At 66.1% G+C, this 56427-nt stretch carries 52 protein-coding genes and 3 tRNA genes (2 of these 55 only partly in view); 16 read left to right on the plus strand and 39 right to left on the minus strand.

What is annotated here, in order from left to right; translation table 11 throughout:
* Positions 1–1060, plus strand: the 3' portion of a protein-coding gene (locus tag AC1PPK_RS22670; RefSeq protein WP_481115258.1) for an ATP-dependent helicase. The gene continues 1022 nt to the left of window position 1, outside the view; 1060 of the gene's 2082 nt are visible here — the last part of the coding sequence; its start codon lies off the left edge, out of view; its stop codon occupies positions 1058–1060.
* On the opposite strand, the gene AC1PPK_RS22675 is transcribed toward AC1PPK_RS22670, so the two are convergent.
* On the minus strand, positions 1061–1768 hold the full coding sequence (locus AC1PPK_RS22675; protein WP_481115259.1) for a J domain-containing protein: 708 nt from the start codon (positions 1766–1768) through the stop codon (positions 1061–1063).
* 530 nt (positions 1769–2298) lie between these two features.
* On the opposite strand from AC1PPK_RS22675, the gene AC1PPK_RS22680 reads away from it, so the two are divergent.
* Both AC1PPK_RS22680 and AC1PPK_RS22685 read left to right on the plus strand, forming a co-directional pair.
* A complete protein-coding gene (locus AC1PPK_RS22680) occupies positions 2299–2805 on the plus strand; it encodes a flavodoxin family protein (RefSeq protein WP_481115260.1) in 507 nt (168 codons plus the stop codon).
* A gap of 95 nt (positions 2806–2900) precedes the next feature.
* Positions 2901–4649 (plus strand): cation:proton antiporter domain-containing protein, encoded by a 1749-nt coding sequence (locus tag AC1PPK_RS22685; protein ID WP_481115261.1) that lies wholly within the window; start codon positions 2901–2903, stop codon positions 4647–4649.
* 24 nt (positions 4650–4673) lie between these two features.
* Here the strand turns inward: AC1PPK_RS22685 and AC1PPK_RS22690 are convergent, their stop codons facing one another.
* Complete coding sequence (locus tag AC1PPK_RS22690; RefSeq protein ID WP_481115262.1) at positions 4674–5945, minus strand: HD-GYP domain-containing protein; 1272 nt, start codon at positions 5943–5945, stop codon at positions 4674–4676.
* On the minus strand, positions 5942–6763 hold the full coding sequence (locus AC1PPK_RS22695; protein ID WP_481115263.1) for an AraC family transcriptional regulator: 822 nt from the start codon (positions 6761–6763) through the stop codon (positions 5942–5944). The genes AC1PPK_RS22690 and AC1PPK_RS22695 overlap by 4 nt, the downstream gene beginning before the upstream one ends.
* Before the next feature lie 118 nt (positions 6764–6881).
* On the opposite strand from AC1PPK_RS22695, the gene AC1PPK_RS22700 reads away from it, so the two are divergent.
* Positions 6882–8093: a YbfB/YjiJ family MFS transporter gene (locus AC1PPK_RS22700; protein ID WP_481115264.1), complete on the plus strand. Its 1212-nt coding sequence runs from the start codon at positions 6882–6884 to the stop codon at positions 8091–8093.
* 81 nt (positions 8094–8174) lie between these two features.
* Here the strand turns inward: AC1PPK_RS22700 and AC1PPK_RS22705 are convergent, their stop codons facing one another.
* From AC1PPK_RS22705 to AC1PPK_RS22755, 11 genes are all read right to left on the minus strand, one after another.
* On the minus strand, positions 8175–8561 hold the full coding sequence (locus tag AC1PPK_RS22705; protein ID WP_481115265.1) for a c-type cytochrome: 387 nt from the start codon (positions 8559–8561) through the stop codon (positions 8175–8177).
* A gap of 12 nt (positions 8562–8573) precedes the next feature.
* Complete coding sequence (locus AC1PPK_RS22710) at positions 8574–9947, minus strand: cytochrome C (RefSeq protein WP_481115266.1); 1374 nt, start codon at positions 9945–9947, stop codon at positions 8574–8576.
* 88 nt (positions 9948–10035) lie between these two features.
* The gene (locus AC1PPK_RS22715; RefSeq protein ID WP_481115267.1) at positions 10036–10611 is read right to left on the minus strand and encodes a cytochrome b; all 576 of its coding nucleotides are present in this window, start codon (positions 10609–10611) and stop codon (positions 10036–10038) included.
* A 135-nt stretch (positions 10612–10746) separates the two neighbouring features.
* Positions 10747–12153: a sensor histidine kinase gene (locus tag AC1PPK_RS22720; protein ID WP_481115268.1), complete on the minus strand. Its 1407-nt coding sequence runs from the start codon at positions 12151–12153 to the stop codon at positions 10747–10749.
* A complete protein-coding gene (locus AC1PPK_RS22725; RefSeq protein ID WP_481115269.1) occupies positions 12137–12823 on the minus strand; it encodes a response regulator in 687 nt (228 codons plus the stop codon). The genes AC1PPK_RS22720 and AC1PPK_RS22725 overlap by 17 nt, the downstream gene beginning before the upstream one ends.
* A 15-nt stretch (positions 12824–12838) precedes the next feature.
* Positions 12839–13279, minus strand: a complete 441-nt coding sequence (locus AC1PPK_RS22730) for an ion channel (RefSeq protein WP_481115270.1) — start codon at positions 13277–13279, stop codon at positions 12839–12841.
* Positions 13280–13355: 76 nt separating this feature from the next.
* Positions 13356–14798: an aldehyde dehydrogenase family protein gene (locus AC1PPK_RS22735; protein ID WP_481115271.1), complete on the minus strand. Its 1443-nt coding sequence runs from the start codon at positions 14796–14798 to the stop codon at positions 13356–13358.
* A gap of 82 nt (positions 14799–14880) precedes the next feature.
* A complete protein-coding gene (locus AC1PPK_RS22740) occupies positions 14881–15864 on the minus strand; it encodes a DUF6976 family protein (RefSeq protein WP_481115272.1) in 984 nt (327 codons plus the stop codon).
* A gap of 34 nt (positions 15865–15898) precedes the next feature.
* A complete protein-coding gene (locus AC1PPK_RS22745; RefSeq protein ID WP_481115273.1) occupies positions 15899–16654 on the minus strand; it encodes a hypothetical protein in 756 nt (251 codons plus the stop codon).
* A gap of 424 nt (positions 16655–17078) precedes the next feature.
* Positions 17079–19658 carry an ATP-dependent chaperone ClpB gene (clpB, locus tag AC1PPK_RS22750; protein WP_481115274.1) on the minus strand — a complete coding sequence of 860 codons (2580 nt, stop codon included), beginning with the start codon at positions 19656–19658 and terminating at the stop codon, positions 17079–17081.
* 95 nt (positions 19659–19753) lie between these two features.
* A complete protein-coding gene (locus AC1PPK_RS22755) occupies positions 19754–20635 on the minus strand; it encodes an alpha/beta fold hydrolase (protein ID WP_481115275.1) in 882 nt (293 codons plus the stop codon).
* Positions 20636–20744: 109 nt separating this feature from the next.
* On the opposite strand from AC1PPK_RS22755, the gene AC1PPK_RS22760 reads away from it, so the two are divergent.
* Positions 20745–21635: a LysR family transcriptional regulator gene (locus AC1PPK_RS22760; protein ID WP_481115276.1), complete on the plus strand. Its 891-nt coding sequence runs from the start codon at positions 20745–20747 to the stop codon at positions 21633–21635.
* Here the strand turns inward: AC1PPK_RS22760 and AC1PPK_RS22765 are convergent.
* From AC1PPK_RS22765 to AC1PPK_RS22785, 5 genes are read right to left on the minus strand one after another with little or no spacing between them, the layout of a single operon-like run.
* Positions 21632–22360 (minus strand): ferredoxin reductase family protein, encoded by a 729-nt coding sequence (locus AC1PPK_RS22765; protein ID WP_481115277.1) that lies wholly within the window; start codon positions 22358–22360, stop codon positions 21632–21634. The genes AC1PPK_RS22760 and AC1PPK_RS22765 overlap by 4 nt on opposite strands.
* Positions 22276–22659 (minus strand): ferric reductase-like transmembrane domain-containing protein, encoded by a 384-nt coding sequence (locus AC1PPK_RS22770; RefSeq protein WP_481115278.1) that lies wholly within the window; start codon positions 22657–22659, stop codon positions 22276–22278. The genes AC1PPK_RS22765 and AC1PPK_RS22770 overlap by 85 nt, the downstream gene beginning before the upstream one ends.
* Positions 22660–22717: 58 nt before the next feature.
* Positions 22718–23791: a lipocalin-like domain-containing protein gene (locus AC1PPK_RS22775; RefSeq protein WP_481115279.1), complete on the minus strand. Its 1074-nt coding sequence runs from the start codon at positions 23789–23791 to the stop codon at positions 22718–22720.
* On the minus strand, positions 23791–26286 hold the full coding sequence (locus AC1PPK_RS22780) for an FtsX-like permease family protein (protein ID WP_481115280.1): 2496 nt from the start codon (positions 26284–26286) through the stop codon (positions 23791–23793). Before AC1PPK_RS22780 ends, AC1PPK_RS22775 begins: the two co-directional genes overlap by 1 nt.
* A gap of 11 nt (positions 26287–26297) precedes the next feature.
* Positions 26298–26951 (minus strand): ABC transporter ATP-binding protein, encoded by a 654-nt coding sequence (locus AC1PPK_RS22785; protein ID WP_481115281.1) that lies wholly within the window; start codon positions 26949–26951, stop codon positions 26298–26300.
* A 240-nt stretch (positions 26952–27191) separates the two neighbouring features.
* On the opposite strand from AC1PPK_RS22785, the gene hpnC reads away from it, so the two are divergent.
* From hpnC to hpnE, 3 genes are read left to right on the plus strand one after another with little or no spacing between them, the layout of a single operon-like run.
* A complete protein-coding gene (gene hpnC, locus AC1PPK_RS22790; RefSeq protein ID WP_481115282.1) occupies positions 27192–28013 on the plus strand; it encodes a squalene synthase HpnC in 822 nt (273 codons plus the stop codon).
* Positions 28014–28019: 6 nt separating this feature from the next.
* The gene (hpnD, locus tag AC1PPK_RS22795; protein ID WP_481115283.1) at positions 28020–28856 is read left to right on the plus strand and encodes a presqualene diphosphate synthase HpnD; all 837 of its coding nucleotides are present in this window, start codon (positions 28020–28022) and stop codon (positions 28854–28856) included.
* Positions 28856–30175: a hydroxysqualene dehydroxylase HpnE gene (gene hpnE, locus AC1PPK_RS22800; RefSeq protein ID WP_481115284.1), complete on the plus strand. Its 1320-nt coding sequence runs from the start codon at positions 28856–28858 to the stop codon at positions 30173–30175. The genes hpnD and hpnE overlap by 1 nt, the downstream gene beginning before the upstream one ends.
* 169 nt (positions 30176–30344) lie before the next feature.
* Here the strand turns inward: hpnE and AC1PPK_RS22805 are convergent, their stop codons facing one another.
* Complete coding sequence (locus AC1PPK_RS22805; protein ID WP_481115285.1) at positions 30345–31064, minus strand: ABC transporter ATP-binding protein; 720 nt, start codon at positions 31062–31064, stop codon at positions 30345–30347.
* A gap of 149 nt (positions 31065–31213) precedes the next feature.
* Positions 31214–32674 (minus strand): IMP dehydrogenase, encoded by a 1461-nt coding sequence (guaB, locus tag AC1PPK_RS22810; RefSeq protein ID WP_481115286.1) that lies wholly within the window; start codon positions 32672–32674, stop codon positions 31214–31216.
* 80 nt (positions 32675–32754) lie between these two features.
* Here guaB and AC1PPK_RS22815 point away from each other — a divergent pair, with 80 nt between their 5' ends.
* Positions 32755–33219 carry a DUF4124 domain-containing protein gene (locus AC1PPK_RS22815; RefSeq protein WP_481115287.1) on the plus strand — a complete coding sequence of 155 codons (465 nt, stop codon included), beginning with the start codon at positions 32755–32757 and terminating at the stop codon, positions 33217–33219.
* Positions 33220–33243: 24 nt separating this feature from the next.
* Here the strand turns inward: AC1PPK_RS22815 and AC1PPK_RS22820 are convergent, their stop codons facing one another.
* Together AC1PPK_RS22820 and AC1PPK_RS22825 are read right to left on the minus strand one after the other, a co-directional pair.
* On the minus strand, positions 33244–33564 hold the full coding sequence (locus tag AC1PPK_RS22820) for an RnfH family protein (protein WP_481115288.1): 321 nt from the start codon (positions 33562–33564) through the stop codon (positions 33244–33246).
* Positions 33565–33566: 2 nt separating this feature from the next.
* On the minus strand, positions 33567–34004 hold the full coding sequence (locus AC1PPK_RS22825) for a type II toxin-antitoxin system RatA family toxin (RefSeq protein WP_481115289.1): 438 nt from the start codon (positions 34002–34004) through the stop codon (positions 33567–33569).
* A 67-nt stretch (positions 34005–34071) separates the two neighbouring features.
* Here AC1PPK_RS22825 and smpB point away from each other — a divergent pair, with 67 nt between their 5' ends.
* Positions 34072–34518, plus strand: coding sequence for an SsrA-binding protein SmpB (gene smpB / locus AC1PPK_RS22830; protein ID WP_481118257.1), 447 nt, complete (start codon positions 34072–34074; stop codon positions 34516–34518).
* Positions 34519–34565: 47 nt separating this feature from the next.
* Here smpB and AC1PPK_RS22835 read toward each other — a convergent pair whose 3' ends face one another.
* The 3 genes from AC1PPK_RS22835 to AC1PPK_RS22845 all read right to left on the minus strand — a co-directional run bounded on the left by AC1PPK_RS22835 (position 34566) and on the right by AC1PPK_RS22845 (position 39622).
* Entirely contained in the window at positions 34566–35495 is a 930-nt protein-coding gene (locus AC1PPK_RS22835) for a hypothetical protein (protein ID WP_481115290.1), read from the minus strand.
* A gap of 144 nt (positions 35496–35639) precedes the next feature.
* Positions 35640–35933, minus strand: a complete 294-nt coding sequence (locus tag AC1PPK_RS22840; protein ID WP_481115291.1) for a 4a-hydroxytetrahydrobiopterin dehydratase — start codon at positions 35931–35933, stop codon at positions 35640–35642.
* Between the two features lie 17 nt (positions 35934–35950).
* Positions 35951–39622, minus strand: coding sequence for a DUF748 domain-containing protein (locus tag AC1PPK_RS22845; RefSeq protein ID WP_481115292.1), 3672 nt, complete (start codon positions 39620–39622; stop codon positions 35951–35953).
* A 175-nt stretch (positions 39623–39797) separates the two neighbouring features.
* On the opposite strand from AC1PPK_RS22845, the gene AC1PPK_RS22850 reads away from it, so the two are divergent.
* Positions 39798–41033, plus strand: coding sequence for a BaiN/RdsA family NAD(P)/FAD-dependent oxidoreductase (locus AC1PPK_RS22850; RefSeq protein WP_481115293.1), 1236 nt, complete (start codon positions 39798–39800; stop codon positions 41031–41033).
* 53 nt (positions 41034–41086) lie between these two features.
* Here the strand turns inward: AC1PPK_RS22850 and ppa are convergent, their stop codons facing one another.
* The 6 genes from ppa to hemN all read right to left on the minus strand — a co-directional run bounded on the left by ppa (position 41087) and on the right by hemN (position 47007).
* A complete protein-coding gene (ppa, locus tag AC1PPK_RS22855) occupies positions 41087–41614 on the minus strand; it encodes an inorganic diphosphatase (RefSeq protein WP_079432957.1) in 528 nt (175 codons plus the stop codon).
* 89 nt (positions 41615–41703) lie between these two features.
* Positions 41704–41910 carry a heavy-metal-associated domain-containing protein gene (locus tag AC1PPK_RS22860; protein WP_481115294.1) on the minus strand — a complete coding sequence of 69 codons (207 nt, stop codon included), beginning with the start codon at positions 41908–41910 and terminating at the stop codon, positions 41704–41706.
* A gap of 11 nt (positions 41911–41921) precedes the next feature.
* Positions 41922–44327, minus strand: a complete 2406-nt coding sequence (locus tag AC1PPK_RS22865) for a heavy metal translocating P-type ATPase (protein WP_481115295.1) — start codon at positions 44325–44327, stop codon at positions 41922–41924.
* Positions 44328–44339: 12 nt separating this feature from the next.
* Complete coding sequence (locus tag AC1PPK_RS22870) at positions 44340–44765, minus strand: universal stress protein (RefSeq protein ID WP_481115296.1); 426 nt, start codon at positions 44763–44765, stop codon at positions 44340–44342.
* 27 nt (positions 44766–44792) lie between these two features.
* On the minus strand, positions 44793–45500 hold the full coding sequence (locus AC1PPK_RS22875; RefSeq protein ID WP_481115297.1) for a sulfite exporter TauE/SafE family protein: 708 nt from the start codon (positions 45498–45500) through the stop codon (positions 44793–44795).
* 112 nt (positions 45501–45612) lie between these two features.
* Positions 45613–47007, minus strand: a complete 1395-nt coding sequence (gene hemN, locus AC1PPK_RS22880; protein WP_481115298.1) for an oxygen-independent coproporphyrinogen III oxidase — start codon at positions 47005–47007, stop codon at positions 45613–45615.
* Between the two features lie 118 nt (positions 47008–47125).
* Between hemN and fnr the strand changes: the two genes are divergently transcribed.
* Positions 47126–47860 (plus strand): fumarate/nitrate reduction transcriptional regulator Fnr, encoded by a 735-nt coding sequence (fnr, locus tag AC1PPK_RS22885; RefSeq protein ID WP_481118258.1) that lies wholly within the window; start codon positions 47126–47128, stop codon positions 47858–47860.
* A 19-nt stretch (positions 47861–47879) separates the two neighbouring features.
* Here the strand turns inward: fnr and AC1PPK_RS22890 are convergent, their stop codons facing one another.
* The 6 genes from AC1PPK_RS22890 to AC1PPK_RS22915 form a co-directional block, all read right to left on the minus strand.
* The gene (locus AC1PPK_RS22890; RefSeq protein WP_481115299.1) at positions 47880–48266 is read right to left on the minus strand and encodes a SirB2 family protein; all 387 of its coding nucleotides are present in this window, start codon (positions 48264–48266) and stop codon (positions 47880–47882) included.
* Between the two features lie 71 nt (positions 48267–48337).
* Entirely contained in the window at positions 48338–49078 is a 741-nt protein-coding gene (locus AC1PPK_RS22895) for an oxygen-binding di-iron domain-containing protein (RefSeq protein ID WP_481115300.1), read from the minus strand.
* A 7-nt stretch (positions 49079–49085) separates the two neighbouring features.
* A complete protein-coding gene (locus AC1PPK_RS22900) occupies positions 49086–49709 on the minus strand; it encodes a chemotaxis protein (RefSeq protein WP_481115301.1) in 624 nt (207 codons plus the stop codon).
* 160 nt (positions 49710–49869) lie between these two features.
* Positions 49870–49945, minus strand: a tRNA-His gene (locus AC1PPK_RS22905).
* Positions 49946–49992: 47 nt separating this feature from the next.
* Positions 49993–50066: transfer RNA gene (locus AC1PPK_RS22910), tRNA-Arg, on the minus strand.
* A gap of 27 nt (positions 50067–50093) precedes the next feature.
* Positions 50094–50170 (minus strand) — tRNA-Pro (locus AC1PPK_RS22915).
* Positions 50171–50522: 352 nt separating this feature from the next.
* On the opposite strand from AC1PPK_RS22915, the gene AC1PPK_RS22920 reads away from it, so the two are divergent.
* The 3 genes from AC1PPK_RS22920 to AC1PPK_RS22930 are packed head-to-tail and all read left to right on the plus strand — an operon-like array spanning position 50523 to position 54699.
* Positions 50523–53210: a bifunctional acetate--CoA ligase family protein/GNAT family N-acetyltransferase gene (locus tag AC1PPK_RS22920; RefSeq protein ID WP_481115302.1), complete on the plus strand. Its 2688-nt coding sequence runs from the start codon at positions 50523–50525 to the stop codon at positions 53208–53210.
* 2 nt (positions 53211–53212) lie between these two features.
* Positions 53213–53812, plus strand: a complete 600-nt coding sequence (locus AC1PPK_RS22925) for a DNA-3-methyladenine glycosylase I (protein WP_481115303.1) — start codon at positions 53213–53215, stop codon at positions 53810–53812.
* A 38-nt stretch (positions 53813–53850) separates the two neighbouring features.
* Entirely contained in the window at positions 53851–54699 is an 849-nt protein-coding gene (locus tag AC1PPK_RS22930; RefSeq protein ID WP_481115304.1) for a D-hexose-6-phosphate mutarotase, read from the plus strand.
* 94 nt (positions 54700–54793) lie between these two features.
* On the opposite strand, the gene AC1PPK_RS22935 is transcribed toward AC1PPK_RS22930, so the two are convergent.
* Entirely contained in the window at positions 54794–56029 is a 1236-nt protein-coding gene (locus AC1PPK_RS22935) for a hypothetical protein (protein WP_481115305.1), read from the minus strand.
* 182 nt (positions 56030–56211) lie between these two features.
* Between AC1PPK_RS22935 and AC1PPK_RS22940 the strand changes: the two genes are divergently transcribed.
* Positions 56212–56427, plus strand: partial view of a Tex family protein gene (locus tag AC1PPK_RS22940; RefSeq protein ID WP_481115306.1) — the 5' end (the start) only. 2112 nt of this gene lie beyond the right edge of the window; the window shows 216 of its 2328 coding nt (coding positions 1–216); its start codon is at positions 56212–56214; the stop codon falls past the right edge of the window.

Raw genomic sequence — 56427 nt, forward strand, 5'->3', positions numbered from 1 at the left:
GGCCGAGAAGCCGCGCCTGATCAGCGTCCGCGACGAGGCCGACCAGGCCGCCGGCGTCGTCGAGGGCATCCTGGCCCGCCGGGAAGGCGGCCTCCGGCTCAAGGCCCAAGCGGTGCTGTTCCGCGCCGCCCACCACAGCGTACGGCTGGAGATCGAGCTGACCCGCCGCAACATCCCCTTCGTGAAGTTCGGCGGGCTCAAGTTCCTCGAAGCCGCCCACGTCAAGGACGTGCTGGCCATCCTGCGCTGGGCGCAGAATCCCCGCGACCGGGTGTCCGGCTTCCACGCCATCCAGCTGCTGCCCGGCCTCGGGCCGAAATCCGCCGGACGCATTCTCGACAACCTGCAGGCCGCCCCGCCGGGATGCCTGCTGCTCGCCGAACAGCCGGTGCCCGACGGCGCCCGCCTGCACTGGCAGGAATTCGCCGCGCTGGTAGAAGGGCTGGCCGAGGCCGGTGCCTGGCCCACGCCCGTCGAGAAACTGGCCTTATGGTACGAAGGCCAGATGGAGCGCCTGTTCGAGGATTTCAGCGTGCGCCAGGCCGACATCCAGCAGCTGGCGCGCATCGCCGGCACTTACCCGAGCCAGGAACGCTTCCTTACCGAGCTGACCCTCGATCCACCCGACGCCACCAGCGACGAATCGGGCAAGCCGCTGCTCGACGAGGACTACCTGATCCTGTCCACCATCCACTCGGCCAAGGGCCGCGAATGGCCGGCGGTGTCCCTGCTCAACGCGGTAGACGGCTGCCTGCCCTCCGACCTCGCCACCGGCAGCGAGCGGGAGATCGAGGAGGAGATGCGCCTGCTCTACGTGGCGATGACCCGCGCCAAGGACCACCTGGACCTCTACGTGCCGCAGCGCTTCTACGTCAGCGGCCAGTCGTCCACCGGCGACCGCCACGTCTACGCCAGCCGCACGCGCTTCATCCCCAACCGCCTGCTCGACCGCTTCGAGACCTGCACCTGGCCCGAGGCCGCGCCCGACACGCCGGCCAAGGCCGAAACCCGCCAGGCGGCGGTGGATCTGGCGGCGCGGATGCGCGCGATGTGGGAGTAATCAGGCCACGGACAGATCGCGGATCCGTCTCGCCAGCTCCGCGCACTCTTCTTCAAGGCGGGCCCGGACCTCGGAGAACTCCTCCGCCCACGCATCCGGCTGCAACGCCTTGCGGTAATCCGGATCGAGCTGCCGGGTCTGGATCGCCAGGATCAGGTCGGCGGCGTGGTCCTGCAAATCGGAGAGCAGGCGCCGCAGGGCATCGCCACCATCGGCGGCGGAACCACCCGCTCGTCCGGAGATGCTACCTTCGCCTCCCATCTCCAGGCAGATGGCCCGCAGGGCGACCAGGTCACCGCTGCGGTAGGCCTGCTGGACCCGCTGAAAAAGCGCACCGGCCGTATGCTTCTCGGCCTCGGGAACCCGGTCCGGATGGCAACGCATGGCGGCGGCCCGGTAGCGCTGCTTGAGTTCCACTCGCGTGGCCTCATCGAGATCGGCCAAGCCCTCTCCCGCCTCTCCCCATGAGGGATGGCAGGCCTCATAGTCGGCCGCAGCCGCCCGTTCGGCCCGGCGATCATCGTCGGAGCCCGAGCGGGCAGCCTGCAGGCGCAGATACTCGAGACGCAGGCGGAGACAGTTCTCCAGCGCGTCCCCCACGGCTTCGTACTGGGCCAACTGGAAAGACAGCACGGCCCCCTCCATCGCGGCCTTGCGCGTCGCAAGCTCGGCGATGCGTGCTTCCAGAGCGGCAACCCGGGCAGACAAGGCATCCCTCTCCGCATCGTCCCGGCGATCGGGCAAGCCTGCCGTTACAGGCTCCGCGGCGGCAGGAGAACGCTTTTTCCGCCCCCGCGGCTTGCGCGGCACTTTCTGCGTGCCAGGCGCCGCCGGCGGACACTGCGTAGCGGCCACCGCAGGCGCCGGTGCCGCCTCCTCCCCGGTCGGGGAGACTGGCACTGGCGGCAGGACAGCCAAGTCGGGAGAATGTCCCGGCAAATCCGCCGGAGCGACACCCTCCCGCACACTATCCAAGCCATCAACGGACGGAGCTTCAACCCGCGCCGGACCCCGCGGTCGACGCCGGATGCCGGCGCCGATCACGCCCTGCAACACCGCCAGGATTCGTTTGATGACCATGCATGCCCCCACGTGCAAGCTGGCCCGCTCGTGGCCCGGCCAGCGAAGGCTCATGGTCACCGCAAAAGATTACATTAGCAACAGGCCAAGTCTGCTCCATTGACCGCCATCGGGACCGCGCCTAGGCTGGGACTGTCTCCAGCCGCCTACGCCCGACGATGCCCACCGCTGCCCGCAAGACCCTGCTGCTCGTCTATCACTCGTGGACCGGCGCCACCGAGCAGATGATCCATGCCGTCGCCCGTGGCGCCGCCAGCGAACCTGACATCGACATGCGCCTGCTGCACGCCTCCGAAGCCGGCCCCGCCGACCTGCTGGACGCCGACGGCTATGTCTTCGCCACGCCGGAGAATCTCGCTGCGATTGCGGGGCTGATGAAGGATTTTTTCGACCGCAGCTACTACGGCGCCCTCGATCGCATCAACGGCCGGCCCTACGCCGCGGTAATATGCGCGGGCAGCGACGGCAGCAACGCCGCCCGCCAGATCGCCCGCATCGCCACCGGCTGGCGCCTGCGCGACATCGCCCCGCCGCTGATCGTGTGTACCCACGCACAGACGCCGGAAGACATCCTGGCACCCAAGCACGTCCCCACCGACGAACTCGCCAAGGGCGAGGAACTCGGCACCGCCTTCGCCACCGGGCTGGCGATGGGCGCGTTCTGACACAACGCAGCATAAATTTTTCGAATCGCCGAACCGCCACGCCAGCGTGGCGTCGAACCTGCATGCCCTTGAATCCGCCCCCCTGCTGACTGCCGATGCCCCATAACGTCTCCCTGATCGCCCTCATCGCTGCCGGCCTCGGCCTGGCCATGGTCCTCGGCCTGGTGGCCACCCGCCTGCGCATGCCGCCGCTGGTCGGCTACCTGCTCGCCGGCGTGGCCATCGGCCCCGGCACGCCCGGTTTCGTCGCCGACCTTCCGCTGGCCGGCCAGTTGGCCGAGATCGGGGTGATGCTACTGATGTTCGGCGTCGGCCTGCATTTCTCCCTCGACGACCTGCTGGCGGTACGCAAGATCGCGGTGCCCGGCGCTGTCGTACAGATCGTCGTGGCCACCGGCCTCGGCGCGGTGATGGCGCTGTGGTGGGGCTGGCCGGTGGGCGAATCGGTGGTGTTCGGGCTGGCGCTGTCGGTGGCCAGTACCGTCGTGCTGCTGCGTGCGCTGGAAGCGAAGGGCATCCTGGATTCCACCAATGGGCGCATCGCCGTCGGCTGGCTGGTGGTGGAAGACCTGGCCATGGTGCTGGTGCTGGTGCTGCTGCCGGCGCTGGCGCCGCTGCTCGGCGCCAAGGACGCCGGCCCCCAGGCCGACGTATCGACCCTCGTGCTGACCGTCGGCATCACCCTCGCCAAGGTCTCGGCCTTCATCGCGCTGATGCTGCTCGTCGGCGGCCGCGCCTTTCCGCGCATCTTGTGGCTGGTGGCACGCACCGGCTCGCGGGAGCTGTTCACCCTCTGTGTGATCGCCGCCGCGGTCGGCGTGGCCTACGCGTCGGCGATCCTCTTCGACGTGTCCTTCGCGCTGGGCGCCTTCTTCGCCGGCATGATGATGCGCAAGTCCGAGTTCAGCCACCGCGCGGCGGAGGATTCCCTGCCGCTGCGCGACGCGTTCTCGGTGCTGTTCTTCGTGTCGGTGGGCATGCTGTTCGATCCCCACGTGCTACTCGAAGCCCCGTTCAAGGTGCTTGGCGTGGTGTTCATCATCCTGTTCGGCAAGACGCTGGCCGCCATTGCGCTGGTGCTGAGCTTCCGCTATCCCCTCAACACCGCGCTGACGGTGGGCGCCAGCCTGGCCCAGATCGGCGAGTTCTCCTTCATCCTGGCCGGCCTCGGGCTGGGCCTGGGCCTGCTGACGATGGAGGGGCAGAACCTGATCCTCGCCGGCGCGCTGATCTCCATCGCCCTCAATTCGGTGCTCTTCGCCGCCATCGAGCCGGCCCAGGCGTGGGCGCGGGCCCGCTCGGCGTGGGCCCGCAAGCTCGACCTGCGGGACGATCCGCTGGCCGCCCTGCCGATGTCCACCGACCGCAAGCTGCTCTCCAATCAGGTGGTGCTGGTGGGCTACGGACGCGTCGGCCGTCACATCGCGTCCGCGCTCGACAAACAACGCGTTCCCTACGTGGTGGCGGACAGCAACCGGGAAGTGGTGGAAACCCTGCGCAAGCTCGGCAAGGCCGCCGTCAGCGGCGACGCCTCCGACCCCATCGTGCTGGTCCAGTCCCACATCACCCGCGCGGCGATGCTGGTCATCACCGCGCCGGACCCGCTCGCCAGCCGCAAGATGGTGGACATCGCGCGCAAGCTCAACCCGGAGATCGTCACGGTGCTGCGCGCCGACAGCGAGGATGACGCCGACCTGCTCCGCCGGGAGAAGCTCGGCCGGGTCTTCGTCAGCCACCAGGAACTCGCCGTCGGCATGTCCCAGTACGTGCTGGCCGAGCTGGAATCCGAGCAGGACAGTCATGGCCATGGTCACGGCCACTCCCCCCATCACCACCACGGCTGAGGCCGGCCCCGCCTGCCAGACGCTTCAGTCCGGCGCTGCTGCCTCCTGAGTCCTCCCGGCGTCCGGCAAGGGCGGGAACGCCGGCAACGCAACCTCGATCGCCCGCCCCGTATCCGCCAGGAGCACCGCAGTGACCTCGGCGTCGATATGCCCCGTGTCAGCGAGCATGCGCATGAAGGACGACACCTCGGGCACCGACAGCCCCTGGCGGTACGGCCGGTTCTGCACCATCGCCTGGAAAATGTCGGCAACGCGCAGGATGCGCGCCTCCAGGGACAGGGTGTCGCCCTTCAGGTGGAAGGGGTAGCCGGAGCCGTCCGGCTCCTCGTGATGGTAGGCCGCCCAGCGGGCGATGTCCCCGAAACCGTCGATATTGCGCAGGATCTGGAAGGTCTCGAAGCTGTGGGTGTTGATAATGCGGCGCTCGCGGCTGTCGAGGCGGCCCGGCTTGTCGAGGATCTCGTCGGGCACCCGCAGCTTGCCCAGATCGTGTAGCAGGCCGGCAATCTCCAGCTTGTCGCAGTTCTCCGCCGACACATCCAGCCGCTCGGCCAGGAAACGGGCCAGGCGCGCCACGCCCAGGGAGTGCTCGGCGGTGAAGGGGCTCTTGGCATCGACGATGCGCGCGAAGATGACGGCCAGGTGGCGCAGATCGCCCATCGATGCGGGGAAGGGCTCCGCCCGCGCCAGCTGGTCCACCAGGCAGGCCTGGATGGAGCGTGGCTCCAACATCAGCCAGAAGGCCTCGGTACGGGATGCCGCCATGAACGCCTCGACCAGGTCCGGCGCGAAGTAGCTGCCCGTGTGAGCGGCAATCCCATTACGAATGCTCTCCATGTTCTGCAGCGTGCTGTTGTCGGCGTAATAAGGCGCGGCCAGCGCATCGACCCGGTCCACCAGGTACAGGCGGTTGGCCTGGCGGGCCAGCTCGGGTGGCACATCGGCCGGCATCGCATCCCAACGGGTATGGTGGTAGCGCACCGGTTGGGCCATCGGGGCCAGCGGCGGAAAGCTGGTGAGCAGCGCGTGCCCCACCTCGCAGTGGATCTGGGAATCCTCCCAGTCGAACTCCTCGACCAGATGGTTGTGGGTGCTGGTGGACGACACGCCGATGTCGTGCAGCATGCCGAGATCGAACAGGAAGGCGGCAGCGGCCTCGTCGAGGCCCTCTGCACGCGCACAGGCGGCGGCCATGATACCGACCCGCTTGCCGTGGGCCACGTCGTCCACGCCAACCAGATCAAGGGCGTCGGACAAGGCATAGATCACGTGGTGAAGATCCGCGTGAATGGTCATGAAGTCACCTCGTTGGCAGTGAAGGGGCGCACTCCGCGCCCCCGGTATTCGGTCGGGCTGCAGCCCATTTCCTGACGGAACATGTAGGTGAAGGCCGACGGTGACGCGTAGCCTAGTTCCAATGCTATATCGGTTATCGCACGCCCTGCCCCCAACCATTCCACGGCGCGGAACAGACGCAGGCGATGCCGCCATTCGCGCAGGCCCAAGCCCAGCTCCTTCTCGAAGCGCCGCGCCAGCGTGCGTGCCGATGCGCCCAGCGCAGCCCCCCAATCGTCGGCGCCGCGCGGGTCGGCGGGGTTGGCGTAGAGGGCCTCGCAGAGCCTGCGCAGCATCGGGCTGGTCGGCCACGGCAGCTGGAAATCCTGCACCGGCAGGCGACGCAGCTGGTCGAGGATCAGCGCATGCACGCGGGCCAGGTAGTCGGCGCTCTCCCGACGTCCGCCGATGTCCGCCAGTTCGACGATCAGCGCTCTGAGTAACGGAGACACCGCCAGCACCGAACATGTTCCCGGCATGCCCAGATCGGGCTCGTCAGCCACGTACAGGTTACGGAACTCCGCGCCGTGCAGCGCACCAGTGGTATGCAGCACGCCGGTGGGCACCCAGATCGCCTGCTCCGGCGTGATCACGTAGCGGGACTTCTCGACCATCACCACCAGCGTGCCGGCAGTGGCATAAACGAACTGGTTCCAGCGGTGCGCGTGCGGAGGAAAGATATGGCGCGCCGGCAGGGTTTCGAAACGCTGGAACACAGGCCCCGGCAGCTCCTCGATGTCCGGCACATCCACCAGCGTCCAGTCTTCTTCCAGGTCCATGGCTTTTCCCCGTTCAGCCCGTGTCACCTCATCGACAACAAAAGTCATCCTATCGAAAGTTTGACATCCCTGCACATCCTAAGATCAAACCATAACAACCCGTAAAGGAGAGAACAGCATGCACGCCCCTGCAACAGCCCTTCCCGCCAGCAGTTCAGCCGACCGTTACCGGGTGATCTTCGCCGGCGTCTGCGCCCTGATCCTCACCGTCGGCCTGGCCCGCTTCGCCTACACGCCGCTGCTGCCGATCATGCGCAGCGAGGCCGGCCTCAGCGCCATGGACGGCGGCTGGCTGGCCACCTTCAACTACGTCGGCTACATCACCGGCGCGCTGGTGGCGGCAACGATCAGCGACCTCGGCCGCAAGTTCAAGCTGTACCGCATCGGCCTAGTAGTGGCGGTGGTCAGCACCGCCTCGATGGGTATCACGCAGGATGTAACCCTATGGGTCGCACTGCGCTTCGTGGCCGGCCTGTCGAGCACCGCCGGCCTGTTGATCGCCTCCGGCCTGGTCCTCAACTGGCTGATCCGCCACGGCCACCGGCCGGAACTGGGCCTGCACTTCGCCGGCATCGGGCTGGGCATCATTGTGTCCGGGCTGGCGGTGGCCGGCATGGTTGGCCACCTGGCATGGGACGGTCAGTGGCTGGGCCTCGGCCTGCTCGGCGTACTGTTCTTCGTGCCGGCCTGGTTCTGGCTGCCGGCGCCGGCGCCGGTCAGCGCCCAGGCCGCCACCCACCTGCCGGCCCCGCCGTCGCGGCGCTGGATGGGGCTCTTCATCGCGGCCTACTTCTGCGCCGGCTTCGGCTACGTGATCAGCGCCACCTTCATCATTGCCATCGTCGAGAAGCTGCCGATGCTGGCCGGCAAGGGCGGCTGGGTATGGGTCATCGTCGGCCTGGCAGCGGCGCCGTCCTGCTTCCTGTGGGACCGCATCGCTACCGCATGGGGGCAGATCCCGGCACTGCTGATCGCCTATGGCCTGCAGATCGTGTCCATCCTGCTGCCGGCCTTCAGCGACGGCACTGCCGCCAACCTGACCAGCGCGATGCTCTACGGCGGCACCTTCGTCGGCATCGTCAGCCTGACCCTGTCGATCATCGGCCGCTGCTTCCCGGCCAACCCGGCCAAGGCGATGGCACGCCTGACCCTCAGCTATGGCGTCGCTCAGGTGGTCGCGCCGGCGATGGCCGGCTACATCGCAACGGTGAGCGGCAGCTACAAAGGTGCGCTGATCGTCGCTGCGTGGGTGATGGTTGCCGGCATGGCGCTGTTGGTGGCCTTGATGCGCCAGCAACGGATCGAGCGCAACGCCCAGCACACGGCGTAAACGCAGGAAAGGCCTGCCGCAGCAAGCCTTTCCGCTTTCACATCGGCCGGCCCGGCCCCCCACCGGGCCGGCCGACGCAAATCACTTCAAAGTCGCCAGATAGGCCAGCAGCTCGGCCCTCTCAGCCGCGCTGGCCAACCCGTCGTACTTCATCTTGCCACCGGGCACGAGCTTCTTCGGCGCCGTCACGTAGGCGTCGATCTTGTCGGGCGTCCAGGTGATGCCGCTGGCCTTGAGGCCGTCGGAATAGCTGGCGTCGGCCACCGTGGCAGCCTTGCGACCGACCACGCCGAACAGGCTCGGACCCTTCTTGTTCTTGCCTTCACGCGCGCTGTGGCACTCGGCGCACTCGGTGGCGAACACGTCCTTGCCCTTTTCCACGTCGCCGGCGGCGCGGGCCTGGAAGCTCAGGGAGCTGGCTGCCGCCACCACCAGCAACGGCAGGACGGTACGAGAGATCATTTTCATCACGTCACTCCGTCAGAACGAGGTCCACGCGAACAGGAACAAGGTGTTGTTGTCCTTCGCGTCGCGGCCGTTGCCGTCATAGTTGGTCTTGGCACCGTTGTACTTGTTGTACATGGTGTATTGGGCACCAAGGCGGACGTTGGCCCACGGCGCGCCCCAGGAGTTCTCCTTGCCCCACGGCGTCCAGTCGGCCTGCAGGATGTAGCCGGAGGTGTTCGGCGAGCCGTTGGCGAAGCCATCGCTGTACAGGGTCGCGTCGGACGTGCCATGGGTCACGAAGCGGCCGACCGTCGCACCCCAGGTCTGCATGTAGTGGTAGGACGCGTTCAGCTTGAACTCGTTGAGCCGGCCTTTCAGGTTGTCGGCGCCGTCGGTGGCGACGAGCTGGTTGCGGGTCTGGCGTTCACGGATGTAGCTGGTATTGACCGTCGCCACGTGCTCGCGGGTACCAAGGAACTGGTAGGACGCATCGACGCCCACATCGTTGAACTTGTTGGAACCCGGCGTGCTGCGATCCGGCTGAACCGAGGTGTTGAGGCCGAAGATGCCGGCATTGAAGGCCTGCTTCTTCAGATCCTGGAACACGGCCAAGCGCCAATAGGCGGTATTGCCGCCGACATGCCCCATGTCGCCCGCCTTCTCCAGGCCCAGACGGCTCTGCATGGTCGGGGTCAGCGCCCGGTAGGTGCCCAGTTCGGCATACACCATGTTGTTCCAGAAGGTGTAGGCGGACACGCCGGTGACGCGGTGCTCAAGGCCGCCGTTGATCATCGTGGCGGCATCGCCCTGGCCAAAGGCTAAGGCAGAGGCGGTGTAGGGGAAGCTCCACACCGGCATGCTGTTGAACGGATCCTGCACGCCGGGGTTGTTGTTCACCGACACGCCGAAGACGGTCTCCTTGCCGGCCACCTCGGTGGTGTGGGCGAAACGCACGTCGGCCTGGTCGATGGACGTGCGCTGGCCGATGCCGTCATAAGTGGCCTGCACGAAGGCGCCGATCTTGTCGCTCAGACGGCCGGCCAGGAACACCGAGGCTTCGTCGAAGGAATGGTTGTTGTTCGGGCTGGACTTGTCCGGCGCCGGGTCCTGATTCTTGGCAGTGCGCGTGAAGGATGCCACCACCATGCCGGACAGCGGCACCTTGCCGCCCTTGCCGTCGGAGTCGGTATAACCGCCGATCTTGAACTTGACGCCGTAGGGCGTCAGTTGCGGGCCGTAGGCACCGATGTGGCAGGCCGCACATTCCTGCCCGGTCTGGCGGGCAAAGCTCGGCACGGCATGGGCGGCCGGCGCGGCGGCAAGGAAGCCGGCCGTGGCCAGCACCAGGCCGGCCGTATGCCGGATCGCGGACAGACGGGTTTTCCCCCCGGAAAGAATCGGATGCATGTTTGTCCTTGTATTTGTGGTCAAGAAAAAGGCGAGCTAGCCCGTGGCGGCATGCTCTCGCTGCGCCACGGGAAGAATCGGAAACGGCTCAGGACTGACGGGCCGGCAGCATCGCGCGCAGCACGTTGTCGCGGCGCACGAAGTGGTGATAGAGGGCCGCAGCGGCATGCACGCCGACCAGACCGATGAGCAGCCAGGCGGCGTTCTCGTGGTATTCGGCCAGATCATCGGCGAGGTCCTCGTCCTCCTCGACCAGCGGCGGCAGGGTGACCAGACCGAAAAAGGAGATGGGCTTGCCATGGGCGCTGGACAAGGCCCAGCCGATCAGTGGCAGTGCCATCAGCAGCACATAGAGGGCCAGGTGCGCCAGCTCGGCCGCTAGTCGAGCGAGCGGCGACATCTCGCCGGTCGGCGGCAGCGGCCGGTGCGCCAGGCGCACGACGATGCGGGCCATCGCCAGCAGGGCGATGGTGAGGCCGATGCTTCGGTGGATGTTCATGAGGGCGGCACGCAGGGCCTTCTCCTCGATGCCGTCACGCACGAACGCAATGCCCACCACCAGTGCGATGAGCAAGGCCGTCGCCCAGTGCAGGAAAACCAGCGGACGGGGGCGGCGCAGGCCGGCGTAGGAATCGATGACGGGGGATTCTGAAGTGCTGTGCATGACCACGGGGTCCATGTTGGATGACCCCGCAGACCTTAGCTGCCCGCAGCCTTCAATTACCTGACAATCCGGAAGGGATTATTTGAAGCGGCATATGGCGCGGCGACGGATGGGCAAGTTCATCCACCCCGGAGATCATTGCCGGGCGGGCGTGATCACATCGGAGGCATCCGGAAAGACAACCCGGATGCATGTGCCGATCCCCTCGCTGCCGCTGGCGATCGTCACGTCGGCGGCATGGCGGTCGGCCACCTCCTTGACGATGGCCAGCCCCAGTCCGGTGCCCGGCACGCCATCCCCCGCAGCCCGGTAGAAGCGCTCGAAGACGCGGCTGCGTTCGCTCTCCGGGATGCCCGGCCCATCGTCCTCGACCTCGACGAAGACTCCCGTCTCGTCGCTGCGCCCACAGCGCACGGTCACCCGGCCGCCTTCCGGCGTATAGGCGATGGCATTGTCGATCAGATTGGCGAGCATCTCCCGCAACATCCAGCTGGACCCCAGCACCGGAGCCGGCGCCGTCTCGAAGCCCAGGTCGATGTGCTTGGCGAGGGCGTCGTCGAGCAGATCGGATGCGGCATCCTCCAGCAGCGCGGCCATGTCCACAGGACGGTGGTCACTGATCAGTGCCCCTCCCGACGACGAGCGGGCCAGCGCCAGCATCTGGTTGGTGAAATGGACCAAGCGGCCGGTGGACTCGCGCAGACGCTCGATGCGCGGCCGAGCCTCGGCAGGCAGGGCTTCGACGGCCAGCTCGAGCTGGGTCTGCAGACCCGCCAGCGGCGTGCGCAGCTGGTGGGCTGCATTCGACAGGAAGGCCTGCTGGGCCCGCCCCGCTCGCCCCAGGTGCTGCAGCAGACGGTTGATGGCCCGCACCAGCGGACCGGCCTCGGCCGGCACGCCGGCTTCGGCAATCGGGCTGAAATCGTTGGGGCCACGGGTGGCAATGCTGTGGCCAAGGGCGTCCAGCGGCTTCAGCGCATAGCGCACACCGAAATACACCAGCAGCAGCGCCGTTGCGATCAACAGCAGGTTCGGCCAGAAGATCGTCGCCAGGATGCGATGGGCGGCACTCCGGCGCTTGAGGGTGGTTTCGGCGACGATGACCGTCGCCGTCATGCGGGGGCTCTCGTAACGGTAGCTGGCCGCCCGCAGCGCGCGTTTTCCGACCGTCGCATCCTGCAGGATGCTGCGGTTGGCGACGTCCGGCCGCGGCAACTGCAACAGCTCGGCATCGCCAGCGATGACTTTTTCCCGGCTGTCGAAAACCACATACTGGACCTTGTCGACGGTGTCGGAGCGCAGGATCTCGTCGGCTGCCGGAGGGATGTCCACCTCGATGTCCTTATCGTCGTCGTCCCGCTCCAGACGCGTGACCAGGGCCACCACGGTACCGGTCAGCGCGTTGTCGTAGGCCTCGTCGGCGATGCTCAACGCCGAGCGGTAGTCGGCGATCATGCTCGCCGCCAGCAGGATAAGCAGCGGCCAGGAGATGACCAGCAGCAGCCGGTTGCGCAGCGCGCGCGCCTCACCGTGCCGCGGCATCGCCCTCTCCAGCCTCGATGCGATAGCCGATGCCACGCACGGTGCGGATGCCGACCCCGCTACCGGCCAGCTTGCTGCGCAGGCGCGACACGTAGATCTCCACCGCGTTGGGGGTGATCTCCCGGTCCCATTGGCTGAGGCTGTCGGCCAGCTTCTGCTTGGCGACGACCTTGGGCGCCACCAGCGCCAATTGTTCGAGCACGTCCCACTCCCGTCCCGTCAGCTCCAGTTCGACACCGGCCAGCGTCGCACTGCGCCGCTGTACGTCGAGTTCCAGCGAACCGACGCTCAGCACCATGCTGGCTGCCGCGCGGCTGCGCCGGATCAGCGCCCGGATGCGGGCCAGTAGCTCGGGCAACAGGAAGGGCTTGACCAGATAGTCGTCGCCGCCCACGTCCAGGCCGACAACCCGGTCGTCCAGCCCATCGCGGGCGGTCAGGATCAGGATCGGGGTCAGCACGCCGCGGCGGCGCACCCGGCGGATCAGCTCCAGCCCGTCCATGCCCGGCAGGCCAATGTCCACGATCGCCAGGTCGTAGGCCGTGTGCGTAAGCACCGCCTCGGCTGGCTCGGCTGCCTCCAGGCAGTCCACCATGAAGCCCTCCCGCTCCAGGCCTTCGATCAGGCCGGCGGCCAAGGTCTTGTCATCTTCAACCACCAGAATACGCACGCTCGAAAGCCTCCGTCAGTTGCTCTCGCCCAGCCCATCGCGCCAGAAGCGCTCCATCGCGATGTAGGCGTAGGACGCCGACCAGCCGATCAGCAGCAGGCCGTTGAGGGCCTCGGTGCCGGCCAGCAAACGCACATCGCCACCGGGCACCACGTCGCCGTAACCGAGGGACGTGAAGGTCTCGGTGGAAAAATACAGGCACACGGCGAACGAAAAACGCCCCACGTCGCCCACCGACCCGAGCTCCGCATAGCGCACCAGCGCAAACACCGCGAAGGCGTACAGCGCGATCTCCATTAGATGGGCGATGAAGGTGCCGAGTATCACGACGATCAGCTTGGCCCGCGGGCGGATGGCCAGCCCGGGCAGCCACAGGCTCAGGCCACGCAGCACCTCGTAGTGGATGATGGTCGTCAGTACGACCAGCAACAGGCAAACGGAAACGATCAAGGCCATCGGGCAGGAAACTCCTCAACAGGCGACGGCACAGCCGCCGGCCCGCATTCTGTCACGCCAAGCTGACAACAAACGCTCAGGCCGGCTCGTCGCCGCCGTAGCCGATGACCGCCTTCACCTCGAGGAACTCCTCCAGCCCGTAGGCACCCCACTCCCGCCCCAGGCCCGATTGCTTGTAGCCGCCGAAGGGTGCAGCAAGGTCAACCGGCGTGCCGTTGAGGTGCACATTGCCGGTCCGCAACTGCCGCGCGACGGCCCGCGCCCGCACCGGATCGGCCGACGACACGTAGCCCGACAAGCCGTAGGGCGTGTCGTTGGCAATGCGGATGGCGTCCGCCTCATCCGCATAGGCCAGGATGGACAATACCGGGCCGAAGATCTCCTCGCGGGCGATGGCCATGTCCGGCCTCACCCGGCTGAATACCGTCGGGCGCACGAAATAGCCGCGCCCGATGCCGTCCGGCCGGCCCGGTCCGCCGGCCACGAGCTTCGCACCTTCCGCAATGCCCTGGGCGATGAAGGCCTGCACGCGCTCGAACTGGGCACGATTGGCCAGCGGCCCCACCGTCGTCGCTTCATTCAGCGGATCGCCGACCACCACCCGCGCCAGGCTCGCAGCGGCGATCGCCTCCACCTCGTCGAGACGGTCTTCCGGCACCAGCAGGCGCGACGGCGCGTTGCAATTCTGGCCACTGTTGGTCATCAGGCTCAGCACGCCATGGCGTACGCTCTTCGGGAAGTCCACGTCGTCGAGCAGGATGTTGGCGGACTTGCCACCCAGTTCGAGAGCGACCTTCTTCACCGTGTCGGCGGCATTACGCATCACCTGCTTGCCGGCCCGCGTGGAACCGGTGAAGGAGACCATGTCAACCTCGGAATGGGAAGACAGCACGTTGCCGACGCCCGCCCCATCGCCATTGACCAGATTGAAGACGCCGGCCGGCACGCCGGCTTCATGCAGGATCTCGGCCATCACGATGGCCGAGAACGGCGCCAGCTCCGACGGTTTGAGCACCATCGTGCAGCCCGCTGCCAACGCCGGCGCGATCTTGCAGGCCATCTGGTTGGCTGGCCAGTTCCACGGGGTGATCAGCGCGCAGACACCGATCGGCTCGCGCAGGATGCGCGTCGTGCCCAGCGCCTTTTCAAAGGAAAAATCCTGCAGCACCGCCAGCGCAGTCTTGAAATGGGCCAGGCCGGAGCCCGCCTGGGCGCTGGCTGCCAGGGCCTTCAACGGCGCGCCCATCTCCTCGCAGATGGCGCGGGCCATGTCTTCGTAGCGCTTCTTGTAGGCCGCGCAGATGCGCGCCAGCAGGTCCAGGCGTTCCTCGCGGGACGTCGCCGCAAAGGCTGGAAACGCCGCCCGCGCCGCCGCCACGGCGGCCTCCGCATCGGCGGTGCTGCCGATCGCGATGTTGCCTGCGACCGCCTCGGTGGCGGGGTTGATCACATCCAGGCGGGCCGTGCCGAGGGCTTCGACCCAACGCCCGCCGATATAGAACTGATGATGATTGCGCATGTCTCCGTCCTTCTCGTTGTCATTGAGGACGGAAAGTACAGGAAACGGCGGCGGGCCGGTAAGGCTCCGCCTCCGACCGGGCTCAGGCCTGATCGATGCTGAGATAGACCTGGGTCTGATTGAGCAGAAGGTAGGCGATCTCGCCGAAGGTCATCGGCCCGACGAGAGAACCCGAACGCCGCCCCTCCAGCCCACAGTAGAGGTAGTTGAGGATGCAGTTGCACGACCACAGCGGCGGATGGTCCGGCTCCGCTCCGATTGCCGCACCGAAATCGGCCGGCGCAGCAAACCGGTACTCCACGTCGTCGAACACCGGCGCGTAGAAGTCCACCCGCCCAGCCTGGGCATCCACCTGCTTGATCGACACATTCACCGACGCACCGCCATAGTCCGCCACCAGCGGCAGGCGGATGTCTGCATGGCGGGTCGCCAAGTAGCTGGCGAAATCAGTCTCGACGCCATTGACCAGGCAACGGGTGGCCGAGAAGCCCGTCTCGGGGAAGCGCAGGCAGTCACCATCGCCCTGCACCATGCGGTTGAAGATCTCGATGCGGGCGTACTCGCTGTCCGGCAAGGGCACGTGCATCACCACCGCCCTCTCTCCGTCGAATGCGAGCTCCCTGCCATCGACCACCAGCGGCGCGACGCGGCCGGAGTCGGCCAGATGGCTGCCGGCGATCCAGCCTACGACCGGCTTGATGAACATGTCCGTGAAGCCCGGCGCCTTGCGGGCGTACAGGGAATGGATTGCCGAGAAGGCCGGGATGATGATCAGCGTGAAGCCGTTGGACGGGCCATCCTCGCAGACGTGCTCGAGGTTGGTGATGTCGTAGAAGCGGATCGTCGGCGCACCCGCTGTCGCCGGGATCTCGGTGACGAACACCTGCTCGGACGTCACCAGGCCGCCCTCGTCACCCATGAAATAGGGGATCGTGCCACCTACCCAGTTACCGGCCGGCAGGCGCCGCAGTGCGGTTTCATCGCCGGAGATCATCAGGAAGCGGCCCGACGCGATCAGCGCGGCCGCCTCGTCCACCGTCGTCAGGCGGTTCGCAGGGGCGTTCATTATTGGTTCTCCCTCGGTAGAACAGCGAGACGGCTCAGGCCGCTTCTTTGCTGAGTTGCTGCAGTTCGTGGGACAGCATGCGTTCGTTCTTGACGAAGTAGCGATGTAGATCGCGCAGCTTCATCATGCGCACCTCCTCATCGGCGATCACCGCCACCTGGGAGCGGATGCGCGACAACAGCAACTGGAGGCTCAGCACGCGCACGTCGATGTTGAGCGTGCCATCCACCAGGCGCAGCCACACCGGGTCGGTAAGACTCGGCACCTGGCTGCCGGGCAGCGGTTTTACGCCGTCCTCGAAATACGCGAGCACCGCGCTGAGCGGCCGCTGCGTTCCGGCCTCCTGAGCCGGGGCTGCCTCACCGACGCCGTGCTGGCCCTTGTCGAGGGCATAGCGATAGCGCCACAGCTCGCCCATCGGCACCTCGAGCAAGGTACATACGCCGGCCATGCCGACGCCTTCGTTGAGCAGTGACAGGATCTGCCGGTCCAGCGCCCGCGTGAAGGGCATGCCGGCCTCCCCCGCCCATTGCTGGCGTGGCAGCTCGCTGCCGAGGGGCGGACGCACCCGTACCTGCACCTTCCAACCGCCAAAACCGATATGGCGCCACATCACTTCCGGACCGCTCTCCACGGGCTTGCCGCGACCGAAGCCGAACCAGCTCCGTGGTGCCTCCACGCCAATATAGACATCCATGCAGCGGTTGAACTCGTCGGCGCGGCAGTCCAAAACCGTCCAAGGTTCCTGGACCTGCAGCAACTGGCGCCACAAACTCAGTGCATCTGCCATACCCACCTCACTCGATAATCATAGCCGGCACGCCATGCACGTCGGCCCAGGGACGGAAGCAAAGTGGAGAAACGCTGGCAAAGGACATGCCAGCCGCGTGTTTCCCTGGCGCTTACCGCTCGTCTCCGTGCGTACCGGGACATATCCATACCGATGCCACTCAGGACGCCACAAATTGCCGCGGCGCACCATGTACTGCATCTGAACACCTGCTCCGCCATCAGGCGCAGATGCCTGCTACAGAGCGAGTCAACCGGCCCGGGCAAGAAACCCATCCCCATATTTCCGTGCGAAGGATATTACCGCCTGCACGGGGGCTTGGGGCCTCCCCCAAAGAGGTATTGGTACCACGCGAAACGAAAACGGAGCCGGCCTCCCGAAGGAAGCCGGCTCCGCTCACCTGGGCCGCCGATCAGAACTGCGCTCAGGCCTTGGCGAAGAGGATGCGGCCGTTGTCGCTGCTCACGCGAATGGTGTCCTTGGCGGCGAACTGGCCTTCGAGGATACGCTTGGCGAGCGGGTTCTCGATGTGCTCCTGGATCGCCCGCTTGAGCGGCCGCGCGCCGAACACCGGGTCGAAACCGGCTTTGGCCAGTTCGAGCAAGGCGTCGTCGCTGACGTCCAGGTGCATCTCGAGCTTGGCCAGACGCTTTTCCAGGTAGGCCAGCTGGATCCGCGCAATGGACGCAATGTGTTTCTCGTCCAGGCCGTGGAAGACCACCACCTCGTCGATCCGGTTGATGAACTCCGGCCGGAAGTAGGTCTTCACCTCGCCCATCACCGCCAGCTTGATGACTTGGTAATCGTCACCGGACATCTGCTGGATCATCTGCGAGCCGAGGTTGCTGGTCATCACGATCACGGTGTTCTTGAAGTCCACCGTGCGCCCCTGGCCGTCGGTCATGCGGCCGTCGTCGAGGACTTGCAGCAGCACGTTGAAGACGTCCGGGTGGGCCTTCTCGACCTCGTCGAAGAGGATTACCGAATACGGCTTGCGACGCACCTGCTCGGTCAGGTACCCCCCCTCCTCGTAGCCCACGTAACCCGGAGGCGCGCCGATCAGGCGGGCCACCGAATGCTTCTCCATGAACTCGCTCATGTCGATGCGGATCAGGTGCTCTTCGCTGTCGAACAGGAACTCGGCCAGCGTCTTGCACAGCTCGGTCTTGCCGACCCCCGTGGGGCCGAGGAACAGGAAAGAGCCGTAGGGCCGGTTCTCGTCCGACAGGCCGGCGCGGGAACGGCGGATCGCGTCGGCCACCAGGCGCACTGCCTCGTCCTGGCCGACCACCCGCTGGTGCAGGCGCTCTTCCATCTTGAGCAGCTTCTCGCGCTCGCCCTGCATCATTTTGGAAACCGGGATGCCGGTGGCGCGGGACACTACCTCGGCGATCTCCTCGGTGCCCACTTCCGTGCGCAGCAGCTTGTTGACCGGCTTCGCATCACCGGTCGCCTCGGCCTTCTTGAGCTGGGCCTCCAGTTGCGGCAGCTTGCCGTACTGCAGCTCGGCCACTTTCTCGAGCTTGCCTTCCCGCTGCAGCTTGGCGATGTCGGCCTTCAGGCGGTCGATCTCCTCCTTGATCTGCGCCGAACCTTGCACCGCCGACTTCTCGGCCTTCCAGATTTCCTCCAGGTCCGAGTATTCCTTCTTGATGCGGGTGATCTCTTCCTCGATCAGGCCGAGGCGCTTGAGGGAGGCTTCGTCCTTCTCCTTCTGCACCGCGAGTTGCTCGATCTCCAGCTGGATGCGACGACGCTCGAGCTTGTCCATCACCTCCGGCTTGGAGTCGATCTCCATCTTGATGCGCGACGCCGCCTCGTCGATCAGGTCGATGGCCTTGTCCGGCAGGAAGCGGTCGGTGATGTAGCGGTGGCTCAGCTCGGCCGCGGCGACGATGGCCGGGTCGGTGATGTCCACGCCGTGGTGCAACTCGTACTTCTCCTTCAGGCCGCGCAGGATGGCGATCGTCGATTCGACGGAGGGCTCTTCCACCAGCACCTTCTGGAAGCGACGCTCCAGCGCGGCGTCCTTCTCGATGTACTTGCGATATTCGTCCAGCGTGGTCGCGCCGATGCAGTGCAGCTCGCCGCGGGCCAGCGCCGGCTTGAGCATGTTGCCGGCGTCGATGGCGCCCTCGGCCTTGCCGGCGCCGACCATCGTGTGGATCTCGTCGATGAACAGGATGATCTTGCCTTCATCCTTGGCAATGTCGTTGAGCACCGCCTTCAGGCGCTCCTCGAACTCGCCGCGGTACTTGGCGCCGGCCAAGAGGCCGGCCATGTCGAGGACCAGCACCTTCTTGCCCTTCAGGGTCTCCGGCACTTCCTCATTGACGATGCGCTGGGCCAGCCCTTCGACGATGGCGGTCTTGCCGACGCCCGGCTCGCCGATCAGCACCGGGTTGTTCTTGGTACGCCGCTGCAGGATCTGGATCGCCCGGCGGATCTCGTCGTCACGGCCGATGACCGGGTCAAGCTTGCCCTGGCGGGCGCGCTCGGTGAGATCCACGCAGAACTTCTTGAGGGCTTCACGCTGGCTCTCGGCATCCGCGCTGCCCACGTTCTGGCCGCCGCGCACGGCATCGATGGCCTGTTCCAGCGCCTTCTTGGTAAGGCCGTTTTCCTTCAGCAGACGGCCGGTCTCGCCCTTATCGTCGGCCAGCGCGAGAAGGAACATCTCGCTGGCGATGAACTCGTCGCCGCGCTGCTGGGCGGCCTTGTCGGTGAGGTTGAACAGGTTGCTCAGATCGCGCCCGACGGACACATCACCGCCATGGCCCTGCACCTTGGGCAGGCGCTCGAAGGCCTTGATCAGCGCCGCCTTCAGGCCGCCCACATTGACGCCGGCGCGCTGCAGCAAGGACGTGGTGCTGCCATCCTCCTGGCTGAGCAGAGCCAGCAGCAGGTGCTGGGGTTCGATGAACTGCTGGTCGTTGCCGACGGCGAGGCTCTGGGCCTCGGCGAGGGCTTGCTGGAACTTAGTGGTGAGCTTGTCGTAGCGCATAAGGCCTCCGGATTTTGGTCTGAGGCCTAAATGGGGGAGCGGGGGCAAACTTCAAGGCCACCCGGCGCAGCCAGCTGATCTATATCAAACCGGACTCAGCGCAAGCCGTCGAGAAAAGCCATGACCCGCGCTGCAACCAGTTCCGGCGCTTCCACATGGGGGTAGTGACCGCCGCCCTCCAGCAGCAGGCTTTCGCCGCGTAGCAAGGCGGTAATGAGACGGGCCTCGTCAGCCGGATCGGCGAAATCCGGATCGTCGGTGCCCATCACCACCAGACTGGGCACGCGGACCTGGTCGAGGATCGCGTCCGTGTCGGCCTTCGACAAGCCGATCATCGTCTCCAGCGCCTGCATGCGACCTGGTTCGCGCAGGCTGCGGGCCAGGCGCTCGCGCTGCGCCGCCTGGTCGGGCGGCGGCGCCAGCGGAAACAGGCTGTCCCAGTATTTCAGCCAGAAAACCGTCCGCCATGGCCCGGCAAAGCCCAGCCACAGGACGGCCCTCATCCACGGCGAAGCCGGCAGATCGCGTAGAACCGGGCCAAGCAATACCGTGCCGCGCACCCGCTCCGGAGCATCATGGGCTGCCCACAGGGCAGCACCGGCAGCAAAGGAGTTGCCGAGCACCACAGCCGACGGCGCACCAAGGTGATCCATCAGCGCCAACACATCGCCGCCGAGCGCGTGGGCCGAGTAGTCCGCCCACACGACGCTCGACTCGCCCTGCCCGCGCACATCCATGCTCACCACCCGATGGCCCGCCGCCGCCAGCAGCGGGCGCAGGAAACGGTACTGGGAGCGCAGATCGCCCATGCCGGGCAGCGCGATGAGAAGCGGACCGTCGCCGCCGCTGTCGTCGTAGGCAAGCAGTCCACCGTCACGCGCCAGGAAGCGGGTGGCGGAAATCGGTCCGAGCTCTTCGGCGGCAATCGGGGTGGTCAAGAAAGCAGCCAGCAACAACAGGGAGGGCAGGAGCTTCATCGTCGTGACGTCCAGCGAGAGGGGAATGGCGTCACTGTAGGGATTTGGCCCCCATACGAAAATTGCCAAAACTCGTTGAGAGGCTATACATTTTCGTATGAGCTCGACCTTGCCCGACGAACCAGACTGGGACCTCTATCGCAGCTTCCTGCACGTCTTGCGCGAAGGCAGCCTGTCCGGCGCCGCGCGCACCCTCGGCACCACGCAGCCGACCGTCGGACGCCGCCTGCAAGCCCTGGAGACCGCCCTCGGGTGCACGCTGTTCATCCGCACGCAGACCGGCCTGCAGGCCACTGACACCGCTCGGCGCCTGGCCGCGCCAGCCGCAGCGATGGCCGCCCAGGCCGGCGCGCTGCGGCGGGCCGCCTCCGCTGGCAACGACGACATCGCCGGCACGGTGCGCCTCACCGCCAGCGAAACCGTCGGCGGCGAGGTGTTGCCGGCCATCCTCACCGACCTGCAGGCCGCCCACCCGGCGATCCGCATCGAACTGGCGCTGACAAATCGCAATGAAGACCTGCTGCAGCGGGAAGCCGACATCGCGGTGCGCATGCTCCGCCCGAGCCAGGACGCCCTCGTCGCCCGCCGCATCGGCACGCTGGCCATCGGCCTCTACGCCCACCGCCGCTACGCGGAACGGCGCGGCCTGCCGGCAAGGATCGAAGAACTGGCCGGCCACGCGCTGATCGGCTTCGACCGGGACGCCAACGCATTGCGCACCCTGCAACAAAGTGGCCTGCCGCTGACGCCCGAGGACTTTGCCTTCCGCTCCGACAGCGAGCACGCCCAGCACGCCGCCCTCCTCGCCGGCCTCGGCATCGGCGCCTGCCAAGCCGGCATCGCGGCGCGCCACCCGGAGCTGCAGCCGGTGCTACCGGGCCAGGTACGCTTCGAACTGGAGATGTGGCTGGCGATGCACGAAGATCTGCGCGACGACCCGCGCATCCGGCGGGTCTTCGACTTCCTGGCCGACGGGCTGGTACGCCACGCCCGCGGCTAGCGCATCTGGAACAGCTCCTGGTGGAAGTCCGCATCGGCCAGCCCGTGGGCAACAAAGTCTTCCCGCAGGGCCTGCCCGAAAGCCGGCGGACCGCAGAACCAGACACTGGCATCTGCCCACTCGGGCACCGCGGCGCGGATGCGGTCGCCATCCAGCCGGCCGTCCCTCTTCCCGACCAGCAGGTGCAGGCGCACGCCGGCCGCCGCTGCATCGGCCACCAGCTTGTCGATGGCAGCCTGCTCGAAATCCACGGTCGGATGGAACAGGTCGATGCTTTGCGTGCCCGCGGTGCGAGCGAGCTGCTTCATCCGCGCGACGAAAGGCGTGATGCCGATGCCTGCCCCGACCCAGATCTGGCGGGACTTGCGGTCCTCTAAATCGAAACAACCGTAGGGGCCTTCAACACGCACCGGCATGCCCACGCGCAAGCTGTCGCGCAGACGGCCGGTGTGGTCGCCGAGGGCCTTGGTGATGAAGACGATCCGGCGCTCGGCAGCATCCCAGGCCGACGCGATGGTGTAGGGATGGGCGCCTCCCTTCGGGTTGGAGGTCACGAAGGCGAACTGCCCCGCCGTGTGCCCGGACCAGCCCTCATCGAGCCGGATCGCCGTTTCAAGCACGCGCAGTTCCGGGTAGTAGGTCAGCGACTCGATATGCCCGCCAACCCGCCGCCGGACGGCGGCTTGCGCGGCGGCTTGACCAGCCAGCCCCAGCCGACCATCCACTTGGTGCCCTTCGCCACCCACCAGTGCAGCACGCCGGCAACCAGCGCCGCGATGCCCAGCCACTTGTGCAGGCGGTACATCTTGTCGAGCCCGTCCAGATGCGGCTCCAGCCACTTCGGCCGCACCGCCAGCAACATGCCGACGCTCATCGCCCCGATGGCGATCACACCGCTGAACTGGACAAAGACCGTCCGGAAGGAAAAATAGGTAAAGGGCTCCGGCACCAGCGTGTCGGCCAGCAGCCACAGCCCGGCGAGCGCCAGCAAGGACGCCCCCAAGACGAGTTTGATGCGCTTCATGATCCATCTCGAAACATGGCGCAGCATGCCCACGCCGACTTCATGGCGGCACTACGGATTAACCGACGCGGATACGCTCACCGTAGCCGGTCATCTCCAGGTAACCGCGACCCACTTCCCGTCCGCCTTCGATGACCCGCACCGCCCCCTCCCAGTACATTGAACCGGTGGAGCGACGGCTGTCCAGCTCCTGGTCGTCGAGCAGCGGGCGCAACCCGAATTCCCGCTCGCCGACGCGCAGCCGCCATTCCACCGGATAAGTGATGCCCGTGCGCGGCGAACGCCATTCCCGACCGGACGTAAAGGCGACCTCCGCCGGACGCATGACCCGCGCGCCACCGCCAGCCAGTTGCCAAGTCGCCGCCGCCCACAGCGCCCGCCCCTGCCCATCGCGCAGGCGGAAGGCCATCAGCGCGCTGCCGTCATCCAGGTTGAGGCCAACCCAATCCCAGCCCTTGGCGCCGTCCGGCAGCAGCTCGCTGGACCATTCGTGGTCCAACCAGGCCTGGCCGCGCACGGGCAGTTGCCTCCCGTCGAGGGTCACGCTGCCGCTCACCGCCAGCTGCGGGCGGCTGTAATAGTAGCTGGCGTGGCGCGGATCGGCAGCCTTGGCGCTGAAGCCGCCCTGGCCGTTGAGCAGCGGCGGCCCCGCCGGTCGCAGCTCCAGCGAGTAGGCGAAATCCTCGGCATGCACTTCGGCGCGGTAACGCTCGCCATCCAGCGCGAAACGCCAGTCGCCGACCCATACGCCGGTGCGCCCCAACTCGAAGCCAGCCCGCCCGAAACCAACTCGCGCAGAGCACTCCCCGTGGCGCAGGCGTCCCAGGCGCGGATCGGCGATTGCCGCGTGGGCCAGGATCAACTGGCGCGGCGAAAAGGCGCTCGGGCTGTCCTCCCCCACACCGGTCCGGACACGGAAGAAGGTCGTCTGGAAGCCCAGCGGACTGCCGTCCGGCAGGCTCAGCCAGCCGGTGGCGTACCACCACTCGGTACGGAAATCCGGGTGGGCGCCATGGTCGGCCGGAAAGACCAGCCGCCGGCCCGGCAGCACCGGCGCGAAATCCGCCGCCGCCCTGGCGGAACGCCCGGCCGCCCCGAGGGCCAGTGCCAGCAGGAAACGACGCCGCTCCATCACCAGTCCTCCCGCACCGCCAGCACCGCGTCCTGACGCATCGCCTGGCGCCCGGCAAGCACTGCGGCGAGCGCCGCCAGCGCCACCAGGCCAAGGCCGAAAATCAGCAGCGACAGCCACGGCACATGCAAGTCCATGCTCCAGTGGAAGCTCTGCCGATTGACCACCTCGATCAACACAAGCCCGATCGCCCCACCCGCCAGCAGACCGGCCAGCACGCCGACACCGGCCGCCAGCGCGCCCTCCTGGGCCAGCATCCAACCAATCTGGCGGCGCGTCAGCCCGAGGTGGCGCAGCATGCCGAACTCCTTCCGGCGGGCCGCCGCCAGCGCCGCGAAGCTGGCCGCCACGCCAGCCAGGCCGATGGCCACCGCTACCGCTTCGAGCAGGTAAGTCACCGCGAAGGTGCGGTCGAAGATGCGTAGCGTGATCGCCCGGATCTCTCCCGGGAAGGCCACCTCCAGCACGCCAGGGCCGGCCAGCGCGGTCAGTGCTCTGGCCATGCGCAGCGCATCGGCGCCGGGTGCCAGGTGGATCGCCGCGTCATTGACGAGGCGGTCGCCGGTCAGGCGGCGATAGGCGTCCAGGTCGATCATCACCGCGCCGGTCTGGCGCGCGTAGTCCCGCCACACGCCGGCCACCGTCAGGCGCACCGGCTTGCCGGCCAGTGGCAGCTCGACCTGCTGACCGGGCTGCCAGCCGTACAAGTCCTGCATGGCCTCGGAGATCCACAGCGCCGGCCCGTCCACCGCCACGGCCCGCCCGACCAGCGGCAGGCCGCCGCCGGCCGCCGACACCGGCCGCGCCAGCAGGGCCACCGGCGCCTGCCCGGCAGCGAGGCGCAGGCCGTCGTGGCGGGTGAATGCCACGGCGCCGACGCCGGACGTCGCGGCGATGCGCGCCTGCAGGGCCTCGTCCAGATAGCTGCCGGACTGGGCGCGGCCGGCGCGCAGGTAGAGGTCGGCCGGCAGCAACTGGGTCAGCCACTGGTCCACCGAATCCCGGAAGGACGCCACCATGATCGCCATCGCCGCCGCCAGCGCAACGCTGGTCAGCACGCCGGCGGCGGCCACCACCGCATGGCCGGGCGCAGCGGCGAGCCGGGCCACCGCCAGGCGTGCTGCCACCGGCCCACCGCCGGGCAGCAGACGGGCCAGCAGCGCGGCAATGGACGGCAACAGCAGCACCGCCCCGGCCAGCACGCAGGCCACCGCCAGATAACCGCCGAGGGGCAAGCCATTCACCGGCGGGATCGCGCAGGCCGCCAGGCTGACCACCAGCAGCGTCAAGCCGACCAGCGGATGGCCGCGCCCGCCGTGCAGCGCGGCTTCGTCGCCAGCTTTCAGAGCCTGGGCCGGCGCCACCGTGGCCGCCTCCTGAGCCGGCAGCCAGGCCCCCGCCACGCCGGCCACGACGCCGAGCAAAGCATAGACGGCGCTGGCCAGCGGCTGGAACTGCAGGCGCGGCGCCAGGCCGGCGAAATAGCCGGCGCCCAGGTCGCCACCAAGCAGCGCCAGCGCGCCCCACGCCAGGCCATGGCCAACCGCCACGCCAAGCACGCCGCCGAGCAGGCCGACCGCCGCGCCCTCGCCGATCAACCAGCCAAACAGCGTTCGCCGCGACAGGCCGATGGCGCGCAGGAAGGCGAATTCGCTGCGTCGGCGCACCACCGACAAGGCCTGCGCCGAAAAGACCAGGAAGCCGCCAGTGAGCAGCGCGATCGCCGCCAGCAAAGTCAGATTCACCCGGTAGGCCCGCGACAGGTTGGCCGCCTGGTCCGCCTCGGCGGCCGGCGTCTCCACCAGCACACCGTCCGGTAATTCGGCCTGCAGGCTGCGCCGGGCGGTTTCCGCATCGACGCCGCCCTTCAGGCGCAGATCGATGCGGGTTAGGTGGCCGAGCTTGCCGAACAGGGTCTGTACGGCGGCGATGTCCATCACGCCAAGGCGGCGTCCGTCGCCCATCGCCGGCAGATCGCCGGCCACTTTCAGCGCGACCTCCGCGCTGCCGGCCTGCACGCGCAGCAAGCCGCCCGTTTTCACGCCGAGCGCGTCGGCCGCCGCGTGGGACAGGAAAACCCCGTCGCCGGCGAAGATCGCGTAGCGGTCGCCGCTGTCGGCGCGGGGCAACAGCTGCGGCGTGACCCGCGCCAGCACGAAGGCATCGACGCCCAGCACCTGCAGGGACTCGTCGCGCCCCACCAGCCGCACCTCGACCTCCAGCACTGGACTGGCCTCGGCTACGTCCGGATGGGCCGCCAGCCGCGCGTAGAGCTGTTCGTCGAAGCCACCGCGCGGCCCGACCACCTGCAGATCCGCAGCACCCGCCATGTTGCGCAGGCCCCGGTCGAACTCCGACAACGCCGCCTCATGCACGGCCTGCACGGCCATGCCCAGCGCCACGCCGAGCACGATGGCGACCAACGAGAACAGCGTCGTCAGCCGCCGCCGGGCCAGGGAGCCGAGGAATACCGGCGCCAGGCGCCTCCACCCCATCACCTGTCCGCTCACCCGCGCAAGCCTTCCGCCGTCAGATGCAGAATCCGGTCGGCGGTCGCCGCCGCCTCCAGCGAATGGGTGACCAGGATGCCGATCGTCCCGGCGGTGCGAATGCGTTCGGCCAGCAGGGCCAGCACCCGCGCCGCATTGGCCGGGTCCAGGTTGCCAGTCGGCTCGTCGGCGAGCACTAGGCGCGGCGTATGAACCAGCGCCCGGGCAATAGCGACCCGCTGCATCTCGCCACCCGACAGCTCCCGCGGCCAGCTACCAGCCCGCGCGCCCAGCCCCACCGCGTCGAGCAGCTGGCGGGCCGGGCCGTCGGCGACCTCCCGCTCGACGCCCTGCAGCCACAGGGGCAGCGCCACGTTCTGAATCACGTCGAGGTGCGGCAGAATATGGAAGGCTTGGAACACGAAGCCCAGCTTGTCGCGACGCAGACGGGTCAGCGCGTCCTCATCGTGCTGCGCATAGTCCTCGCCGTCGAGACGCAAGCTGCCACTGTCGGGCCGGTCCAGTCCGGCGATGAGGTTCAGCAGCGTGGACTTGCCGACCCCCGACTCGCCGACGATGGCCACATACTCGCCAGGAGCAAGGCGCAGGGAAATGTTCTGCAGCACGGTCCGGTCATTGAAGCTGCGGGACAGGTTTTCGATTTCGAGCATGGACTGGGACGAAGCGGAACAGCTGAACGAAATTAGGGAGAGGAATCAGCAGCTGAGTTTGCCACGGCAGGGATTGGTTCCCATCCGGGCCATGGAAGCACATTCGCGCCCCGACGGACACCGCCTGGACGTATCTGCGCGCAAATTTGCCTCCATAGTGACCTACGCCGCGGAAATTCCCCGCCGCGGCAGCACTGCCACCGCCTGTGGCCGGGCGCCGCGGGTATACTCCGCGCGCCGATGCCCGTCGAACACTACGAGAACTTTCCCGTCGCCTCCTTCCTGCTGCCGGCGCACCTGCGCGAGCCGGTAGAGGCCATCTACGCCTTTGCCCGCAGCGCCGACGACATCGCCGACGAGGGCGATGCGACACCAATCATGCGTCTGGCGCGCCTCAACGACTACAAGCGGGCACTGCTGGCGATCGAGCAGTATCGCCCCTTCGACGATCCGACGCTGGAACCGATCTTCAAGCGCCTGAGCCGCAACATCCGCGACTTCGGGCTGCCGATGCAGCTCTTCCGCGACCTGCTGGATGCCTTCAGCCAGGACGTGGGCAAGACCCGCTACGCGGACTTCGACGAACTGTGCGACTACTGCCGCCGCTCGGCCAACCCGGTCGGGCGCCTGCTGCTGCACCTCTACGACGAAGCGACGCCGGACAACCTGGTCCTGTCCGACCGGATCTGCACCAGCCTGCAACTCATCAATTTCTGGCAGGACGTGGCGGTGGACTGGCAGAAGCAGCGCATCTACCTGCCACAGGCCGAACTCGAACGCTTCGGCGTCAGCGAAGCCTGCATCGCCGACGGCCGCGTGACGCCGCATTTCACCGCGCTGATGGATTTCCAGATCCAGCGCACCCGCTGCATGATGCTGCGCGGCGCCCCCCTCGCCCACCGCCTGCCCGGCCGCATCGGCTGGGAGCTGCGCCTCGTGGTACAGGGCGGACTCGCGATACTCGACAAGATCGAGGCGAACGGCTACGACGTGTTCCGCCGCCGTCCGACCCTCGGCAAGACAGACTGGCCGCGCCTCGCCTGGCGCGCCCTCACCCGGTAGCGCCCCATGACCGATCCCCACGCCTATTGCCAGGAGAAGGCCGCCAGCAGCGGCTCCAGCTTCTACTACAGCTTCATGTTCCTGCCCCCCGAGCGGCGTCAGGCGATCACCGCCTTGTACGCTTTCTGCCGGGAGGTAAACGACGTGGTGGACGAATGCCACGACATGCAGATCGCCCAGGCCAAGCTCGACTGGTGGCGCATGCAGGTGGCCCAGGTCTATGACGGTGCACCGGAACACCCGGTTGGCCAGGCCCTCCAGCAGATCAACAAGCAGTTCCCGTTGCCCCGCGAACAGCTGCTCGAAATCATCGACGGCATGCAGATGGACCTGCAGCAGACCCGCTACCTGGACTGGAAGGCGCTGCAACTGTACTGCTACCGTGTGGCCAGCGTGGTCGGCCTGCTGTCCGCCGAGATCTTCGGCTACAGCAACCGCCAGACCCTGAAATACGCCCACGACCTAGGCATGGCCTTCCAGCTCACCAACATCATCCGCGACGTGGGCGAGGACGCCCGCCGCGGCCGCATCTACCTGCCTATCGACGAGTTGCAGCGCTTCAACGTGCCGGCCCGGCAGATCCTCGACGGCCAGCATTCGGACAGCTTCCGCGAGCTGATGACCTTCCAGACCCAGCGCGCGCGCCAGTTCTACGACCAGGCCTTTGCCCTGCTACCGGACGAGGACCGCAAGACCCAGCGCCCCGGCCTGGTGATGGCGGCGATCTATCGCACCCTGCTCGACGAGATCGAGGCCGACGGCTTCCAGGTGCTCGACCGGCGCACTTCGCTGACGCCGCTGCGCAAGATCTGGATCGCCGGGCGTACCTGGCTGCGCGGCTGATGAACACCGGCCCCGACATCGCCGTCATCGGCGGCGGCTACGCCGGCTTCGCGGCTGCCGTCACGCTGGCCCGCGGCGGGGCCAAGGTCACGCTGTTCGAATCCTCCCGCGTACTCGGCGGGCGCGCCCGCGTGGTGGACAAGGACGGCTACCGAGTCGACAACGGCCAGCACATCCTGCTCGGCGCCTATACCGAAACCCTGCGCCTGCTGCGCCTGGTGGGCGTCAGGCCGAGCGTGCTGGAAACACGCAAGCTGGCGCTGGTCTATCCGGGCGAATGCACGCTGCGCGCCGCCCCGCTGCCGGCACCGCTGCACCTGGCCATCGGCCTCCTCGGCGCCAAGGGCCTGGACTGGCGTGACAAGCTGGCGATGGCGCGGCTGATGCGCAGCCTCAAGGCCCGCAAGTTCCGCGTCGAACCGGATCGCCCGGTCGCCGAACTGCTCGCCGAAACCGCCCAGACCGAACGCCTAACCCGCCTGATCTGGGAGCCCCTGTGCGTAGCGGCCCTCAACACGCCGGTCGCCGACGCGTCGGCGCAGGTCTTCGCCAATGTGCTGCGCGACAGCCTGGCCGCCAGTGCTTCCGCATCGGACCTGCTGCTGCCGCGGCTGGACCTGTCCGAGCTGTTCCCCGTACCGGCGTCCCGCTGGCTGGCGATGCGCGGCCACACGGTGCGCACCGCCGAACCGATCAAGGCCATCGAGAGCATCGGCGGCGGCTACCGCCTCGACGGCGACCCGTGGACCACGCTGTTCGAACATGTGGTGATCGCCACCGCGCCCTATCATGTCGCACCGCTGGTGGAGACGCTGCCGGCGATGGCGCCGGTGGTGGCCGGCCTCGCCACACTGCGCCACGAACCCATCGTCACCGCCTGGCTGGCCTTCGACGGGCCGCTGAACTTCCCGGAGCCGATGATCGGCCTCAGCGGCGGCTACGGCCAGTGGGCCTTCGACCGCGCCGCGCTGGGCGGTGAGCAAGGCCTGGTCAGCGTGGTCATCAGCGCCCGTGGCGCCCATCAGGAAATCAGCAAGGAAGCGCTCGAAGTCGCGCTGCTGCAGGAGTTGCAGCAGGTGCTCGGCCCACTGCCGGCGCTGGCCTGGTCGCAGATCATCACCGAGAAGCGCGCCACGTTCTCGTGCACGCCGGGCCTCGCCCGCCCTGGCGTCGCCACGCCGCAGCCCGGCCTGTGGCTGGCCGGCGACTACGTCGCGTCGGACTACCCGGCCACCATCGAATCGGCGGTGCGCAGCGGTGTGCAGGCCGGCCGCAGCATCCTCAAACGCTGCGGGCTGAAGGAACAGATCCTGCCGTAAGCCGACGCCCATCGGACAAGCCTGCGGGGTAAGCCCGGGGGAACGAAGCCGTTCGCTCTACGCGGCTTTCATCGCATCCGCCCGCACAAGGCCAACCCTACACAGCCAGCTAGGAGCAGCCCCCATAAGTCAGCCATTCCGGAAGATGGCCGCCACAGAAAATCCGCTGTTACACCAGCTTGCCGGCGGAAAGGCGCAGGCTGCGCCCGCAGCGCTCCGCCAGGCTGATATCGTGGGTGACCAGCACGAGGGTCGTGCCGGATTCGACGTTGAGGGAGAACATCAACTCGATGACCGCCTCACCGGTAGCCACGTCCAGGTTGCCAGTCGGCTCGTCGGCCAGCACCAGCGCCGGGCGCGGAGCAAAGGCGCGGGCCACCGCAACGCGCTGCTGCTCGCCGCCGGACAGCTGGCGTGGGTAATGCCCCAGGCGGCCACCCAGGCCAACCCGCTGCAGCCAGCCCTCCGCTTCCTGGCGGGCATCCTTCCGCCCGGCCAATTCCAACGGCAGCATCACGTTTTCGAGGGCCGTCAGGGCCGGCAGCAGCTGAAAGGACTGGAACACGAAGCCCACACATTCGCCGCGCAGTGCAGCGCGGCCGTCCTCATCGAGGGCAAACAGGTCCTGCCCGCGGATATGCACGGAGCCGCCGGACGGCGAATCCAGCCCGGCCAGCAGGCCCAGCAGTGTGGACTTGCCGGAGCCGGATGCGCCGACGATGGCCACCGCCTCGCCGGCGGCAATGCTGAAGGAAACGTCCTCCAGGATGTGCAGCGTGCCGCCGTCGTCGGCGGCCACGCTGCGGCTCAGATGTTTGACGTCGACCACGGGCGCCAGCGCGGCCACTGTGGATGAAGAATCAGATCGGGTTCGGGTCAGCATGGCCATGTGGAGTGGATTTTCGGCGATAGGTTCAGCACCGGTACGCGGCTGTCCGCAATTATTCCGGCCCTGGATGACATCCCGCCACCGGCCGCAGCCCGTCAACGAACAAGGGCAGCCCGCAGGCTGCCCTTGATGCACGGGACCGGAAAGACTCAATCCACGTGGTAGTTCGGCGCTTCCTTGGTAATCTGCACGTCATGGACGTGGGATTCGCGGATGCCGGCCGAGGTGATCTCGACGAACTCGGCACGGGCACGCATCTCGTCGATGGTGGCGCAACCGACGTAGCCCATGGAGGCGCGCAGGCCGCCCATCAGCTGGTGGATCACCGCCGTCACCGGACCCTTGTAGGCGACGCGGCCTTCGATACCTTCCGGCACCAGCTTGTCCACATTGCCTTCGTTGTCCTGGAAGTAACGGTCTGCGGCGCCCTGCTGCATGGCACCGAGGGAACCCATGCCCCGGTAGGACTTGTAGGAACGGCCCTGGAACAGCACGGTCTCGCCCGGCGCTTCCTCGGTACCGGCGAACAGGCCACCGAGCATCACGACGTTGGCACCGGCCGCAATGGCCTTGGAAATGTCGCCGGAGTAGCGGATGCCGCCGTCGGCAATCATCGGCACGCCGGAGTTGGCCAGCGCCGTCGCCACGTTGTCGACGGCGGTGATTTGCGGCACGCCGACACCGGCAACGATACGGGTGGTGCAGATGGAACCGGGGCCGATACCGACCTTGACGCCGTCCGCGCCCGCTTCGACAAGCGCCAGAGCCGCCGCCGCGGTGGCGATGTTGCCGCCGATGACGTCCACCTTCGGAAAGTTCTTCTTGACCCAATTGACGCGGTCGAGCACGCCCTGGGAATGGCCGTGGGCGGTGTCGACGACGATCACGTCAACGCCGGCTTCGGCCAGCAGCGCAGCGCGTTCCTCGGTACCGGCACCGACACCGATGGCCGCACCGACACGCAGACGGCCGAGGCTGTCCTTGGAGGCGAGCGGATGCTCGGTGGACTTCATCATGTCCTTGACGGTGATGAGGCCGGCCAGGCCGCCGTCTTCGCTCAGCACCAGCACGCGCTCCAGGCGGTGCTTGTGCATCAGCGCACGGGCCTCGTCGAGGCTGGTGCCTTCCTTGACCGTGACCAGGCGCGACTGGGGCGTCATGATGGCCGAGACGGGCTGGTCGAGATTGGTCTCGAAACGGGTGTCACGGTTGGTGACGATGCCGATCACCTTGCCGGCATCCACCACCGGCAGGCCGGAGAACTTGTGGGTGCGGGTCAGGGTGAGCACCTCGCGGACCGTCATGGTCGGCGGGATGGTGATCGGGTCCTTGAGGATGCCCGATTCGAAACGTTTTACCTTGGCTACTTCGGCTGCCTGCTGCTGGGGGGTCAGGTTCTTGTGGATGATCCCGATCCCGCCTTCCTGCGCGAGCGCAATGGCGAGGCGTGCTTCGGTGACGGTATCCATTGCGGCGGATACCAGCGGAATATTCAGGGTAATGTTGCGCGTGAGTTTCGTCTGGAGGCTGACGTCGCGCGGGAGAACGCTCGAATGGGCGGGGATGAGAAGGACGTCATCAAACGTCAGCGCCTTCTGGATCACTCGCATGGCTTTAATCCCTAGAACCAAATCCGTATTATACGCAGTTAGCCGCCCGGCGGCAAAAGTTTGTCCTACCGGAGTATCGAATGCCGCGCAAGTTCCTTTTTGTTCTTCTGGCCTGCGCCGCTCCGGCGGTCCTTGCCCAGGCTATCTACAGCTGGAAGGACGCCAGCGGCCAAGTCCATTACTCCGACTCCCCACCGCCCGACGCCCAGGTCCGTACCGTGAAACAGGCGCCGCTGGCACCTCGCCCTGCAGCATCAGAAGCAAGCGCCGGCGTGCCCCCGCAGAGCATCGCGGAAAAGGAGCTGGCGTTCAAAAAGCGCCGTGCAGCAGCAGAAGAAGCGGAAGAAAAGGCCCGCAACCAGAAACAGGCGGACGAACAGCTACAACAGGATTGCACACGCTTTCGCCAGCAACTGGCCGGCCTGGAAGCTGGCCAGCCGGTAATGCGCCCCAACGATGCCGGCGAACAGGTCTATATCGGTGATGACGAACGCGCGAGCGACATCGCACGCATCCGGCAATACCTGGAACGATCCTGCAAGTAGAGCGACGCTGTACAGCCGGCGGGCTCAGGCTTCCGCCGGACCGCCGCCCTTCTTCATGACCTTCCCCTCTTCGGCACGCTTGCGGCGCACCTCCTTGGGGTCGGCGATCAAGGGCCGATAGATCTCGACCCGGTCCTTGTCCCGCAACACCGTATCGGCCTTGACCAGCTTGGCATACACGCCGAGCTTGTTGGCCTGGGCCAGATCGATCTCGGGATGCTTCTGCAACAGGCCCGAGGCCTCCACCGCCCGTTGCACCGTGCTGCCCGCCGGCAGCCTGAGGCGCACGATTTCCTGGCGCTCCTTGAGCGCATAGCAGACTTCGACGTTGATCGAATCGGACATGGTCAGCCCTTGCGGTAGATTTGCGAGGCGCGCTTGACGAAGGAGTCGACGAAAGTGTTTGCGATGTGGCTGAACACCGGCCCCACCGCCTTCTCGATCAGACGGTTGGAAAACTCGTAGTGCAGGTTGAACTCGACCTTGCAGGCGGCATCGCCCAACGGAATGAACTCCCAGCTGCCGTCCAGGTGCGTGAAGGGGCCGTCGGTCAGGCGGATGTGCATGTGCCGCGGATAGTCCTTGTCGTTCTCGGTGCTGAAGTGGGACTTGATGCCGTGGTAGTTGATGTGCAGCGTAGCCTTGGTGACCTTCTCGTCACGGCCATGCACCTCGCTGCCGCCACACCAGGGCAAAAACTTGGGGTAATCCTCGCAGCGGTCCACCAGATCGAACATCTGGGCCGGAGTGAATTCGATCAGAACGGTTTTCTTGACGGCTGCCATTGGAGCGCGGGCGAACTAACGAGCTGTTAAAATGCGCGATTTTACGCGTCCGTTCAAGCCTACGCCAATGAGCATCATCGACAACCGCAAGGCCTTCCACGATTATTTCATCGAGGAAAAATACGAAGCCGGCCTCGTGCTCGAGGGCTGGGAGGTCAAGGGCATCCGCGCCGGGCGTGCCAACATCAAGGAAAGCTACGTGGTGATCCGTAGCGCCGAGATCTTCATCGTCGGCATGCACATCACGCCGCTGGAGTCCGCCTCCACCCACGTGCATCCCGACCCGACCCGCACCCGCAAGCTGCTGCTGCACGCCGAGGAAATCGCCAAGCTGATCGGCAAGGTGGAACGCGCCGGTTATGCACTGGTGCCACTCGACCTACATTACGCCAAGGGTCGCGTGAAGATCAGCATCGGCCTTGCCAAGGGCAAGAAACAGTACGACAAGCGGGAAACCGAGAAGGAACGCGACTGGGAACGCGAAAAGGCGCGCCTGATCCGCGCCAAGGGCTGACCCCCCTGCTACCCGCCCCAGCCTTGGCGGCGGCATGCCACAGGAACCTACTCGGTTTCGCCTAGGGCCCACTCCACGTCCAGGCGCTCCAGCGCATCCACCGGCTGGCACGCCCCCGCTGCAGCAAACAGTTCGTGGGCTCGGCCGTGCTGCACGGCGCCGAAGGCCAGCAAGGTCGAACGGGCGTATTCCACCAACACCACCGGTGACTGGGGGTTGAGCTTGCGAGCCGTCTCGAAGTGTTCGATGACGGCCTCCTTGCGGGCGCCATAGGTCAGCCCGGCCACCACACTGCCGATCTTGTCGATCACTTCGGCGTTGTAAACGCCCAATGCCACATAGGCATCGGCGTGGTCGTTATCCAGTTCGACGACGCGCTGCAGGCAATCCCGCACCTTGCCACCAAGGCCACGGGCCAGCGCTTTCACCACCGAGATACTCTGGCTGTAGCGCCCCAGCGCCAGGCCATGCACATACCAGGCATTGGCCCAGTTCGGCGCCAGCTCGGTCAGCGCCGAGCAGAATCCAAGCGTTTCATCAAGGATTCGGGTACGGCGCAGTTCGTCCTCTTCCAGGTGGGCGGCGTAAACGACGGCGGCCCGCGCTGCCGCCACCAGCCCCACCGGACCTGCCGCCAAGCCATATTCGACGGCATCCGCGAAATCTCCCGCATGGTAAGCGCGCCAAGCCTCCTCGATCTGCAGCGCGGCAGCCGCCGGATCCGGTACATGAGCCTGCAGGGCCGGATTTGCGTCGAGCAGCGCATGCACGCTGGCCACGTCCGGATAGGGTTCCCGGTCGCCCCGGTGCAGGCGTGCCCAGTTGCTCGACAAGGCCGTGCCTCCATAGCGATAGACACGGTTGCCATAGGGAAAACGCTTCCAGCTGCGACGGCCGCCATCCTGCTCCGAGCGGGCTTCGGCCACGCGCTGCCGCGAACGGCGCAGGGCCATGCTCCAGTCAAAGCTCAGATGCATCGGCAGTCCTTTCCCGCGAACGGCGCCCGCTGACGGGCACACTCGAAAAATGCCAAGACCATCAAGGATGGTACAGGCAGGCCGCGGAGAGTAGCACCCCACTCGCCATTAAGCATGCTGCGCCGCGGCAACGCGGCGGCCCGTTCAGGCCGCGATCCGGTCCATGAAACGGGCCAGCTGGATATCCAGTTCGGTCAGCCCACCGGCATCATGGGTGCTCAACACCACCTCCACCCGGTTATACACATTGCTCCATTCCGGGTGGTGGTCGAGCTTCTCCGCCATCAACGCGACCCGCGCCATCCAGCCGAAGGCCGCGTTGAAGTCGGCGAAGCGGAATTGCTTGCGGATCGCATCGCGGTCGGGTTCCAGCTGCCATCCTGCCAGGCCCGCCAACGCCGCCTGGCGCTGCGCCTCGTCCAGTTTCTGCACTCTCATCGGAATCGCCTCCTTCATCAACGCAGGGAAAAATCCACCCGACTGGCTTTCGCCTTGGCCTTGCCGTCGCCCCCTTCCCGCGACGCCAGCAGGAAGACCCGGTCGGCCGGCACCTGGCCCTTGTCGAGCAGCCAGTTCTTGGCCGCCTGGGCGCGCTGCTGGGCAAGCAGGCGCAGGTCCTCGTCGCTGACGGTAGTGTTGGCGAGGATCAGCTTCTCCATCTCGGGCACCGGCAGATCCTTGGTCAGGCCGATCAGGTTGCGGGGCTTCGGAAATTTCTCATCCTTATAGACACGGGTCAGCAGCGCTGGATACTCGGCGGCGTCGATATGCACGCGGCCGTCCTCGCCAAGCGACTCGCCCTTCTTCGCCACGTCCTTGATCTTCAGCGCCTCGACCTTGCCGAGCATGACCGCGTGCTTGAGGCCTTCCCGGTCGGTCTGTGGATCAACGCAGCCGGCGATGTCGAGCTTGAGGCCGGTCTTCTCGGTCATGGCCTTGGCGATGGCCTTCAGCTTGGGCTCGGCGCTGTCGGGCAGGCGCGCGAAGCCGGGGTCGAACTCCAGCCAGGCCAGTTCCTCGCTGTTGCCACCGAACATCGAGCCGAGCAAGGCGAACGGCGAGGTTATCGCCTTGCCGATCAGATTGACGAGGACCTTCCAGATGATGCCGCCGATACTGAACTGCGGGTCGTCCAGCGAACCGCCGATCGGCAGGTCCAGATCGATCTCGCCGCGGCTGTTCTTCAGCAGGGACACCGCCAGCAGCACCGGCAGCTTGAGGGCATCCGGGCTTTCCACCTTGTCGCCGAAGGTCAGCTGGTCGAGGAAGACCTGATTGGTGGCGGTCAGCTTACGGTCCTCGATCTTGTAATTGACACTGGCCGACAGCTTGCCCTTCTCGATACCGTAGCCGACGTACTTGCCGGCATAGGTGGACACGCCGGACAACTCGAAATCCTTCACCGAGGCCTTGATATCCAGCGCCTTGTCCTGCCGGAAGGGATTCAGCTTGCCGACGACCTCCACCGGCGCCGCGTTGTCCACCTTGCCGCGCAGTTCCAGCTCGGCGATCGTGTCCGGATCGGACGACAGGCCGACCAGGCGCCCACCCATGCCGGTCAGGTTAGCGTCGTAATTGGGCCGGATGAAGCGGTCGCTGTAGGCGATGTTGCCGCCCTGCAGGGTGATCCGCTTGATCGACACGGGCGGCAGCGGCTCGGCAGGCGTGGCAGGTGGCAACTGCGCCGTCGCTACGCCAGGTGTGGTCTGTTTGCCGCCGTTGGCCTTCTTCGCGGCGTCCTGCTCGTCCTTCTGTTCCTGGGCCCGTTGGGCGGTGATCTCGCGGATGTTGAGGCCGCCCTGGGCGTCGAGGATCAGGCGGGTGTAGAAGTCGCTCAGCGCGATGTCGTTGATGCTCACCGCCAGCGGTGCCAGACGGATGTCCACGCCACCGAAGTACAGGGACTTCCAGCGCAGGAAGTCGGCCGCGTTGAGCTTGTCCACCGACGCGAAATCGCCCACCGTCAGGTTGCCCTTGAAGCCGCCCTTCATGCCACCTGCAGCGGGCAACTCGAAGGCCAGCTTGCCGCGGGATGTGACATTGCCGCGGGTAATCGCAATCTTCACCTTCTCGGTGACGTAGGGCTGCAGCATCGCCAGGTCGACCGCCTTCAGGTCCAGATCCAGACTGCCGGCCAGCGGCGCCAGGCCGACCGCGCCGGCCACCCCGATCTTGCCGCGCTTGTTGATCGCTGCCCGCAGATCCACTTTGGCCTTGCTACCCTTGGCGGTAGACAAGCCATCGACCTTGATGACCAGCGGCTCCGCATTGAAGACGATGGACGGCGACAGGGTCTGGTCCTCCAGACGCACGCCCCAGTCGTCGAGAGCCACATGTTTGACGCTCACCTGCCAATCGGGACCGGCCGGTGCCTTCTTGGCGGGCGCCGCCCCGTGCTTGCGCGCCGGCACGGCCGGTGCATCACCGGCGGCGGCAAACTGCTCGGCATTGAAGTGGCCATCCTTGCCACGCACGACGGCCAGGCGCGTCGCCTTGCCGAGTACCTCGCCGACCGTCACGCGGCGCGTGGCCGTATCGACCTCGGTGTCGCGCAGTTCGAGCAGGCCGACACGGGCCAGCGGCGTCTTGTCGCCCTTCAGGCGCACGCCCAGGTCCTTCAGCGCAACGCTCTCCGCCTTGACCTGGACCTTGGGTTCGCCGGACGCCTGCGCGAAATCGTAGGCCAGGCGCGCATCCACCTTGCCCGACGCCACCTCGCCCTGCTTCAGGAAAGGCGCGTAGTACGGCCGCGGCCCGACCAGGTCGAGACCACTCAGCTCCAGCGTACCGGAGGCCTTGAGGGCCGGCACGTCCAAGCTGCCCTTGTGCTCGACGTGCTCGCCCGCGTCGGTGGCGAAACCGGCCTCCAGCTCCGCCGGTGTACCACCGGCCAGCCTGAACTTGCGCAGGGAAACATGCAGGTCCTGCAACGTCTTGTGGAAGGAGCCGGCGGGCAGATCGTCGCTGAAGGCGATGCGCCCGCCGCTGAGCTTGAGTTCATTCAGCGTCAGCTCAAAGGGCTTGTCCTCGGCGGCTTTCGGTGGTTCGGTCGCGGCAGGCGCGGCTGGAGGTTTGGGCTCAGTCGCAGTCGCAGTGGCAGCGGCCGGCTTCGGCAGCAGCGCGAGCAGGCTGATCGTCCCGTCGCGCTGGCGCGCCACTGTGACATCAGGCCCTTCGATGGAAACCGTGCCGATGGCCGCCTCCCGTGCCAAAGGCGCCAGCTTGTCGATGCCGACCTTCAGCGCCGCCAGCTTGATCGCCGGACGACCGTCTGCATGCTGCACCTCAACCCCGTCCAGCCCGACCGAGCCTTTCACGCTCACGCTGGGCGACTGGCCCTCCGGCTGCGCGAAGCTCAGCTCCAGGTCGGACGACAGCTTGGCACTCGGCAGGCGGAAGGTCTTGTCGACCGGCAGGTAATCCACGTAACGCGTCAGGTCGAAGCCGTCGAACTTGATGCCGACCACCGATTCGCGGGCAAGGGAGAAAGGCTTGGATTTGCCCTTTACAACGAAGGGCGCCCCATTCACCTTCAGCGCCAGCAACGGCTCGACGAAGGTATCCACCTGGGAAGGCAGGTTCGACACGAAGGGCACGCCCAGATCGAGGTCGGACACCACCTGCTTCTGCTTGAGCGGCCGGTCGTCGAAATCGATGCGGCCCTTCTCGACGCGGATGTTATGCACCGCGAAATGGGTCTTGGAACCATCGTCGGGCTTGTTGAGGATCTCGTCGATGACGTCCGACCAGTTGTAGCGCTGACCTTCCAGGCGCACCACGCTGACCGTCGGCTCGACCAGCTTCACCTCCTCCACTACCACGCCACCGCGCAGCAGGGATTCCGCCTCCACGTTCACGTACAGGGACGCGAAGCTCGCCGCCGGGCTCTTGCCGTCCGGCTCCAGCATGCGGAAGCCACGCACCTCGGCAGACAAGGCGTAGGGGTTGATCGACAGCCCCTCTATCGTCACCGGGCGATGCAGCAGTTCACCGAGTTGCTTCTCGGCCACCGACTTGACCAGCGGCGGCGCGCCCCAGAACCCCGCCACCCCCACCAGGGCCACCACGGCCAGCCCACGCAGCGCCCATTTCGCCGGACGTCCGGCGGTGCGCAGCTTATCGATCATGTTCTTGTCCCTTGTTCTCCGCGCAGATGGCGCAGGCGAGCTTTTCGTTCAATATTCATCAAGCCTAGCAGCGTAAGCCATTCAGGCAAATGACGATGTAAGCAGTGTTTGCCCTGACGCAAGCCAGGGTCTATCCTCCCCGCCCTTTCCGGCCTTCCCTCCGCTCGCCAAGTCCATGAATCCGCACACCAAACCACCTGCAGCCGGCTCTCACTTCGACGTCATCGTGATCGGCGCCGGCGCGGCGGGCATGATGTGCGCAGCCCAGGCCGGGCAGCGCGGCCGCCGCGTGCTGATCCTCGACCACGCCGCCAAGCTAGCCGAGAAGATCCGCATCTCCGGCGGCGGCCGCTGCAACTTCACCAACCTGACGGTCGGCATCGCCAACTACCTGTCGCGCAACCCGCAGTTCTGCCGTTCGGCGCTGGCCCGCTTCACGCCCGCCGATTTCCTCGATCTGATGGCCCGTTACGGCATTCCCTGGCACGAGCGGGAGCACGGCCAGCTGTTCTGCGACGACTCGGCCCAGGACATCATCGACATGCTGCGCACCGAATGTGAAAACGGCGACGTGCACTGGGCAATGCCCTGCACGCTCAACGGGGTGACGGCCGGCAGCACGCCCGAGGCGCGCTTCCTGCTCGACAGCAGCCATGGCCTTTTCAGCAGCGAAAACCTGGTGGTCGCCACCGGCGGCCTGTCGATCCCCAAGATCGGCGCCTCGCCGCTGGGCTACCGGATTGCCGAGCAGTTCGGCCTCGCCATCGTGCCGCCCAAGCCGGCACTGGTGCCGCTGACGCTGCCACCGGAAGAACTGTCGATCTACAAGGAACTGGCCGGCATGGCCTTCGACTCGGTTGCCGAATGCGGTGCCGGGCACTTCCGCGAGAACCTGCTGTTCACCCATCGCGGCCTATCCGGGCCGGTAATCCTGCAGGTGTCGTCCTACTGGCAGGCTCGTGACTACGGCGACAGCGACGGCGGCCAGCAGGTGACGGTCAATCTTTTCCCGACTGAAGACGTCCGCGCCTGGCTCGGCGAACGCTCGCGCAGCAAGACCCTGTTGTCCAACCTGCTCGCCGACCGCCTGCCCAAGCGCTTCGCCCACGCCTGGTGCGAGCAGCGCAGCTGGAACCGTCCGACCAACCAGTTCAACCCGAAGGAGCTGGACGCCATCGCCACCGCGCTGGCCGGCTGGGCGATCACGCCCAACGGCACCCTCGGCTACGCCAAGGCGGAAGTCACGCTCGGCGGCGTGGATACGCGGGAACTGTCGTCGAAGACGATGGAGTCACGGAAAGTCCCGGGGCTGTACTTCGTCGGCGAAGTGATGGACGTCACCGGCCACCTGGGCGGTTACAACTTCCAGTGGGCGTGGGCGTCAGGCTACGCGGCCGGTCAGGCGGTATAAAAAAACAAAGGCCCGCATGACGCGGGCCCTTGTTCATCGCAGCAGGCAGGCGCTTACTTGGCAGCGGCAGCCAGACCGTCGAGGATTTCCTTCTTGGCATCTTCGACGGAGCCCCAGCCGGTCACCTTGACCCACTTGCCCGGCTCGAGATCCTTGTAATGCTCGAAGAAGTGCACGGTCTGCTTCATCAGCAGTTCGGGCAGATCGTCGATGGTCTGGACCTTGTCGTACAGCGGGGTCAGCTTGGACACCGGCACGGCGACGACCTTGGCATCCACGCCACCTTCGTCTTCCATCTTCAGCACGCCGACGGGACGGGCGCGGATGACCACGCCCGGCTGCAGCGGGAAGGGGGTCACGACCAGCACGTCCACCGGATCGCCGTCGCCGGCAACCGTGTGGGGCACGTAGCCGTAGTTGATCGGATAACGCATGGAGGTGCCCATGAAGCGGTCAACGAAGACGGCGCCGCTGTCCTTGTCCACTTCGAACTTGATCGGATCGCCCTGAGCGGAAATCTCGATGATCACGTTGATGTCGTTCGGAACGTCCTTGCCAGCCTTGACCTGATCGAAACCCATATCACTACCTCCCGTTATTAGATATAAGACAGCTCGGTATTATAAGTGAGCCTTGTGACGCTGGGACAAACCCTTATGACGGAAAGCGCTCAATCCGAGTCGAAGCCGGCGTCCTCGATCACCGTGCGCAGCGCATTGGCCGACACCTTGGCCGGGTCGTAACTGACACGCGCCTCGCCCTGCTCCAGGGAAACCTCCACGCTGGCCACACCGGGCGTCGCGGACAGCGCGCCGGTCACGTTCTTCACACAGCCCTGGCAGCTCATGCCACCGACCTTGATCACCACGTCTTCCATCGTTTTTCCTTTCAGTTGGTTTTTCCCGGGCGCCAGCGCCGCAGCAACAGGGAGTTGCTGACCACCGACACCGAACTCATCGCCATCGCCGCACCGGCGATCACCGGATTGAGCAGGCCGAGCACCGCGGCAGGAATGCCCAGCACGTTGTAGATGAAGGCAAAGAACAGATTCTGGCGGATCTTGCCGAGCGTCGCCCGCGACAGGGAAATCGCGTCGGCCACGCTGTTCAGATCATTGCGCACCAGGGTCAGGTCCGCCGCCTCGATGGCCACGTCGGAACCGGCACCGATTGCGAAGGACACATCGGCCGCGGCCAGCGCCGGTGCATCGTTGATGCCATCGCCGACCATGGCCACGCGGCCACTGCCACGCAGGGCCTCCACCGCTGCGGCCTTCTCGCCCGGCAGCACCTGGGCCTTGTATTCCGAGATACCCGCCTCCGCTGCGATGCGCGCGGCCACCGCCGGATGGTCACCGGTCAGCATCACGACCCGCACGCCGAGCGCCTGCAGGCGCGCCACCGCCGCCCTGGAGCTGGCACGCAGCGGATCGGCGAGGCCCAGCGCGCCCCATGGCCGTCCATCGACGGCCACGCACACCGGCGTCAAGGCCCCAGCGAACAGGGGCTGCAGCACGTCAGCAGGCAACTCAGCGCCCTGCCCGGCCAGGAAGTCCGGCGAGCCGATCCACACCTCGCGCCCATCGACACGACCACTGATACCCTTACCGCCGCTTGTCTGTACCGCGTCGGCAAGGCTCCACTGCAGGCCGGCTGCCTGCGCCGCATCGACGATAGCCTTGGCTAGCGGGTGGTGGCTGGCCTGCTCGACCGCCGCCGCAACGGCCAGCAATTCGTTCGGCGCCACACCTGCCACCGGACGCACATCCAGCACCGCCGGGCGTCCTTCGGTCAGCGTGCCGGTCTTGTCCACCGCCAGCACAGCTATCTTCTCGGCCAATTCCAGCGCCTCGGCGTTACGCACCAGGATGCCGGCACGGGCCCCCTGCCCGGTCCCAACCATCACCGCCGTCGGCGTGGCCAGACCCAACGCACAGGGGCAGGCAATCACCAGCACCGCCACCGCATTGACGAGAGCCGGCGCCAGCTCGCCGCCCAGCCACCACCAGGCCACGAAAGTCAGCGCGGCGATCGCCACCACCGTCGGCACGAAGATCGCCGCGATGCGGTCGGCCAGCTTCTGCACCGCCGGCTTGCCGCCCTGGGCCTGCTCGACGAGGCGCACGATGCCGGCCAGCAAGGTTTCTGTACCCACACCGGTGGCCCGGCAGCGCAATACGCCATCGCCATTGACGGTCGCCGCAAAAACCTTGTCGCCGGCCCTTTTGGGTACCGGCACGCTCTCGCCGGTCAGCATCGCCTCGTCCGCCGACGACTCACCGCTCAGCACCTCGCCATCCACCGGCACCGAATCGCCAGCGCGCAGCACGAAGACCATACCCGCCATGACGCGCTCGACCGGCATCTCCTGCAGCGCGCCATCCTGCTCGACCCAGGCGGTGGGTGGCTGCAGACGCAGCAGCGCCTCAATGGCCGCTGAAGTACGGGCCCGCGCCCGCGCTTCCAGCAGCTTGCCGAGCAGAACCAGCGTGATGATGCTGGCCGAGGCCTCGAAATACACGTGCAGATCATGGCGATCGAACACCACCACGACCAGGCTGAAGAAGTAGGCAACGCTGGTGCCCAGCGCCACCAGCACGTCCATGTTGGCACCACCGCCGCGCAGGGATGACCAGGCGCCCTTATAGAAGCGCCGCCCGATCCAGAACTGCACCGGCGTCGCCAGCAGGCCCTGCAGCCAGCGCGGCAGCCACTCCGCGTGATGGGCCGAGGCCTCCAGACCGCCGGAAAGCATGCCAATCATCTGGACCAGGAAAGGCGCGCTGAGCAGCGCCGAGATCCAGAACAGGCGCAGCTCGGCGCGGAACTCGGCCTCCTTGCGCTGCTTGTCGGCCTCCCGGTCGCGGGCGACGATGGGCGTTGCCGTAAACCCAGCTTTTTGAATAGCCGCGATGATCGCCGCCGGCTCGGACAGCCCCGGCACATAGCGGACGCGCGCGCTTTCCGCGGCGAAATTGACGCTGCCCTCCACACCGGGCAAGCGATTGACGACTTTCTCGATACGCGCCGCGCAAGCGGCACAGCTCATGCCGGACAGACTCAGTTGCAACGTCTGCGGCGCCACATCGAAACCGGCCTTGCGGATCGCCGCCAAAATGTCCGGAGCACCGGCCCCATCGGGCCCGGCGGCCAGCCGCGCCTTGCCAGTGCCGAAATTGACCTCGGCGCTGATACCGGGCAATCGGTTGAGTACCTTTTCGAGCCGCGTCGCGCAGGCCGCGCAGCTCATTCCGGAGACCGGCAGGTCGTAACGCACACCTGGCTCGTTCCCCATGGCCGGCTCCCCTCAGCCCACCAGCAGCACGGGCAGCGTGGCCCGCTGCAGCACCCGCGTCGCCACCGAGCCGACGAACAGATCCGCCACCACGCTGCGGCCATGCCGGCCGAGGCACAGGTAATCACACTCCAGCAAAGTCGCCTGATGCAGCACCACATCTGCCGGCTGACCCACGAGGATATGCGGCGTCACCGGCAAACCGGCTGCCTTGAACCGGGCCAGCGGCGCCTTGAGCACCCCCTCGCCTTCGTCCCGGTAATAGCCATCCAGGGCTTCACGGGCCACGTGGCGGGTTGCAAACTCGATGGGAATTGGCGGATGCACGTAAAGCACATGCACCTCAGGCACGCTCTTGAGTTGGTCCGCCAGCGCGATCACCTGATCGACGACGCGCTGGGCAACTGGAGAATCATCTACGGCCAGCAGGATTTTCATGATTCGCTCCGCCTTTCAGGAAAAGACTCAGAAATGGCAGACCACGCCATTCCACAGATTGCTGCCGAGGGTCGGCGTCGTCACCAGGCCATATACGCCGAAGGCCAGCACCACCAGTCCAGACCCTGTGCGCACCGCCCGGTTCCGCACCACGTCACGCAGACGCTTGAGCAGCATGCCGGCCAGCAGCAGGTTGGGCAGCGTACCGAGACCGAAAGCCAGCATCAGGCCTGCGCCACGCTCCGCGGAGCCGGTCACCAAAGCCGTCGCCAACACACTGTACACCAGACCACAGGGTAGAAAGCCCCACAGCAGGCCCAAGGGAAAAGCCTGGCCCACGCTGCGCGCCGGCAGGAAACGCCGGGTCAGTGGCTGGATGCGCGCCCACAGCTTGTGACCAAGCCGCTCGACACCGGACAGGGCCCGCGTGAAACCGGTCAGGTAGAGCCCGAGCGCCACCAGCATCAGGTTGGCGGCCACATACAGGACCAGCTGGATAGGCAGGATGTTGTTGAACAACAGCCCTACCGTACCGATCGCCCCCATCGCTGCACCGGCCAGCGTGTAGCTGCTGATCCGCCCGACGTTGTAAGCCAGATGCAGAGGCCAGTCACTGCGCCGCTGGCCGGGCAACTGGACGGTCAGCGCACTGACGATACCACCGCACATACCGACACAGTGGGTGCCGCCGAGCAGGCCGATGAGGAAGACTGCGAAGTAGCCAGTTTCGGGCATGGAGATTCAACCTGGACAAACAAAAACGCCCCGTGGGCAACACGGGGCGCGTTCCAACACTTGGCTCGGCATTCTAGCCCGCCCACCTCGGAGCGGCCAGCCGGCCGGAAGTTCAGATCACCTTGGAGTAGCGAGTACGCTCCCGGTCGGCGCGCAGGTACTTGTCGAAGACCATCGCAATTGCCCGCACCAGCATGCGGCCGGCAGGCAGCACGGTGATCCACTGCTTGTCGATCTTCAGCAAGCCGCCCTTCTCCATCTCGCGCAAGTCGGCGAGTTCGGCGGCGAAATACTTGTTGAAGTCGATCAAGTGAGCGATCTCGATGGACTCGATGGACAGTTCGAAGTGGCACATCAGCGCCTGGATGATCGCCCGCCGCAGCAGGTCGTCCGGCGTCAGCTCGATGCCGCGCAGCACCGGCAGGCGGCCCGTGTCGATGATGTCGTAGTACTCATCGAGGGTCTTCACGTTCTGCGCGTAGGTCGGGCCGACCTTGCCGATGGCCGACACGCCGAAGGCCAGCAGATCGCACTCCGCATAGGTGGAGTAACCCTGGAAGTTGCGGTGCAGGCGTCCCTGGCGCTGGGCCGTGGTCAGCTCATCGTCCGGCTTGGCGAAGTGATCCATGCCGATGTACACATAGCCCGCCTCGGTCAGGCGGCGGATCGCCAGTTGCAGGATCTGCAGCTTGGTCTCGCCGGACGGCAGCTGCGCGTCGATGATGCGGCGCTGCGGCTTGAACAAGCTCGGCAGGTGCGCGTAGTTGTATATCGACAACCGATCCGGCGACAGCGCCAGGATCTGCTCGAGGGTACGGTTGAAGCTGATGACGTTCTGCTTGGGCAGGCCATAGATCAGGTCTACACTGACCGACTTGAAGCCATGGGCCCGCGCCGCGTCGATGACGAGCTTGGTTTCTTCCTCGCTCTGGATGCGGTTGACCGCCTTCTGCACGTCCGGATTGAAATCCTGGATGCCAACGCTCATGCGGTTGAAGCCGAGTTCGGCCAGCAACGCAACGGTGGCTTCGTCCACCTTGCGCGGGTCGACCTCAATGGAATACTCACCGTCCGGCACCAGCGTGAAGTGCTTGCGGACCATGCCCATCAGGCGGCGCAGTTCGTCGTGGGACAGGAAGGTCGGCGTGCCGCCGCCCAGGTGCAGTTGCAGCACTTCCCGCGACCCGTCGAGCTTGGCCGCCTGCATGTCCACTTCTTTTTCAAGATAATCCAGATACTTGGCGGAGCGACCGTGATCCTTGGTGATGATCTTGTTGCACGCGCAGTAGTAGCAGATCGTATTGCAGAAGGGGATGTGGAAGTATAATGAAAGCGGTTTGCCGATTCCGCCGACAGTACGTCTCCCGAGCCAATGCTCCAAGGCGTCGGAGTTGAAGGCTTCGACGAAGCGGTCAGCGGTCGGGTACGACGTATACCTCGGGCCATTCACATCAAATTTGCGAATGAGCTCGGGATCGAATATCAGGTCTTTTTGTGTCGTGTTCATGGTGCACTTCTGTTGGTTGCGCTGAACAATCGCAGAATCGATCCAAAACAGTATTGACGTGGATCAAAGGGCTCCAAACGTTGGTAAAACCATCCAGTTCAGGTGATTGCGCGTGCAGATGAAATCGGTGATTCCGGTGACGGTCGTGGACATCAAGGTCGCGTGTTCCCAGTGCAATCTGCGGGAATTGTGTCTTCCCTTCGGCCTCGACCCCAATGAGATCGACCAGCTCGACGAGCTCGTCGGCAGCCGCCGCAAGATCAAGCGGCAGCAGCACCTCTACCGCTCCGGCGACAACTTCGAGGCGATCTACGCGATTCGTGCCGGCTCGTTCAAGACCGACGTGATCCTTGAGGACGGCCGCGACCAGGTGACCGGCTTCCAGATGACCGGCGAAGTCCTGGGCCTCGACGGCATCAGCACCGAACACCATTCGTGCAACGCGATTGCGCTGGAAGACAGCGAAGTCTGCGTGATCCCCTTCAACCGGCTCGAAGAGCTGTCACGGACGGTGGAGAGCCTGCAGCACCAGTTCCACAAGATCATGAGCCGCGAGATCGTCCGCGACCATGGTGTGATGATGTTGCTCGGCTCAATGCGCGCAGAGGAGCGGCTGGCGGCCTTCCTGTTGAACATGTCCCAGCGCTTCACTGCACGGGGCTTCTCTCCGTCGGAATTCCACCTGCGCATGACCCGCGACGAGATCGGCTCCTACCTGGGCCTCAAACTCGAGACGGTATCCCGCGCCTTCTCCCGCTTCCAGGAAGAAGGCCTGGTCGCCGTCCAGCAGAAGCACATCCGCATTCTCGATACGCCGGGCCTGAAGCGCCTGCTCAACCACCACTCAGCCTGAGCACCGCCGGCGCCCGGCCTCACAGCCAGGCCAGCCAGCCGAGCGGATTCTTGCTGACCGCCACCGAGACGATCCACGACAGCGTCGCCAGCGCACCCACGTAAGCCGCGGCGCGCTGCACACGCGGTCGCGTCGCCTTCAGCGCGACACTCCCCAGCCCGATATAGACAAGCAAGCCCAGCACCTTGGCCGTCAACCAAGCGTGCACGAAGGGATATTGGGCGGCCATCCAGGCCAGGCCGAGCGCACTGGCCAGCAGGCAGGAATCGACGATATGGGGCAGCACCCGCGCCAGACGGGCCCGCAACAGCGGCGAGCCGCTCAACGACCACCAGCCCCGCAAGGCGAAGCCACAGCCGCTGAGCACCACGCAGGTGATGTGAAAATGTTTGAGAGCCAGATACATGCCGCGCCTCCATTGTTCCGCGGCAAAGCTCCGGCTGCCGGCGGGCCCCGCAAAAACGGGGCCGCAACACTTTAGCTGCGCAGCACGCCCACTTCCAGTGCGGCGAACCAGTTGATGAATCGCTGCACGTCGGCACCTTGGTAAATAGCCCCATGCTGCGGCACCAGCATATCGATCTCCAGGCGGGAGACGCGCTCGCACCAATCGCGCTTGGCCCGGTCCGAGCCCATCCAGCGCTTGTGAAAACCTTCCGCATGGCGGATGTGGCGGGAGAAGTCCTGCACATACAGCTCGTTATGATCCGCCGGCAACAGGGCTGCGCCGACATCGCCCGAGAACAGGATCTTGGCCTTCGGATCGTACAGATGGAAATTGCCCGACGAATGCAGGTAATGGGCCGGAATCGCCTGCAGCTCAAGACCATCGAGACGGATCGTCACGCCCGAATCGGGGATCGGTACGAAAGTCGAATCCTGCCCGCCGAAATGGGGCAGAAAACTCTGCCACAACCAGCTCGTATAACACTTCAGGTCGGGCTTGAACTCCAGCCACAAGGCCAGCGAGGAAATGATGTCCGGATCCTGGTGGGACGCGAAGATGCCCGCCAGGCGCGTCGGATCGCACTCCGCCGACAAGGCGGAGAACACCGACGGAAAGATCTCGATCCCACCCGGATCGCACAGCAGGGCCTCCTCCCCGTGAACGACCACATATTCATTGGTATCGATGATGTAACCAGGCTTGGTGGTATCCCGCGCGATCGCCAGCCAGCGGTGATCCTCGTCCTGGTAGATGCAATGGGCCTGCTTCATGGGTTTCCTAATCCTTTACGAGGCGTTCCTTGCCGAGAACTTCGAGGGATCGCTTGATCTGCGCGATCACCTCGGCAAAATCCGTCGAGACCTGCATCAATGCAGCACTGAAGCTGCCGCCATAGGCCGCCTCGATCTTCGCAGAACGAGCCAGCACACCACCCAGTTCGACCAATTGCTGGGTTTCCTCGACCGCCGCACGCAAGCGCAGATCGAGGGAACGCAAGCGCACCTGCTGCTCAGCAAGCCGCGTGGCACCACGCCTGCGAGCCTCCCGCGCACCCGGCACACCGTCACCGCTGAGCCTCAAGGCCTCCGCCAGAATCGCTGCAATACGCTGCTGCTGCACGACACCGGTGACACTCCCGACCGAACCGGAAGTCATTTCCCTCAGGGATGCCATGTGGCGGGTCAGATCCTGGGCGAAGCGCCGCAACTCATTGGACAGCACACCGAACCCGAGCGCAGCATTACCCGCCCGCTTGGCGAGAAAGATCGCATTGAGGGCCATCAGATTGATGCGGAAGGCCGTCGCCACGATGGCCTTGATCTCCTCATTGACCCGGACGATACGGGCAAGCTCGCCGGTCCGCGGAGCAATCCCGTGAAAATTCGGTTCTGGCGCATTCATGTGGACTCTCTGGAGCAGGCAGACTGTAGTGGCTGATTAACGGCGAAGATGCAATCGGCTTGAGCCATTCGATGCGGAAAAGACAGCACCGCCCCAACTTCACGCCGCCGGCGCCGTAAACGAGAAAACCCGCTGACGAATCAGCGGGTTTTCTTATACTTGGGGCGACATACCGGGATCGAACCGGTGACACCTGGAATCACAATCCAGTGCTCTACCAACTGAGCTAATGCCGCCACTGGCAATCGTCGATCGAAATCGCCGATTTGAAACTTCCAAAGAGCCTGCCCGACAGGAATCGAACCTGTAACCCCCGGCTTAGAAGGCCGGTGCTCTATCCAGTTGAGCTACGGGCAGTTCGCCGCGGGCACTCGGGTCAAGCTTTGGTCGGGGTGGAGAGATTCGAACTCCCGACATCTTGCTCCCAAAGCAAGCGCGCTACCGGACTGCGCTACACCCCGAGAGCCGCGAATAGTACACACCTATCGGAAGCTCGTCAAATAAAATTGGCACGAATTTTCATGTTCGACGAAATTCGTGCCTGCGGGACGCTCCGGGTCACGACACCTCACATCCTCGTGTCACACCCCGAACGCATGCCTTCCGGGTAAGCGTTGCATGCGCGCAACAAATTGAATTCACACAAATTGACCTAGATCACAGCTTTCGTTGTGCAACGCAATAAATCAGTAGGATTACCAATACCAGTATCCCCACCGCAGGGTAAAATCCGGCCCGGCCCCAGACGCCCCGAAGCCCCGTGGCAACGGCAACCCAATAGCCGCACGATTCGCACTCACCCGAGTACCCATCATGAACGAACAGCACTACCTCACGCCCCTCTTCGAGCCCCGCTCCGTGGCCATCATCGGCGCCAGCGAAAGAGAGCTGTCCCTCGGCAACATTCTCGTCCGCAACATGCTGGAGGCCAGCTTCAAGGGCAAGCTGTTCACCGTCAATCCCAAGTACGACCAAGTGCTGGGCGTCCCCTGTTACAAGAGCGTCGAGGACATCCCCCAGCGCCTTGACCTGGCCGTCATCACCACCAAGGCCGACCGCGTGCCGGCCATCGTCGACGCCTGTGGGCGTGCCGGCTGCAAATCCGTGGTAGTGCTGCCGTCGGGCTTCTCCGACGCCGGTCCGCGCGGCCGCATGCTCGAGAAGAACACCGTCGAAAACGCCCGGCGCCACCGCATCCGTCTGCTCGGCCCCAACTGTCTGGGCGTGCTGCGCCCCGAACTCGGCCTCAACGCCAGCTTCGCCCACGGCGGTGCCATCAAGGGCTCCATCGGCCTGATCTCCCAGTCCGGCGCCCTCTGTTCGGCGATCCTCGACTGGGCCCGGCCCAACAACGTCGGTTTTTCGTCGGTCGTATCCCTCGGTACCTCGGTGGACATCGACTTCGGCGAGGTTCTCGAATTCATGGTCTCGGACGCTCGCACCGAGAGCATTTTTCTATACGTAGAAGGCATCAAGGACGCGCGCCGCTTCGTCAGCGCGCTGCGCGCCGCGGCCCGCGTCAAGCCGGTGCTGCTGATCAAGGTCGGGCGTCATCCGGCCGGCTCCCACGCCGCACTTCTGCACTCCGGAGCCACGGTCGGCGAGGACGCGGTGTTCGATGCAGCACTGCGCCGCGCCGGTGTGATCCGCCTGTACAACATGGGCCAGCTGTTCGCTGCCGCCAACGCGCTGTTCTCCCACTTCCGCCCGCGCGGCAACCGCCTGGCCGTGATCACCAACGGCGGCGGCCCCGGCGTGATGGCCGCCGACCGCGCCGCCGACCTGCGCATTCCACTGGCCACCCTGTCCGACGGCACGGTCGCCAAGCTCAACGAGATCCTGCCGGCCAACTGGTCCCACTGCAATCCGGTGGACATCATCGGCGATGCTGACCCCGAGCGTTACAGCAAGACCCTCGACATCGTGCTGGCCGACGAGAACGTGGAAGGCGTGCTGACCATCCTGACCCCCCAGGCCATGGCCCGCCCCACCGAAGTCGCGCAAAAGGTCATCGAGATCGAACGGGCTGCCGACAAGCCGGTGTTCACCTGCTGGATGGGCGAGGAGCAAGTGCGTGAGGGGCGCAAGCTGTTCGAGACTGCCGGCATTCCCACCTTCCGCACGCCGGAACCGGCGGTGGAGCTGTTCGGTCACATCTCGGCTTACTACCGAAACCAGAAACTGCTGGTACAGACGCCGAGCTCCCTGTCCTCCGACCTCAACCCACCGTCGGTGGAAAGCGCCCGCCTGGTCATCGAAACGGCCCTGTCCGAGAGACGCAAGAACCTCAACGAAATGGAATCCAAGGCCCTGCTGGCGGCCTTCCGGATTCCCATCGCGCAGACCGTCGTCGCCCGCTCTGCCACCGAGGCGATGGTGCTAGCCGAAGAACTGGGCCTGCCGGTGGCCATGAAGATCGACTCGCCGTCGATCACCCACAAGGCCGACACCGGCGGCGTGCGCCTCAACCTCAGCGGCCTCGCCGCCGTACGCTCCGCCTACCAGGAAATCCTGGAGGAAGTGAAGCGCAAGCGCCCGGACGCCATCATCAATGGCGTCGCCATCGAACCGATGGTCATCAAGCCCTACGGCCGCGAGCTGATGGTCGGCTCCTTCCGCGACCCGATCTTCGGACCGGTGATCACCTTTGGCGAAGGCGGTGCCCACGTGGAGATCCAGGCCGACCGTGCGGTCGCCCTGCCGCCGCTCAACAACTACCTGGTCAAGGACTTGATCAAGTCCACCCGCGTATCCACGCTGCTCGGCGAATACCGCAACATGCCGCCGATCAACATGGAGGCGCTGGAGTTCGTGCTGCTGCGCATCTCCGAAATGGTCTGCGAGCTGCCGTGGATCCGCGTGATGGACATCAACCCACTGATCGTAGACGAGCACGGCGCCGTCGCCGTCGATGCGCGCATCGTGGTGGACAACATCGCCCCCACCGCCGACCGCTATGACCACATGGCGATCCACCCCTATCCGTCGCACCTGATCACCAAGATCTCGATGCCGGAAGGCGAGATCACCGTACGACCGATCAAGCCCGAAGATGCGGATCTGGAAATCGAGTTCGTGCGCAAGCTGTCGCCGGAAACCAAGTACCTGCGCTTCATGAACACCCTGCGTGAGATGCCGCCGGCAATGGTGGCCCGCCTCACGCAGATCGACTATGACCGGGAAATGGCCTTCGTCGCCACCATCGAGGAAGACGGAGTCGAAGTGGAAATCGGCGTGACCCGTTACGCGGTCAATCCGGATGGCGAGACCTGTGAGTTCGCGATCGTAGTCGCCGAGGACTGGCAGCACCGCGGCCTCGCCCGGCGCCTGATGGGCGTGCTGATCGAGACCGCGCGCAACCGCGGCCTGCACGCGATGACCGGGATATTCCTGTCGAACAACGAACGCATGCTGAAATTCGTCGCCAGTCTGGGCTTCGTGTTGACCAACGACCCGGAAGACAACACCGTCAAGCACGGCATCCTGACCCTGCAGGGCTGACGATGAACAACGCCAGCCAGCCCATCCGCTGCGCCTGGTGCGGGGACGACCCCCTGTACCAGGCCTACCACGACGAGGAATGGGGCGTGCCGCTGCACGACGACCGAGCCCTGTTCGAACTCCTGACCCTCGAAGGCGCCCAGGCCGGGCTATCGTGGATCACCGTGCTGCGCAAGCGCGAGAACTACCGCCAGGCCTTCGCCGGCTTCGATCCGGCCGCAGTGGCCCGCTTCACCGAAGCCGATCAAGCCGCCCTCCTCGCCAACCCGGGCATCGTCCGCAACCGCCTGAAGGTCGCCTCCACCATCGACAACGCCCGTGCATTCCTGGACATCCAGGCCGAGTTCGGCAGCTTCGACACATGGCTGTGGCGCTTTGTGGACGGCCAGCCGATCCACAACGAGCTGCGCAGCCTTGCCGACGCCCAAGCCAGCACACCACTGTCCGACCAGCTCAGCAAAACCCTCAAGAAACGCGGCTTCCGCTTCGTCGGCACAACCATCTGCTACGCCTTCATGCAGGCCGCCGGCATGGTGAACGATCACACCACCGACTGCTTCCGCCACCGGGAAGTCGCCGCGTTATCATCGCGCCCTCTGTAACACTGAAGCGCCGGCCCCACGCGGCCGGCCCGCGAAACATGACCGACCAGATCGAAACCGCCGAATTGCACGGCCAGCCCGTTCTCAAGCTGCAGACGCCGGACGGCGCTGTCGCCCTGATCTCCCTGTTCGGCGCCCATGTACTGTCCTGGACACCCGCCGGCGGCGAAGACCGTCTCTATCTCAGCCCCAAGGCCGTCTTCGACGGCAGCACCGCCATCCGCGGCGGCGTGCCGGTGTGCTTCCCGCAGTTCGCCGGCCTCGGCCCCCTGCCCAAGCACGGCTTCGCCCGCAACCGTCGCTGGGCTGTTTCCAGCACCCGCGCCGGCAAGGACTACGCCGTCGCCACGCTGCGCCTCACCGACGACGACGCCACCCGCGCCCTGTGGCCGCACGCGTTTGCAGCCGAAATGAGCATTTCCATCGGCGGCGACCGCCTCGACATGGAACTGGAAGTGGAGAACACCGGCGACACGCCGTTCCACTTCACCGCCGCCCTGCACACCTACCTGAAGGTACGCGAGGTGGAGGCCTTGAGCGTCGATGGCCTGCGCGGGCTCGAATACCGGGACAGCGCCGACGGCGACCGGATCAAGAAGGAAACCGGCGTCGGCCTCGCCATCGACAGTGAAGTGGACCGCGTGTATCACGGCGCGCCCCGCACGCTGCTGGTACGGGAAGATCACCGGGCCATGGGCATCCACACCGAGAACTTCCCCGATATAGTGATCTGGAATCCGTGGGAGGAAAAGTGCGCGGCCCTCGCCGACATGCCTGCCGACGGCTTCCGCCGCATGCTGTGCGTCGAAGCCGCCGCGGTGAAGGAGCCTGTCGAGCTGGCTGCCGGCACCAACTGGTGGGGCCGGCAGACCCTCATCGCAATGTAAGAAGCAGCGGCCTCAAGAAAAGAAAACGTCGGGCAGCCCCAGCTTTCCTTGTCCCCGCGGGGGTGGGCTGGGCGCCGCCCAGCCCTGGGAGCGCTCAGTTGGCCGCCCGCACCGTATCGGCCACATTGCGGCCATTCACGCGGACGATCGCGAGGGTATGGCCGGAGCCATCCATCTCCACCGGCTCAATCGTCACGCTGCCCGAATCCAGCGCCCGTTGCAGGCGCTGGGTAGCATGCTCGGAGGTCATGCCGGGCTCACGTACATCGAGCCCCTGGACCCGGATCTTGCGACCGCCCTGATAGAAGGTCGCACCATCCATCGCATAAGCCCGCGAAGCGCCCCGCACCGGACGTGACGGCGTTGGTGTCGTCACTGCCAGCGGCGCATTGCCGGAAGACACGGCAGTACTCGCAGGCGGCGCCTGCGGCACACTCACGGGCACAGTTGGCGCAAGGACCGCACGGGGAACGGGAGCGGGAGCCGGGGCCTGAGCGGGCGCAGCCGGCGCATTGACCGCGGCGGCCGCGGCAGCCGCCGCTTCCGCCGCCGACATTTCCCCACTGGAAAAGCTGGACGGCGCACGTACGGCATGAACCTGGGGCGCAGGAGCCGGACGCGGCGCCGCAACGGCCGTCGGCGCAACAGGGGCCGGCGCACTGACCGGCGGGGGAATCACCACGCTCTGGCGCCCACTGGACACGGCCGGCGGCGGCACCGGAATCGCCGCGCGACGCTCCGCCGGCGGCAGCGGTGCCGAATTCGGCGTAAAGGCCTCACGCCCCAATGCCTCGCGCCCCGCCATCGGCGCATAGGCCTCCCGCCCGATGGCGCGGCCATGGCTGCGGCTAGGCGGCTTCGGCGGCTCGACGCGGGACTCGACGGTCTTCAGCGCGGCAGCCTTGGCAGCCGCCTTGGCATCCGGCGAAAGGGGTGCAGCGACCTGCGGCGTCCGCTCCTCCCGAACCGCCTTGCCGTGATGGCGGCGGTCATTACGCTCGGCCTTGCCCTTTCCCTTGCCCGCCTTGCCGCCTTTCTCGGCAACCGCGGCTTTGTCGTGGTGGCCGGCCTTGCCGGATTTCACCGCATGGCGCGGCGTTTCGGCCTTGGCGGCCTTGCCCGAGGCGGACTTGGTCGAAAAGGTTTTCTTGGATGCGCTGGCCTTGGCCTCGGAAGACTTTCCGGCCTTGGCGGTCTTTTTGGCCTCCGGCTTGGAAGCCGGGGCTGCCTTGTGAGCACCGGCCTTGGCCTGGTGATGGGCGGCAGAGGCTTCGCCTCCGGCCATCATCAGGCCCAGCGCCAGCGTCAGCGCGGCAATCTTGGGATTCATGCGGTGTGCTCTCCTGCTGTATCGGGTCGCCCCAAGGGGCGCTCCGACTGGATGTACGCGAAAACGGCAGTCTGCGCGACATGGATAATCGTGAGATTTTACCGGAAACTCCACCGGCTACGGACTTGCAGGCGCGGCTGCCTTTCTGCACCATGCGCCCTTTTTGAGGCCTTCCCCCGTCCATGCTTCTGCCGATCGAACAACGCATTGCCGCCGAACTAGGTGTACAGCCCCGTCAGGTTTTCGCTGCCGTGCAGCTTCTCGACGAAGGCGCCACCGTGCCCTTCGTGGCCCGCTACCGTAAAGAAGTGACCGGTGGCCTGGACGACACCCAGCTGCGCAACCTGGAAGAACGCCTCGGCTACCTGCGCGAACTGGAGGATCGCCGCGCCGCGGTA

Source organism: Zoogloea sp. JDB1 (genome assembly GCF_056724025.1).

Coding starts and splice junctions, on each gene's coding strand:
- AC1PPK_RS22680 (WP_481115260.1), top strand. CDS start 2,299: ATGCCCACCGCTGCCCGCAAGACCCTGCTGCTCGTCTATCACTCGTGG.
- AC1PPK_RS22685 (WP_481115261.1), top strand. CDS start 2,901: ATGCCCCATAACGTCTCCCTGATCGCCCTCATCGCTGCCGGCCTCGGC.
- AC1PPK_RS22690 (WP_481115262.1), bottom strand. CDS start 5,945: ATGACCATTCACGCGGATCTTCACCACGTGATCTATGCCTTGTCCGAC.
- AC1PPK_RS22695 (WP_481115263.1), bottom strand. CDS start 6,763: ATGGACCTGGAAGAAGACTGGACGCTGGTGGATGTGCCGGACATCGAG.
- AC1PPK_RS22700 (WP_481115264.1), top strand. CDS start 6,882: ATGCACGCCCCTGCAACAGCCCTTCCCGCCAGCAGTTCAGCCGACCGT.
- AC1PPK_RS22705 (WP_481115265.1), bottom strand. CDS start 8,561: ATGAAAATGATCTCTCGTACCGTCCTGCCGTTGCTGGTGGTGGCGGCA.
- AC1PPK_RS22710 (WP_481115266.1), bottom strand. CDS start 9,947: ATGCATCCGATTCTTTCCGGGGGGAAAACCCGTCTGTCCGCGATCCGG.
- AC1PPK_RS22715 (WP_481115267.1), bottom strand. CDS start 10,611: ATGCACAGCACTTCAGAATCCCCCGTCATCGATTCCTACGCCGGCCTG.
- AC1PPK_RS22720 (WP_481115268.1), bottom strand. CDS start 12,153: ATGCCGCGGCACGGTGAGGCGCGCGCGCTGCGCAACCGGCTGCTGCTG.
- AC1PPK_RS22730 (WP_481115270.1), bottom strand. CDS start 13,279: ATGGCCTTGATCGTTTCCGTTTGCCTGTTGCTGGTCGTACTGACGACC.
- AC1PPK_RS22735 (WP_481115271.1), bottom strand. CDS start 14,798: ATGCGCAATCATCATCAGTTCTATATCGGCGGGCGTTGGGTCGAAGCC.
- AC1PPK_RS22740 (WP_481115272.1), bottom strand. CDS start 15,864: ATGAACGCCCCTGCGAACCGCCTGACGACGGTGGACGAGGCGGCCGCG.
- AC1PPK_RS22745 (WP_481115273.1), bottom strand. CDS start 16,654: ATGGCAGATGCACTGAGTTTGTGGCGCCAGTTGCTGCAGGTCCAGGAA.
- clpB (WP_481115274.1), bottom strand. CDS start 19,658: ATGCGCTACGACAAGCTCACCACTAAGTTCCAGCAAGCCCTCGCCGAG.
- AC1PPK_RS22755 (WP_481115275.1), bottom strand. CDS start 20,635: ATGAAGCTCCTGCCCTCCCTGTTGTTGCTGGCTGCTTTCTTGACCACC.
- AC1PPK_RS22770 (WP_481115278.1), bottom strand. CDS start 22,659: ATGAAGCGCATCAAACTCGTCTTGGGGGCGTCCTTGCTGGCGCTCGCC.
- AC1PPK_RS22775 (WP_481115279.1), bottom strand. CDS start 23,791: ATGGAGCGGCGTCGTTTCCTGCTGGCACTGGCCCTCGGGGCGGCCGGG.
- AC1PPK_RS22780 (WP_481115280.1), bottom strand. CDS start 26,286: ATGGGGTGGAGGCGCCTGGCGCCGGTATTCCTCGGCTCCCTGGCCCGG.
- AC1PPK_RS22785 (WP_481115281.1), bottom strand. CDS start 26,951: ATGCTCGAAATCGAAAACCTGTCCCGCAGCTTCAATGACCGGACCGTG.
- hpnC (WP_481115282.1), top strand. CDS start 27,192: ATGCCCGTCGAACACTACGAGAACTTTCCCGTCGCCTCCTTCCTGCTG.
- hpnD (WP_481115283.1), top strand. CDS start 28,020: ATGACCGATCCCCACGCCTATTGCCAGGAGAAGGCCGCCAGCAGCGGC.
- hpnE (WP_481115284.1), top strand. CDS start 28,856: ATGAACACCGGCCCCGACATCGCCGTCATCGGCGGCGGCTACGCCGGC.
- AC1PPK_RS22805 (WP_481115285.1), bottom strand. CDS start 31,064: ATGGCCATGCTGACCCGAACCCGATCTGATTCTTCATCCACAGTGGCC.
- guaB (WP_481115286.1), bottom strand. CDS start 32,674: ATGCGAGTGATCCAGAAGGCGCTGACGTTTGATGACGTCCTTCTCATC.
- AC1PPK_RS22815 (WP_481115287.1), top strand. CDS start 32,755: ATGCCGCGCAAGTTCCTTTTTGTTCTTCTGGCCTGCGCCGCTCCGGCG.
- AC1PPK_RS22820 (WP_481115288.1), bottom strand. CDS start 33,564: ATGTCCGATTCGATCAACGTCGAAGTCTGCTATGCGCTCAAGGAGCGC.
- AC1PPK_RS22825 (WP_481115289.1), bottom strand. CDS start 34,004: ATGGCAGCCGTCAAGAAAACCGTTCTGATCGAATTCACTCCGGCCCAG.
- smpB (WP_481118257.1), top strand. CDS start 34,072: ATGAGCATCATCGACAACCGCAAGGCCTTCCACGATTATTTCATCGAG.
- AC1PPK_RS22835 (WP_481115290.1), bottom strand. CDS start 35,495: ATGCATCTGAGCTTTGACTGGAGCATGGCCCTGCGCCGTTCGCGGCAG.
- AC1PPK_RS22840 (WP_481115291.1), bottom strand. CDS start 35,933: ATGAGAGTGCAGAAACTGGACGAGGCGCAGCGCCAGGCGGCGTTGGCG.
- AC1PPK_RS22845 (WP_481115292.1), bottom strand. CDS start 39,622: ATGATCGATAAGCTGCGCACCGCCGGACGTCCGGCGAAATGGGCGCTG.
- AC1PPK_RS22850 (WP_481115293.1), top strand. CDS start 39,798: ATGAATCCGCACACCAAACCACCTGCAGCCGGCTCTCACTTCGACGTC.
- ppa (WP_079432957.1), bottom strand. CDS start 41,614: ATGGGTTTCGATCAGGTCAAGGCTGGCAAGGACGTTCCGAACGACATC.
- AC1PPK_RS22860 (WP_481115294.1), bottom strand. CDS start 41,910: ATGGAAGACGTGGTGATCAAGGTCGGTGGCATGAGCTGCCAGGGCTGT.
- AC1PPK_RS22865 (WP_481115295.1), bottom strand. CDS start 44,327: ATGGGGAACGAGCCAGGTGTGCGTTACGACCTGCCGGTCTCCGGAATG.
- AC1PPK_RS22870 (WP_481115296.1), bottom strand. CDS start 44,765: ATGAAAATCCTGCTGGCCGTAGATGATTCTCCAGTTGCCCAGCGCGTC.
- AC1PPK_RS22875 (WP_481115297.1), bottom strand. CDS start 45,500: ATGCCCGAAACTGGCTACTTCGCAGTCTTCCTCATCGGCCTGCTCGGC.
- hemN (WP_481115298.1), bottom strand. CDS start 47,007: ATGAACACGACACAAAAAGACCTGATATTCGATCCCGAGCTCATTCGC.
- fnr (WP_481118258.1), top strand. CDS start 47,126: ATGAAATCGGTGATTCCGGTGACGGTCGTGGACATCAAGGTCGCGTGT.
- AC1PPK_RS22890 (WP_481115299.1), bottom strand. CDS start 48,266: ATGTATCTGGCTCTCAAACATTTTCACATCACCTGCGTGGTGCTCAGC.
- AC1PPK_RS22895 (WP_481115300.1), bottom strand. CDS start 49,078: ATGAAGCAGGCCCATTGCATCTACCAGGACGAGGATCACCGCTGGCTG.
- AC1PPK_RS22900 (WP_481115301.1), bottom strand. CDS start 49,709: ATGAATGCGCCAGAACCGAATTTTCACGGGATTGCTCCGCGGACCGGC.
- AC1PPK_RS22920 (WP_481115302.1), top strand. CDS start 50,523: ATGAACGAACAGCACTACCTCACGCCCCTCTTCGAGCCCCGCTCCGTG.
- AC1PPK_RS22925 (WP_481115303.1), top strand. CDS start 53,213: ATGAACAACGCCAGCCAGCCCATCCGCTGCGCCTGGTGCGGGGACGAC.
- AC1PPK_RS22930 (WP_481115304.1), top strand. CDS start 53,851: ATGACCGACCAGATCGAAACCGCCGAATTGCACGGCCAGCCCGTTCTC.
- AC1PPK_RS22935 (WP_481115305.1), bottom strand. CDS start 56,029: ATGAATCCCAAGATTGCCGCGCTGACGCTGGCGCTGGGCCTGATGATG.